At 70.5% G+C, this 57,671-nt stretch carries 47 protein-coding genes, 1 tRNA gene and 2 pseudogenes (2 of these 50 only partly in view); 17 read left to right on the forward strand and 33 right to left on the reverse strand.

Features of this window, described 5'->3' with window-relative positions; all coding sequences use genetic code 11:
* On the forward strand, positions 1-507 hold the final stretch of the coding sequence (locus tag BGP73_RS07070; RefSeq protein ID WP_069812669.1) for a hypothetical protein. 1,200 nt of this gene lie to the left of the window's left edge; 507 of the gene's 1,707 nt are visible here — the last part of the coding sequence; its start codon lies off the left edge, out of view; the stop codon is at positions 505-507.
* A gap of 39 nt (positions 508-546) precedes the next feature.
* Here the strand turns inward: BGP73_RS07070 and BGP73_RS07075 are convergent, their stop codons facing one another.
* The 4 genes from BGP73_RS07075 to BGP73_RS07090 all read right to left on the reverse strand — a co-directional run bounded on the left by BGP73_RS07075 (position 547) and on the right by BGP73_RS07090 (position 7,502).
* On the reverse strand, positions 547-2,769 hold the full coding sequence (locus tag BGP73_RS07075; protein WP_069812671.1) for an NB-ARC domain-containing protein: 2,223 nt from the start codon (positions 2,767-2,769) through the stop codon (positions 547-549).
* Positions 2,766-3,221: a hypothetical protein gene (locus tag BGP73_RS07080; RefSeq protein WP_069812673.1), complete on the reverse strand. Its 456-nt coding sequence runs from the start codon at positions 3,219-3,221 to the stop codon at positions 2,766-2,768. The genes BGP73_RS07075 and BGP73_RS07080 overlap by 4 nt, the downstream gene beginning before the upstream one ends.
* A 188-nt stretch (positions 3,222-3,409) precedes the next feature.
* Positions 3,410-4,516 (reverse strand): enolase C-terminal domain-like protein, encoded by a 1,107-nt coding sequence (locus BGP73_RS07085; protein WP_069813020.1) that lies wholly within the window; start codon positions 4,514-4,516, stop codon positions 3,410-3,412.
* Between the two features lie 7 nt (positions 4,517-4,523).
* On the reverse strand, positions 4,524-7,502 hold the full coding sequence (locus BGP73_RS07090; protein ID WP_244501128.1) for an FAD-binding and (Fe-S)-binding domain-containing protein: 2,979 nt from the start codon (positions 7,500-7,502) through the stop codon (positions 4,524-4,526).
* 347 nt (positions 7,503-7,849) lie between these two features.
* On the opposite strand from BGP73_RS07090, the gene BGP73_RS07095 reads away from it, so the two are divergent.
* The 5 genes and pseudogenes from BGP73_RS07095 (at position 7,850) to BGP73_RS23475 (ending at position 12,864) form a co-directional block, all read left to right on the forward strand.
* Positions 7,850-9,316, forward strand: a complete 1,467-nt coding sequence (locus tag BGP73_RS07095; RefSeq protein ID WP_069812676.1) for an aminotransferase class I/II-fold pyridoxal phosphate-dependent enzyme — start codon at positions 7,850-7,852, stop codon at positions 9,314-9,316.
* Positions 9,317-9,871: 555 nt separating this feature from the next.
* Positions 9,872-10,207 (forward strand): hypothetical protein, encoded by a 336-nt coding sequence (locus tag BGP73_RS23470; RefSeq protein WP_244501108.1) that lies wholly within the window; start codon positions 9,872-9,874, stop codon positions 10,205-10,207.
* Positions 10,204-10,944: a tyrosine-type recombinase/integrase gene (locus BGP73_RS07100; protein WP_244501109.1), complete on the forward strand. Its 741-nt coding sequence runs from the start codon at positions 10,204-10,206 to the stop codon at positions 10,942-10,944. Before BGP73_RS23470 ends, BGP73_RS07100 begins: the two co-directional genes overlap by 4 nt.
* Positions 10,941-11,274, forward strand: a pseudogene (locus tag BGP73_RS07105) (helix-turn-helix domain-containing protein). Before BGP73_RS07100 ends, BGP73_RS07105 begins: the two are co-directional and overlap by 4 nt.
* A gap of 684 nt (positions 11,275-11,958) precedes the next feature.
* Positions 11,959-12,864 (forward strand): hypothetical protein, encoded by a 906-nt coding sequence (locus BGP73_RS23475; RefSeq protein WP_244501110.1) that lies wholly within the window; start codon positions 11,959-11,961, stop codon positions 12,862-12,864.
* A gap of 59 nt (positions 12,865-12,923) precedes the next feature.
* Here the strand turns inward: BGP73_RS23475 and BGP73_RS07115 are convergent, their stop codons facing one another.
* Positions 12,924-13,952, reverse strand: a complete 1,029-nt coding sequence (locus tag BGP73_RS07115; RefSeq protein ID WP_170837762.1) for an AlbA family DNA-binding domain-containing protein — start codon at positions 13,950-13,952, stop codon at positions 12,924-12,926.
* A gap of 319 nt (positions 13,953-14,271) precedes the next feature.
* Positions 14,272-15,816 carry a hypothetical protein gene (locus BGP73_RS07120; RefSeq protein WP_069812680.1) on the reverse strand — a complete coding sequence of 515 codons (1,545 nt, stop codon included), beginning with the start codon at positions 15,814-15,816 and terminating at the stop codon, positions 14,272-14,274.
* Between the two features lie 455 nt (positions 15,817-16,271).
* Here BGP73_RS07120 and BGP73_RS07125 point away from each other — a divergent pair, with 455 nt between their 5' ends.
* On the forward strand, positions 16,272-16,520 hold the full coding sequence (locus tag BGP73_RS07125; protein WP_069812682.1) for a DUF397 domain-containing protein: 249 nt from the start codon (positions 16,272-16,274) through the stop codon (positions 16,518-16,520).
* Between the two features lie 54 nt (positions 16,521-16,574).
* Here the strand turns inward: BGP73_RS07125 and BGP73_RS07130 are convergent, their stop codons facing one another.
* The 7 genes from BGP73_RS07130 to BGP73_RS07160 all read right to left on the reverse strand — a co-directional run bounded on the left by BGP73_RS07130 (position 16,575) and on the right by BGP73_RS07160 (position 23,204).
* Positions 16,575-17,423 carry a fumarylacetoacetate hydrolase family protein gene (locus BGP73_RS07130; RefSeq protein WP_069812684.1) on the reverse strand — a complete coding sequence of 283 codons (849 nt, stop codon included), beginning with the start codon at positions 17,421-17,423 and terminating at the stop codon, positions 16,575-16,577.
* Positions 17,424-17,457: 34 nt separating this feature from the next.
* The gene (locus tag BGP73_RS07135; RefSeq protein WP_069812686.1) at positions 17,458-17,838 is read right to left on the reverse strand and encodes a DUF2237 family protein; all 381 of its coding nucleotides are present in this window, start codon (positions 17,836-17,838) and stop codon (positions 17,458-17,460) included.
* A 10-nt stretch (positions 17,839-17,848) separates the two neighbouring features.
* Positions 17,849-19,435, reverse strand: a complete 1,587-nt coding sequence (locus BGP73_RS07140; RefSeq protein WP_170837763.1) for an amidase family protein — start codon at positions 19,433-19,435, stop codon at positions 17,849-17,851.
* 11 nt (positions 19,436-19,446) lie between these two features.
* Positions 19,447-20,694: a DUF1116 domain-containing protein gene (locus BGP73_RS07145; RefSeq protein WP_079127275.1), complete on the reverse strand. Its 1,248-nt coding sequence runs from the start codon at positions 20,692-20,694 to the stop codon at positions 19,447-19,449.
* Positions 20,695-20,755: 61 nt separating this feature from the next.
* The gene (locus BGP73_RS07150) at positions 20,756-21,460 is read right to left on the reverse strand and encodes a GntR family transcriptional regulator (protein WP_079127276.1); all 705 of its coding nucleotides are present in this window, start codon (positions 21,458-21,460) and stop codon (positions 20,756-20,758) included.
* On the reverse strand, positions 21,457-22,428 hold the full coding sequence (locus BGP73_RS07155; protein WP_079127277.1) for a polysaccharide deacetylase family protein: 972 nt from the start codon (positions 22,426-22,428) through the stop codon (positions 21,457-21,459). Before BGP73_RS07155 ends, BGP73_RS07150 begins: the two co-directional genes overlap by 4 nt.
* Before the next feature lie 47 nt (positions 22,429-22,475).
* Positions 22,476-23,204: a maleate cis-trans isomerase family protein gene (locus tag BGP73_RS07160; protein ID WP_069812689.1), complete on the reverse strand. Its 729-nt coding sequence runs from the start codon at positions 23,202-23,204 to the stop codon at positions 22,476-22,478.
* Positions 23,205-23,519: 315 nt separating this feature from the next.
* On the opposite strand from BGP73_RS07160, the gene BGP73_RS07165 reads away from it, so the two are divergent.
* The 7 genes from BGP73_RS07165 to BGP73_RS07195 all read left to right on the forward strand — a co-directional run bounded on the left by BGP73_RS07165 (position 23,520) and on the right by BGP73_RS07195 (position 30,199).
* Positions 23,520-24,965: a nucleobase:cation symporter-2 family protein gene (locus tag BGP73_RS07165; protein WP_212732785.1), complete on the forward strand. Its 1,446-nt coding sequence runs from the start codon at positions 23,520-23,522 to the stop codon at positions 24,963-24,965.
* Positions 24,966-25,106: 141 nt separating this feature from the next.
* Positions 25,107-26,348, forward strand: coding sequence for an aromatic ring-hydroxylating oxygenase subunit alpha (locus BGP73_RS07170; protein WP_069812693.1), 1,242 nt, complete (start codon positions 25,107-25,109; stop codon positions 26,346-26,348).
* 73 nt (positions 26,349-26,421) lie between these two features.
* Positions 26,422-26,619, forward strand: coding sequence for a ferredoxin (locus BGP73_RS23000; RefSeq protein ID WP_069812695.1), 198 nt, complete (start codon positions 26,422-26,424; stop codon positions 26,617-26,619).
* Between the two features lie 5 nt (positions 26,620-26,624).
* Complete coding sequence (locus BGP73_RS07180) at positions 26,625-27,899, forward strand: NAD(P)/FAD-dependent oxidoreductase (RefSeq protein WP_069812697.1); 1,275 nt, start codon at positions 26,625-26,627, stop codon at positions 27,897-27,899.
* Positions 27,900-27,908: 9 nt separating this feature from the next.
* Positions 27,909-28,388 (forward strand): hypothetical protein, encoded by a 480-nt coding sequence (locus BGP73_RS07185; protein WP_069812700.1) that lies wholly within the window; start codon positions 27,909-27,911, stop codon positions 28,386-28,388.
* Between the two features lie 65 nt (positions 28,389-28,453).
* Positions 28,454-29,212 carry an enoyl-CoA hydratase-related protein gene (locus BGP73_RS07190; RefSeq protein ID WP_069812702.1) on the forward strand — a complete coding sequence of 253 codons (759 nt, stop codon included), beginning with the start codon at positions 28,454-28,456 and terminating at the stop codon, positions 29,210-29,212.
* Between the two features lie 90 nt (positions 29,213-29,302).
* Positions 29,303-30,199, forward strand: coding sequence for a DUF3626 domain-containing protein (locus BGP73_RS07195; RefSeq protein ID WP_069812704.1), 897 nt, complete (start codon positions 29,303-29,305; stop codon positions 30,197-30,199).
* Positions 30,200-30,333: 134 nt separating this feature from the next.
* On the opposite strand, the gene BGP73_RS07200 is transcribed toward BGP73_RS07195, so the two are convergent.
* Positions 30,334-32,184: a DUF4041 domain-containing protein gene (locus BGP73_RS07200; protein ID WP_170837764.1), complete on the reverse strand. Its 1,851-nt coding sequence runs from the start codon at positions 32,182-32,184 to the stop codon at positions 30,334-30,336.
* Positions 32,185-32,817: 633 nt separating this feature from the next.
* Between BGP73_RS07200 and BGP73_RS07205 the strand changes: the two genes are divergently transcribed.
* Positions 32,818-34,320, forward strand: coding sequence for an NACHT domain-containing protein (locus tag BGP73_RS07205; RefSeq protein ID WP_069812706.1), 1,503 nt, complete (start codon positions 32,818-32,820; stop codon positions 34,318-34,320).
* The gene (locus tag BGP73_RS07210) at positions 34,281-35,255 is read left to right on the forward strand and encodes a hypothetical protein (protein WP_069812708.1); all 975 of its coding nucleotides are present in this window, start codon (positions 34,281-34,283) and stop codon (positions 35,253-35,255) included. The genes BGP73_RS07205 and BGP73_RS07210 overlap by 40 nt, the downstream gene beginning before the upstream one ends.
* 235 nt (positions 35,256-35,490) lie before the next feature.
* Here the strand turns inward: BGP73_RS07210 and BGP73_RS07215 are convergent, their stop codons facing one another.
* From BGP73_RS07215 to BGP73_RS07295, 17 genes and pseudogenes are all read right to left on the reverse strand, one after another.
* The gene (locus tag BGP73_RS07215) at positions 35,491-37,068 is read right to left on the reverse strand and encodes a TROVE domain-containing protein (protein WP_069812710.1); all 1,578 of its coding nucleotides are present in this window, start codon (positions 37,066-37,068) and stop codon (positions 35,491-35,493) included.
* A gap of 303 nt (positions 37,069-37,371) precedes the next feature.
* A tRNA-Gly gene (locus BGP73_RS23005) sits at positions 37,372-37,434 on the reverse strand.
* A 269-nt stretch (positions 37,435-37,703) separates the two neighbouring features.
* Positions 37,704-38,558 (reverse strand): carbon-nitrogen hydrolase family protein, encoded by an 855-nt coding sequence (locus BGP73_RS07220; protein ID WP_069812712.1) that lies wholly within the window; start codon positions 38,556-38,558, stop codon positions 37,704-37,706.
* A pseudogene (locus tag BGP73_RS23480) lies at positions 38,555-39,732 on the reverse strand (dihydrofolate reductase family protein). Before BGP73_RS23480 ends, BGP73_RS07220 begins: the two are co-directional and overlap by 4 nt.
* Positions 39,722-40,168 carry a VOC family protein gene (locus BGP73_RS07235; RefSeq protein WP_069812719.1) on the reverse strand — a complete coding sequence of 149 codons (447 nt, stop codon included), beginning with the start codon at positions 40,166-40,168 and terminating at the stop codon, positions 39,722-39,724. Before BGP73_RS07235 ends, BGP73_RS23480 begins: the two are co-directional and overlap by 11 nt.
* A complete protein-coding gene (locus BGP73_RS07240) occupies positions 40,165-41,448 on the reverse strand; it encodes an MFS transporter (protein ID WP_069812721.1) in 1,284 nt (427 codons plus the stop codon). Before BGP73_RS07240 ends, BGP73_RS07235 begins: the two co-directional genes overlap by 4 nt.
* Complete coding sequence (locus BGP73_RS07245) at positions 41,445-41,957, reverse strand: serine O-acetyltransferase (RefSeq protein ID WP_069812723.1); 513 nt, start codon at positions 41,955-41,957, stop codon at positions 41,445-41,447. Before BGP73_RS07245 ends, BGP73_RS07240 begins: the two co-directional genes overlap by 4 nt.
* Positions 41,954-43,291 carry an ATP-grasp domain-containing protein gene (locus tag BGP73_RS07250; protein WP_069812725.1) on the reverse strand — a complete coding sequence of 446 codons (1,338 nt, stop codon included), beginning with the start codon at positions 43,289-43,291 and terminating at the stop codon, positions 41,954-41,956. The genes BGP73_RS07245 and BGP73_RS07250 overlap by 4 nt, the downstream gene beginning before the upstream one ends.
* 5 nt (positions 43,292-43,296) lie before the next feature.
* On the reverse strand, positions 43,297-44,253 hold the full coding sequence (locus BGP73_RS07255; RefSeq protein WP_069812727.1) for an isopenicillin N synthase family dioxygenase: 957 nt from the start codon (positions 44,251-44,253) through the stop codon (positions 43,297-43,299).
* A gap of 10 nt (positions 44,254-44,263) precedes the next feature.
* Positions 44,264-44,824, reverse strand: a complete 561-nt coding sequence (locus BGP73_RS23010) for an NADPH-dependent FMN reductase (RefSeq protein ID WP_069812729.1) — start codon at positions 44,822-44,824, stop codon at positions 44,264-44,266.
* Positions 44,825-44,835: 11 nt separating this feature from the next.
* Complete coding sequence (locus BGP73_RS07265; RefSeq protein ID WP_069812731.1) at positions 44,836-48,303, reverse strand: ATP-grasp domain-containing protein; 3,468 nt, start codon at positions 48,301-48,303, stop codon at positions 44,836-44,838.
* A 1-nt stretch (position 48,304) separates the two neighbouring features.
* Positions 48,305-49,012: a class I SAM-dependent methyltransferase gene (locus BGP73_RS07270; protein WP_079127281.1), complete on the reverse strand. Its 708-nt coding sequence runs from the start codon at positions 49,010-49,012 to the stop codon at positions 48,305-48,307.
* The gene (locus BGP73_RS07275) at positions 48,993-50,057 is read right to left on the reverse strand and encodes a pyridoxal-phosphate dependent enzyme (RefSeq protein WP_069812735.1); all 1,065 of its coding nucleotides are present in this window, start codon (positions 50,055-50,057) and stop codon (positions 48,993-48,995) included. Before BGP73_RS07275 ends, BGP73_RS07270 begins: the two co-directional genes overlap by 20 nt.
* Positions 50,054-51,031 (reverse strand): formylglycine-generating enzyme family protein, encoded by a 978-nt coding sequence (locus tag BGP73_RS07280; protein ID WP_069812737.1) that lies wholly within the window; start codon positions 51,029-51,031, stop codon positions 50,054-50,056. Before BGP73_RS07280 ends, BGP73_RS07275 begins: the two co-directional genes overlap by 4 nt.
* Positions 51,028-51,603, reverse strand: coding sequence for a GTP cyclohydrolase II (locus BGP73_RS07285; protein WP_069813031.1), 576 nt, complete (start codon positions 51,601-51,603; stop codon positions 51,028-51,030). The genes BGP73_RS07280 and BGP73_RS07285 overlap by 4 nt, the downstream gene beginning before the upstream one ends.
* Positions 51,604-51,677: 74 nt before the next feature.
* Entirely contained in the window at positions 51,678-53,546 is a 1,869-nt protein-coding gene (locus BGP73_RS07290) for a WD40 repeat domain-containing protein (protein WP_079127282.1), read from the reverse strand.
* 571 nt (positions 53,547-54,117) lie between these two features.
* Positions 54,118-54,945, reverse strand: a complete 828-nt coding sequence (locus tag BGP73_RS07295) for a helix-turn-helix transcriptional regulator (protein WP_069812740.1) — start codon at positions 54,943-54,945, stop codon at positions 54,118-54,120.
* A 271-nt stretch (positions 54,946-55,216) separates the two neighbouring features.
* Here BGP73_RS07295 and BGP73_RS07300 point away from each other — a divergent pair, with 271 nt between their 5' ends.
* Entirely contained in the window at positions 55,217-55,579 is a 363-nt protein-coding gene (locus BGP73_RS07300) for a hypothetical protein (protein WP_069812742.1), read from the forward strand.
* A 179-nt stretch (positions 55,580-55,758) separates the two neighbouring features.
* Here the strand turns inward: BGP73_RS07300 and BGP73_RS07305 are convergent, their stop codons facing one another.
* Both BGP73_RS07305 and BGP73_RS07310 read right to left on the reverse strand, forming a co-directional pair.
* The gene (locus tag BGP73_RS07305) at positions 55,759-57,216 is read right to left on the reverse strand and encodes a short-chain fatty acid transporter (protein ID WP_079127285.1); all 1,458 of its coding nucleotides are present in this window, start codon (positions 57,214-57,216) and stop codon (positions 55,759-55,761) included.
* A 15-nt stretch (positions 57,217-57,231) separates the two neighbouring features.
* Positions 57,232-57,671, reverse strand: the final stretch of a protein-coding gene (locus BGP73_RS07310; protein WP_069812743.1) for an ornithine cyclodeaminase family protein. It continues 490 nt past the right edge of the window; the window shows 440 of its 930 coding nt (coding positions 491-930); the start codon falls outside the window, past its right edge; it ends in the stop codon at positions 57,232-57,234.

Below are 57,671 nucleotides of genomic sequence, written 5' to 3' on the forward strand. Positions count from 1 at the left end.
GCCTCGTGGACGGTGGTCACCACCGCCTCCCGCGAGCCAGGAGGAACGGTCGTCACCGTACGGCGCCACCCGGCTGCCGTGGACCCCGGCGGGGACGGCGAGCAGGACACCGCGGCGTATGTGCACCTGGCCTGCGACGAAGAAGAAGAGGACCACCGGCTGACCGAGAGCGCTTCGGTGGTTCTCCGCAGCCGCCCGGCCCAGAGCGCGGTGGCCGCGCTGAGCTGGATCCGGGACACGTTGAACCGCCTGCCCGGCAGCCGGCTCGCCGCTGTGGCGCTGAGCGGGGGCGACTGTCTGGTGGGGATGCGGGACGGGCGGATCGTGGAGGTCGCGGTCAGCGGCCCGGCCGTCGATCCGGGCCTGCCGGCCGCCCTCGTCTACGCCTGCCTCCGAGCCGGTCTGCCGATGGCTGACGTCTTCGTGACGCTTCGGGTCGGCGAACTGCGTTCGGAGGAAGCCGAAATCCGGGTGCGGCATCTCCCGCCCAACGGCCTGCGGCCCTGACCGCTGCGGCCCTGACTGGCGAGACCGCCCGCCTCGGCCTCACCCCTGCCCGGTGGCGCCACCCTCGCCGCCCGTAACGTCCGTGTCCTCCGGGCGGGAGACGCGTTGCAGCCGTGCCCGCAGCCCCTCGGCCTCCGGGCTGCCGCCCTGCTCGTGGATCTCGACGGCGCGGGCCAGGTGGGTACGTTGGGCGTCCGGTGCACCGCCGGTCCGTTCGAGAAGATCGGCGAGGCGCACCAGGGTCTGTGCTTCGTAGTGGCTGGCGCGCTGCGCACGGAGCGCTCGGGCCGCGCCGTCGAGGATTTCCACGGCTTTCCCGGTGTCGCCCAGTTGCTCGTGGACGGCACCGATGGCGGCCAGCACCCTGGCCGCCATACGTTCGTCACCGCGCTCCAGCAGCGCCTGTTCTGCTCTGCCCAGGGTCTCAAGGGCCTGGCGGTGGTGCCCGGCGGCATCCTGCGCGCATCCCAGGAAGTAGGTGGCGATGGCCACTCCGCGCCACTCCCCCGCCTCGATGTTGAGCTCGATGGAACGCCGGTAGGCGGCCATGGCCCGGGAGGGATCGCAGCGGTCCCAGTAGCGTCCGAAGAACTCGTACACCGAGGCGGAGAGGGCGGTGTGCCCCGACACCTCCGCGCAGGCGACGGCCGCCTCCAGTTCACCGTGCGCCCGGTCGTGGTCTCCGAGGTCCATCAGGGGGCGCGAGAGCAGGCTGCGCAGCCGCGCCTCCGCCGCCGGGACGACGGCCTCGGCGGCCGAGGTGGCGCCCAACTCCAGCGATTCCTTCCACTCCCTGACGTAGCGGCGGTGCAGGAACAGGGCGGTGAACCCCTCCGCCAGCGGCCACACCTGCTGGTGGAGACCGAGGCGGGAGGCTTCCCGGAGCACGGCCAGGATGTTGGCGCGCTCGGCGTCCAGCCAGGCCAGCGGGTCCGGTCCGCCCTCGGCGGCGAAGGGATCGGGGGCCTCGCCCACCAGGTCGGCGAGTTCCCCGATGCGTAGCCGGTCCTGGCGTACCGCCCGGTCGGCGAAGGCGGTGAGGGCGAGGTAGTGCCCGGTGACTCGCGCGACCACGGCTCGCTGGGTGGAGGCCGGTTCTTCTTCGGCGGCGTGTTCTCGCGCGTGCAGCCGCACGAGATCGTGGAAGCGGTACCGGCCGTCCGCCGTGGCGTCGAGCAGGCTCGCCTCCTCCAGGAGGCCCAGCACCGGCTCGGCGGTCGCGAGGTCCAGGCTCGCGGCGGCAGCGGCCGTGCCCGCGTCGAAGGTGCGGCCGGGCAGCCATCCCAGGATCCGGTACAAACGGGCGGCATCGGAGGGGAGTTCGCGGTAGCTGAGGTCGAGAATGGCGGACATCGAGTGCTCTCCTCGCAGCGACAGTCCTCGCAGGCGGCGGTTTTCGTCGGCCAGTTCCTCGACGAGTCGGGCCATGGACAGCCGTCCCCGGGCCAGCAGCAGCCTCGCGGCGACCAGGTGCAGGGCCTTCGGCAGACCGGCGCAGATCTCGACGAGCCGCTGGGCCGCCGGCCGCTCGGCCTCGACCGCCTGCCTCCCGCACCGGTCGGCCAGCAGCAGGAGGCCGGCCTCGTCGTCCAGCGGTTTCAGGGGTAGCGGCCTGGCTCCGTCCAGGGTCAGTTCACCCAGTCCGCTGTTGCTGGTGACCAGCACAGTGCTCCCGCGCCCCTTGGGCACCAGTGATCTGACCTGGGCGGGCTGGTCCACGTCGTCCAGCAGGATCAGCAGCCGGCGTCCGGCGGACCGGGTACGGAAGAGGGCCACCCGGTCCTCCAGGGACTCGGGGATGTAGCTGTCGGCCACTCCCAGGGCGGACAGCGCACTGGCCAGGGCGGTGGAGACGTCGCCGCCCGTCCGGCTGCCGCGCAGTGCGGCGAAGTCGATGAAGATCTGCCCGTCCGGAAAACGGTCCCGCGCCGCGTCCGCGTACCGGCAGGCCAGGGAGGTCTTGCCGATACCGCGCATGCCGGAGAGTACTTCCAGCCGCACTCCGGAAGCAGCGCCCGCCTGCCCGTCCTGGCCAGCGTCGGCTAACCCGAGTTCCTGTAGTTCCTTCGTGCGGTTGACGAATGGGACGGTCAGCGCAGGCACCTGGTCGGGTCGGGAGTCCGGCCCGCTCGGGGGCGGGGGCGGCACGGTGAAAGTGATGCCCCCATGGATGTTCTGCGCCTGGATGACCGGGCCGTCCGCGTTCCCGGAGAGGTCGTTCCTGAACTGCCGGTTCTCCGGCCGGCTGCCCTCACCCGTCACGATGCGCCCCGGCCCTGTTCGGGCGGGAGCGCACCGGAGCTGTTGAACGTCAGCCCGGAGAAGTGCTGGCCTTGGAAGACCGGCCCGTTCTGCACGCCCCCGCTGATGGTGTTGTGTACCGCCACCGAGGACGGTTCTTCCGCTCCGGCGCTCATCTCCGCCAGCAGCGACCGGAGTTCCTCCGCCGCTTCGGGGTCGGCCTGGAGTACCCGGCGCAGCCGTGTGCGCCACCCGGCCTCGATGTCGGAGGCGGCCGACTCGTCCTCGGATTCCCGGGCGGCCACCAACTCCTCCCGGGACAGCCGTAGCTCCTCCTCGGCCGCCCCCGCCTCGCCGCCCCGGGCGAAGAACCGTGCCAGCCGGTCCCGCGCCTGCGTCCAGCCCTCCGACACCATGAGTCCGACCAGCGTCGTCGCCCCCGATGCGGCCAGAGCCGTCAACTCGGCGTCCATACAACCCCCTTGTAGCGCACACTCTGGTGAACCCGCCAAGGCCACGGTAGAGAGGTCGGGGCGGCTTGGGTAGTCGGGCCGTCGGCGTGTTACCGAGGCAGACGCGCCCCGGTGGGGAGCGCCCACTGCTCCCGGTGTGACCGGCCGCCGATCGCTCGGAGGTTTCCGCCCGGCCGGCCTCTGCGCGGTCAGCCGGTCCGGTACGCCTCGGCGCGGTCCTCCCGCAGCGTCAGTCCATGGCCCGCCTCCCCGGACGTGCCCGGGTGGACGCTGCCTCCGCCGGGGTCGAGTACCCCGTCGAAGAGGAGGTTCTCGATCCGGACGTGGTCGTGGAACCACTCCAGGTGCCGCAGGTTGGGCACGGCCGCGGCCGGGTGTGCGTGCAGGTGTGGAGCGCAGTGACCGGAGATCTGCACTCCGGCGGCCTCGGCGAGGGCCGCGGCGCGGAGCCAGACGGTGATGCCCCCGCAGCGCGTCGCGTCGGCCTGGAGGCAGTCCACGGCTCCGGCCTGGAGCATGTGCCCGAAGTAGGACAGCGTGTAGCCGTACTCACCGGCGGCCACGTCCGGCGCGGTGGCGGCGCTGATCTGCGCCAGTCCGGTGAGGTCGTCGGAGGAGACGGGCTCCTCGAACCAGGTCACCCCGTGGTCGTCGAGGTGGCGGGCGAGCCGGATGGCCTGCTTCCGGGTGTAGCCGCCGTTGGCGTCGACGTACAGTTCCGCGGCGTCGCCGACGCTCCGGCGGGCTCGGGCGACGCGGTGGAGGTCCCGGTCCGGGGCGGTTCCCCAGGACTCCCCGATCTTGATCTTCGCCCGTGGGATCCCCTGCCCCGCCACCCACTCCCGCAGCTGCCGGTCCTGCCGCTCGGCGTCGTAGGTGGTGAAGCCGCCGCTGCCGTAGACCGGTACGCCGGCCCGGCAGGCGCCGAGCAGCGCCACCAGCGGCAGCCCCAGCAGGCGTGCCTTCAGGTCCCACAGTGCGATGTCGAGCGCCGACAGGGCTCCGGCGACCAGGCCGGGACGCCCGGTGTTGCGCACCGCGCGGTTCATCGCCTCGTTGGCGGCGGGGACGTCCCAGACCGGCCGGCCCACCACGACCGCCGACAGTTGCTGATCGATGACGAGTGCGGTGGCCGGTGCTCCGTAGGTGTACCCGATGCCCGTGGCCCCGGCGGAGCGCACCCGGGCGAGGACCAGCGTGGTCGACTCCCAGGCCAGGGTGGCGTCGCCCTCCGGCGCGTCGGTGGGGACGGTGAAGACGGCGGTCTCCACTCCGTCCACCCGCGGGCCCGTCATGGGCGGGTCACCGTGCGCCGCCGCGGCGGCGCAGGGCGGCGCCGACACCCACCGCCGCCGCGGCGGCGGCGAGCACGGCCGCCGCCGTGGTCAGCCACGCGTCGCGGCCGGGGACCTCCGGCCGGCCGAGGAGGCTTTCCGGGTGCCGCTCGGGCAGCGGTCCCTCAAGCCCCAGGGCGAGCGCCTCGGCCAGGTGCATCGCCCGCCTGCCCGTGGCGCCCTCCTCGATCTGGGTGCGGCAGCTGAAGCCGTCCGCGATGATCAGGGCGCTGGGGTCCGCCGCGCGGACCGCGGGCAGCACCCCGTCCTCGGCGACCGCCATCGACACCTCGTGGTGCCCTCGCTCGAAGCCGAAGTTGCCGGCCAGCCCGCAGCAGCCGGCGTCCAGCACGTCGCTGTCGATGCCGGCGCCGCGCATCAGGGCGCGGTCGGCGTCGTACTTCATGACCGCGTGCTGGTGGCAGTGGGTCTGGACCACGGCGGGCCGGTCCAGCGTCGGGGGGTGCCAGTCTTCGGGGGCGTCGTTCGAGAGCAGTTCGGAGAAGGTACGGAACTGTCGGGACAACCGTTGGACGTCCTCGTTCTCGGGCAGCAGCTCCGGCGCGTCGGCGCGGAAGACCGCGGTGCACGAGGGCTCCAGGCCGACGACCGGGGTGCCGGCCCCGATCCACGGGCCGAGCGTTTCGAGGGTGCGGTTCAGCACCCGCTTCGCGGTGGCCAGCTGGCCGGTGGAGATCCAGGTCAGGCCGCAGCAGACGGTGCCGGACGGCACGGCGACCAGGAAACCCGCGTCCTCCAGCACACGTACCGCGGATTTGGCGATGTCGGGGTGGAAGTAGTTGCTGAAGGTGTCGGGCCAAAGCACCACGGCCCGCGGATCGGTCGGGTCCGGCTCCTCGGTGCCGCGCCGCGCCCACCACTGGGTGAAGGACTCCCGGGCGAAGGCCGGTGCTCGGCGTTCGGCCGCCACGCCTGCCAGCCGTTTCCCCGGCCCGGCCAGCCCCGGGGCCCGTAGCGCGGCGTTGACCAGGCGCGGGGAGAGCCGCGAGAGCCGCGCCCACAGCGGCAGCCAGCCCAACGAGTAGTGCGCTGCCGGTCGCCGCCGGCCCGCGTAGTGGTGGGCGAGGAACTCGGCCTTGTAGGTGGCCATGTCGACCCCGGTGGGGCAGTCGGACTTGCATCCCTTGCACGCCAGGCACAGGTCGAGTGCGTCGCGCACCTCGGTGGAGCGCCAGCCGTCGGTGATGGCGGAGTCCGCGTGTCCCCCGAGCATTTCGAAGAGCAGTCGGGCGCGGCCCCGGGTGGAGTGCTCCTCCTCGCCGGTGGCCCGGTACGACGGGCACATCACACCGCCGGTGTGGCTGCGGCAGTTGCCGATGCCGACGCAGCGCATGACCGCCCTGGTGAAGGAGTGCTCGTCGTCGGGGTAGCCGAAGTGGGTGTCGTGCTCCCCCGGCCGCCACCGCGCTCCGAGCCGGAGTTGGCCGTCGACCGGTTGCGGGGCCACGACCTTGCCGGGGTTCATCCGGTTGTCCGGGTCGAAGACCGCCTTGAACTCCTCGAACGCGCGCACGAGGTTCTCGCCGAACATCCGGGTCAGCAGTTCGCCGCGGGCCTGTCCGTCGCCGTGCTCCCCGGAGAGCGAGCCACCGTAGGAGGCGACGAGGTCGGCGGCTCGGTACAGGAAGCCCCGGAAGTCCGCGACACCCTCGGCGGTCTTGAGGTCGAAGGGGATACGGGTGTGGACGCATCCCTGGCCGAAGTGCCCGTAGAGGGAGGGGTGGTCGTAGCCGAACTCGGTGAAGAGCCGTTTCAGGTCCCGCAGGTAGTCGCCGAGCTTCTCCGGGGGCACGGCGGAGTCCTCCCAGCCCTCCCAGGTCTCCCGGTCGTCGGGGGGCCGCGCGGTCACACCGAGCCCGGCCTCCCGCGCCTTGAGCATCCGCTGCTCGCGCGCCGGGTCCTCGGAGAAGACCACGGTGTCCTCCGCGTCACTGCGGCCGAGCGAGCGGAGCAGGCCGCGGCCCTGCTCGTCGACGTCCTCCTGGCTGTCACCCCTGAACTGGAGGAGGAGCCAGCTCTCCCCGGCCGGGAAGCCGTCCAGGGACTCCACATAGGCCTTCTCCTCGCGCATCAGTTGCGCCATACGCCCGTCGAGCGCTTCCAGCTGCGCCGGGCTGCTGTGCTCCAGCAGCTTGGGCACATCGTCGGCGGCCGCGCAGATGTCGGGGTAGCCCAGCACCAGCATGGCCTCGGCCCGCGGCACCGGCACGAGCTCCAACTCGGCGTGCAGAACGGTGACCAGGGTGCCCTCGCTGCCGACCAGCGCCTTGGCGAGGTCGAAGCCGTTCTCCGGGAGCAGCGAGTCCAGGTTGTAGCCCGAGACGCGCCGCGGGATCTGCGGAAAACCGTGCCGCACCTCGGCGAGGTGACGGTCGACGACCTCACGCACTCCGCGGTACAGCTCCGCGCGGCGCCCTCCGGCGGCGACGATCCGCTGGAACTCCTCCGAGGTGGTGGGGCCCACCCAGCAGCGGGTGCCGTCGTAGGTCAGGATCTCCAGCCGCCGGACGCTGTCCACGGTCTTGCCGTAGGCCTGGGCGGAGGCGCCGCAGGAGTTGTTGCCGATCATGCCGCCCAGCGAGCAGTGGCTGTGCGTGGCCGGCTTCGGGCCGAGCATCAGCCCGTGGCCGGCCAGCTGGCGGTTCAGCTCGTCCAGCACGATGCCCGGTTCGACCACGCAGGTCCTCGCCTCGGCGTCGACGGACACCATCCGGTCGCAGTACTTGGTCCAGTCGATGACGACGGCCCGGTTGGTGCACTGGCCGCCCAGGCTGGTGCCGCCGCCCCGGGAGAGCAGCGGCGCGCCGAACCGGCGGCACACCGCGACCGCGGCCGCCCCCGCGTCGACGCTGCGCGGAACCACCACACCGATCGGTAGCTGACGGTAGTTCGACCCGTCGGTGGAGTAGGCACCGCGACTGCCCATGTCGAAGCGGACCTCGGCGTCCACCTCGGCGCGGAGCGCCCGGTGCAGGGCCGCGACGTTCGGCTCGGCCGGCGGCGGCTCGCCGCCCCGGGGCCTCCCGGCTCGCGCGGCGGTGGACGCCCGCTCCGCGGTCTTCCCGACCGCCTCCTCGGCGGCGGTTCCCGGTGGGTCGTCTCTCCCGGACATCACTGGCACCTTTCGCGGCCGGTTCCTGGGCGCCCTCCCGCGCCGGAGCGTCCGTCGACGACTCCGGGCGCCGTTCACTCACGGTGAACAGCCGATGCGGTCGGTCGCGAGACCTGGAACAGGGACGGTTTCCCCGCACACGCCTCGGGCATTCAGGACATATGGACCATTCTCATGCACCGGTTCTGGAAGCGCTCGCGGCGTACCACGACTCGGGGCAGACCCCCTTCACCCCTCCCGGCCACAAGCAGGGGCGCGGGGCGGACCCCCGGGTCCGGGACACGCTGGGAGCGGACGTGTTCCGCACTGACGTGCTCGCCATCAGCGGGCTGGACGACCGCGCCTCCTCGGGTGGAGTACTGGCCCGGGCGCAGGCCCTGATGGCGGACGCCGTGGGGGCGGAGCACACCTTCTTCTCCACCTGCGGCAGCTCGCTCTCCATCAAGGCGGCCATCCTGTCGGTCGCCGGGCCGCACGAGAAGCTGCTGGTGGGCCGGGACGTGCACAAATCCGTGGTCTCCGGCCTCGTGCTGGCCGGTATCCGCCCGATCTGGATCGACCCCCAGTGGGACACCACCCACCACCTGGCGCATCCACCGGCCGCGGAGGCCTTCGCGGCGGCGTTCGCCGAGCACCCGGACGCGCGCGGAGCGCTGGTCACCTCGCCCACCCCCTACGGGACCTGCGCCGACCTCACCGAGATCGCGCGCGTCTGCCACGACCACGGCAGACCGGTCGTCGTCGACGAGGCGTGGGGCGCCCACCTGCCCTTCCATCCGCGGTTGCCCACCTGGGCCATGGACTCCGGAGCGGACCTCTGTGTCACCTCGGTACACAAGATGGGCTCCGGCCTCGAACAGGGTTCGGTCTTCCATCTCCAGGGCGAGCTGATCGACCCGACCGTCCTCAAAGCGCGAGAGGACCTCCTCGGCACCACGAGCCCGTCCGTACTCGTCTACGCCGCCCTGGACGGCTGGCGCCGCCAGATGGTCGAACACGGACGCGCGCTCTTTGACGACGCCCTGGCGCTGGCCGCCAGCGTGCGGTCCCGGCTGGGCGCCATCGACGGTCTGCGGGTGCACGGCCGCGAGGACTTCTGCGGACCGGGCAGGGCGACCGACCTGGACCCGCTCCAGGTGGTGGTCGACGTCTCGGCCCTCGGCACGACGGGCTACCGGGTCACCGACTGGGTACGCCGACACCACCAGGTCAACCTGCACCTGACCGATCACCGTCGGATCAACGCGCAGCTGACGCACGCCGACGACGAGGACACCGCCGGCCGGCTGCTGGCGGCGATCGAGGACGTCTCGGCCCACGCCGAGGATCTCCGCCCGGCGCCGGCGGTGGAGATCCCGAGCCCCGCCGCCCTCCGGCTGGAGCAGGTGATGCTGCCGCGCGACGCGCACTTCGGACGGGCCGAGCAGGTGCCCTGGCGCGAGGCCGCCGGGCGGATCAGCGCCGAGATGCTCACGCCCTACCCGCCCGGCATCCCGGCGGCGCTGCCCGGGGAGCGGCTGGACAGCGAGGTCCTGCGCTATCTGCGCAGCGGGGTGGCGGCCGGGATGGTCGTACCCGACGCCGCCGACCCCGAGGTCGCATCCGTGCGCGTGGCCGTCGAGGACTGACTGCCGGCCCGAACCGCCCCGGGTCGGTCGGCCCCGCGAAAACCGAACCGGAACCGGCAAGCGCCAAATACGAGCGCGCCGTCGCCCCTGCCGCTCCCGGGAGCGGCGGAAAAACCCGCGGACGCAGCGGCCGGAGGCTGCCATGATCGGGGCATGCCACGCTACCGGCTCGTTGCCGCCCTACCGCTGATTCTGCTCACCGCGGTGACGGCCGCCGGCTGCGGCGATCCGTCAGACGACCCCCGCAACATCAAGGCGCAGCCTACGACCGGCCCCTCGTGGGGCTACTGCCCGCTGCCCGAGGAACAAGGGCCGACCCCGTCCCCCTGCATTCTCTGTCAAGTTCTGCGTGTCGTGGGTGCCTACTGTGCGACATCCCGCGAGTTTCCCCAGGCCCCGCTGAGTCCCTGACCCCGAGTCTCTGACCCCGTGGCCAGGGGGTTCTTCCTCCTTCAGGTGCTCTGTGGCCTTGTGACGTAACTTCGGGATTCTTGAAGCGTTCTCACCACGTCCGGCCCATCCGCAGTCGGGCTGAAGGTGAGGAGGCTCGGGTTGGTGCTGGCGGTCGTACGGGACCTGCGTGAGCACTGGGCGCCCGCGTCGGCGGAGGAACTGGAGCGGTTCGAGACCGACGTGCTGTCAGGGTTCGTCCTGGCGCGGGCCTCGGCAGGGCTGGCGGACGGCACTATCCGCGGGGACGTCGGTCACCTGGATCAGATCAGGTCCTGGTTCGGCCGGCCGCTGTGGGACATGGAGCCCGCCGATGCGGACGTGTACTTCGGGAAGGTGCTGCGGCATTCGCCGAGTGGCACTCGGCTGGGCCGGTCGCAGGCGCTGAGCACGTACTTCATGTTCCTGAGCTGCGGCACAAGGTCGAGCTCCACCGGATGACCGGCCGGGTGGTCGAGTGCCCGATCGACGAGATGAACCGGCCGCGCGGGGCCAAGGATGCCCAGCTGCGGATCCCACCGAGCGAGCCGGAGATAGGGACGCTGTTCACGGGCTGGGGCGGCGAGCTGACGACCTGCCGGAAGTTCGCCCCGACCGCCCGGAACTACACCGCCTCGAAGCTGATGTCCCAGGTCGGCCTGCGGGTGAGCGAGGCATGCGGCCTTGACCTGGACGACATCAAGTGGCACCTGGGCCGCTTCGGCAAGCTCCACGTCCGTCACGGCAAGGGCGCCCGCGGCTCGGGTCCGCGCGAGCGAATGGTCCCGCTGATCAACGGCGCCGATCGGACGCTTCGGTGGTTCATCGAGGACGTGTGGGGTCAGTTCGACGCCGATCACACCCGGCCCAGCGCCCCGCTGTTCCCGAGCGAGCGGAAGAACACCAACGGTTCCGCCCGCCGGGTCGGCGATGACGCTCTGCGCAACGGGCTCGACAACGCGGTCAAGGCTCATCTGCCGGGCTGGCTGGACAAGTTGACGCCGCACGTCCTGCGGCATTTCTGCGCGTCCCAGCTCTATGGGAATGGGCTGGACTTGCTCGCAATCCAGGAGGTTTTGGGACATTCCTGGATCGCCACCACGATGCGGTATATCCACGTGCAGCAGGCCCGGGTTGAGGACGCCTGGGTCGCCGGGATGGAACGGGCCGCGAGGCGGCTGGAAGGACTGGCCCGATGAGGTGGAACCTGCGGCTGACCGCCGCGAACAAGGGTATCTGGAAGGCGTCCGAGCTCCAGCGGAGCCTGGCCGAGCACGGCCTGGTGATCTCAGCGGGGAAGATGTCCGGGCTGTGGGTCCGGTCAGCCAGTCTCGCTCAAGCTGGAGAACCTGGACGTCATCTGCGTCGTGCTCGGATGCGACATCGGCGACCTGCTGATCCTCGAGCCAGAGCAGGTCCGCCACCCCGGCCAGGGCGAGGAGACGGAACGGGCTGCGGTCGGCGCGGGAACTGCCGCGCCGAAGGTGATCCCCAAGCGCCGGGACGGCCGGTCGCTGCCGCCGGAGTGAGCCGATGGCACGCTTCCCGAAGGGCCACGTCAAGCCCACCGACTCGTGCGACGGCTGTCTGGCCTGGGGAAATTTCAGCGGCCGCCTCTGCCCCACTTGCTACATGTTCGGCCGCACCCACGACGAGGCCGCATGCGGTGGCTGCCGCCGTATCCAGCCGCTGAAGTGGGGATACTGCCGTCTGTGCTGGTGCCAGCCCGCTTCAGCGGGAAGGCCGGCACCGGCCGGCCCGTAGACGAGACGGACGTACGGGACCGGCTCGCCGCCGTCCGAGACCACCAGCTGTTCTTCGTCGAATGCACTACCGCAGAAGACCGAAACCTTCGCCGCGGCGGCGCGGAGGACGGCGAGGGGCCCCGCGCAAGCCACCGCCCGCACGGGCCTGGCGCCCGGTCGGCTGGAGCCAGATGCCGCTGTTCGAACAGATCCCTCGTGACTACGGCTGTCTCGCCCCAACCGCCGTCGACCTGATCAGGCCCCTGGCTGACCTGGGCGAAGTATCTCGCCCACCGGCTCGCCGAGGCCCGCGGCTGGGGACGCAACATCCGCTTCGCTGTCAACCGCGGCCTGGCCCTCGTCCTCACCGGCTACGTCAAGGGCGACGTCATCCGGCACAGCGAAATTTTCGCCCCGCTCCGGGCGCGAGACCTGCCGGTCGGCCACACCGTCGCGGTCTTGGAGGAAATGGGCATCTTCGAGAACGACAGCGAACCCTCCTTCGAACACTGGCGCGCCGACAGAATGGAGGGCCTGGCTCCCGGTATCCGGTTGGAGACCGAGCGCTGGACCCGTGTCCTGCGCGACGGCGGCCCCCGCAGTCTCCCGCGACGGGAGAGCACGGTCTGGCTCTATCTCAACCGCGTCCGCCCAGCCCTGCTGGAATGGTCGAACCGCTGCGACCACCTGCGGGAAGTGACCCGCGACGACATCCTCACCTACGTCAAGACACTGCACGGCCACCAAAGGCATGACCAACTCGTGGCTCTGCGTTCGCTGTTCAGCTGGGCCAAACGGAACGGGCTGATCTTCCGCAACCCGACCAGCCGGATCAAGGTCGGTCAGTACCAGTACGGCGTGCTGCAACCGCTCGTCCCTGCCCAGATCGACCGGTCCGTCGCGGCGGCCACCACCCCGGCAACACGACTCATCCTCGCCCTCGCGGCGGTCCATGCCGCCCGGGTCGCCCAGATCGGCAGGCTCATGCTCGACGATGTCGACCTCGGCAACCGAAGGCTGACCATCGCCGGACGCGTCCGCCCGCTCGATGACCTCACCCTGAAACTGCTACTGGACTGGCTGGAGCACCGGCGAAGCCGGTGGCCGAACACCGCAAATCTCCACCTACTGATCAACAACCAGACCGCCACCAAGACCAGCCGGGCCAGCAACCACTGGATCAGTGCCTCGATGCGCGGACAGGACGCGACACTGGAGCGGCTCCGCGTCGACCGGCAACTCGAAGAGGCCCTGACCCACGGGCCCGATCCGCTCCACCTCGCCGAGGTGTTCGGACTCGACGAAAAGACCGCGATGCGCTACGCGGACTCCACACGGGCGCTACTGGAGCAAGCCGCCGAGGCATCCCCGTGAGTTGACCGCAAATCCATGCTGTCTGTCGAGCGACCTGCCGCCCCTACGCGGCACTGCAGTCATCCTGTGGCCCGAATCTCTCGGATGGTAAGAGTGACGTCACAGAATTCATTCAGACAGGCGGCAAAGCGGTCGCTGAGCACGATGTTGTCGTAGTCGTTGATCGGCGGTGACTCTTCAACCGTTTCGATGAGACCTTGCCCAAGGGTGGTGAAGCAGTTGAGGTGTTCACGGACTTCATCAGGTCCGTCGATGAGAACCATCTCTCTGAGCCTGGCCAGTCTGCTGTGGGCGTCCCGGGCGATCGCCAGGTTGTCCTGCCACTGTCGTTCGGATGCGGCCTTCGGGATCTGATCGATCACCACCGCGATCTCGGGGTCCGGGTGCCGTGCCTGCAACTCCGGATCGCCAGGGTTCTTCGCCAGGGCCAGTGTCAGGGACGCTTCCTCGGCCATCTCACAGGACTCTTTGAGCTCACCGGCTGCCCTCAAGATCCTGAGGAGAACATCGCGGTCTCGGCGGTGGTCCAGCACCTTCAACTTTCCGAGCGCAGCCCAACCAGCCGCCAGGTAACGCTGGACATCCGTCCGCGGCAGCAGGCACGTGCCGTCTGCGTCCCTGATCGGCACGTAGACGGTGTACGGACTTACCTGGCCGGGCTTCTTCACCGGGGCCGCGATGACGTGCGGGAGGTTGCCAGGAGGCTGCGGTGGCACGTAGATGAACACGACGGCCAAGCCTTGTCCGTAGTCGCTCCGTTCTACGACCACTCCACGGGGAGCGGGCGAGATCCGCTCTCGGATGAGCTTGCGGAGTTGATCCAGATTTACTGAGCCGCGTGGCACAGGGACAAGTTGGTCGAGAGTCTCCCTCCCGTCCTCCACCCGTGTGCTGATGCCCAGCACAAGCAGCCCGCCACGCTCGGTGTTTGCGAACGCCGCAACGTCCTTGGCAAGTTCCTCCACGTGCCCGGCGTTCTTCAGTTCGTAGGGCTGCCTCTTCGCGTCCAGCCAGTCGGACTCCTCCAGCCCCAGGAGCGCCAATGGGTTGTTTGCGTGCAGTGCCGACCGCGCACTGTCCAGATCCATTACCCGCATCGGACCAGTATCCCAGGCGAGGTCCGGGACCGTGTGGTGTTTTCCTCGGGCACTGCCCTCTCCACCTCTCCGAAGTGTTCGGCTTCCACGAGAAGACCGCCATGCGCTACGCGGACTCCTCATGGGTTCTGCTGGAGCAGGCCGCCGAGGCCGATCCCACGAGTTGACCACGAACCCACCGGTGCACCCCCAGAATTGAATCGGGACACCACACCCTCGGGTTCGCGTTAAAGAACCTTCAGTTTCCACGAACTCGCGGGGGGTCTCCGACCTCGGGGATCACTCGAACCGTTATTGGCGCTGAGATCGATCAGGGTCGGCGCTCTGGGCCGCTGCCGGGCTCGGCGGCAGCGGTGTCCTGGGATCGCGGCTGGCAGGGCCGGGCGAACGGGATCGCGGACCAGCCCTGCTCCAGGACGGCGTTGTGCTCCAGGAACTCGTACTGAGGGAACAGCTGGCGCAGGTTCGCGACACCGGCGTCATCGGCTGCGCAGAGGAGCTTGGCCAGGCTGGTGCTGGTGATGGTGACCGCGTCCTCCAGTTCGGCGATGGAGGTGACCATCACAGGGATGTCTGTGTCGGGCAGGGCCGCACGGTACGCGGGGGTGTTGATCTGGTGGAACAGCTCCGCGGTCACCACCATCCCGATCATCCGGCGGTCGGCCGGGATGTCGGCAAGCTCCGGGTACTTGCCGGAGCGGAGAAGGTCCACCGACCCGTTGATCTGCTCGAACGCCTTCTTGAGCGGCGTGGCGAGGAGCAGGCTGGTGAAGTCCGGCCCGCCGAGCCGCAGTTGCTCGCTCGGGCGGGTAGATTTCACCTCGACCAGCAGGACCAGGTCGGGGAAGACGACGAAGAAGTCGATCGTCTTCTTCTTGTCCTTCTTGGAGATCTTGACCAGGACCTCGGGGTGGATCTTGGCGTCGAGCAGTAGGTCTAGCTGGCGGCCGACGTAACGCTCGAAGAGCCTGCCGACGTCGTTGGTGAACGCCTTGCCCCACTCCGACTTGTTGTCGCCCCCGGTGTAGTAGAGGCCGAGAGGCGTGGCCTTGCCCAGTACGGCAGCCGGCACCGGGACGAGGTAGCCGCCCGGAACACCGCCAACCAGCGGACTGGACCGGAGCGGGTTGTGGGTGTAACGACGCAGGAGCGGATCGTGGTCGTCGGGGAAGGCTGCGCGGAGCTTGTTCTTGGTGGTGACGAAGTGCCGGTTCAGCACCGTCTTGACCTGGGCGGGGGAGCGGAGCCCGTCGAACTGGTCGTAGTCCGCGACGGCCAACCAGTCCAGGGCGAACCGTCCGCGACGGCGCGGATTCGGGTGGGCGGTGGCGCAGCCCCAGACGAGGTGGACGATGCCGAGGTAGTCCGCCAGGGAGCAGCCGAGTAGCTCGTGGTCCCACCCCGGCAGGATCACCTCCAGCGGGTCGTCCGCATCGTCTGGGTAGGGGGTCTGATCCAGCAGGGCAATGGAGCGGCTCAGCTGTGCGTAGGCGTCCTCCTGCCACGGGCCCTGGTGGTGAGTGGCCCGCTGCAGATACCCCTCCCAGCGCTTCATGCCTTCCGGTTCCTGGGTAACCGGGTCGTCAAGGGCCAGGAACAGGTCGAGGATCTGATGGAGGTCCGCGCTGGTCGCGCCGGGTCGGCTGTCCCGGCCCCGAGCCAGGGAGACCCAGGCCGCGTCGAGCAGGGCCCACGGCGCATACAGACTGAGGCCCCGGGCGGCCAGGTCGCGGACGGGCGGGAGGCTGGCGCTGGTGGCCGCGATCAACTGCGTGAGCGAATTCGGGTCGTGACGCAGGACCCGCTCGAAGTACTCGGTCTCCGGAACGGGGTAGGAAGAGAAGGGTCGCCGCATATCTGAAGATTCTCCGCCTCTACCTATCGGGGCGCGACGGGATTTCCCCACACCGGGCATCGAGGTCCCTCCACCACCCGCTGGGTGATGGGACTGCTGCACGGACAGGTGACACCTGACCTGGCTTGCTGAGAGGCGGCCTGGAAGGATGTTGCAGTGCCCAAGCCGTATCCGAAGGAATTCCGCGAGGACGTCGTGCGGGTCGCGGGCAACCGCGAGCCCGGCGTCAGAAACGCCTGGCCCGATTGACCCCCGTCGAGTGCGAGACCATCAAGACCCCAGCCGCAGCCCTGGCTGCATAAACCCCGCTGTCACCCGATCATGCAGCAGTCCCCATTCAATCAGCAGCCAGGGCGCCCCAGAGAGCCGGACGGCCACTCCTCGCAAGCCACTGAGGCAGAGCGCTATAAGCCACATCCGGCCCTCCTGGGCCGCCCAACAACTTACGGAGCGCTATGAGCACTTCCGAACTGTCCTGTTTCAAGAGCAGCTACAGCGGCTCGCAGGGTGACGACTGCGTCGAGGTCGCACTGTCCTGGCACAAGTCCAGCTACAGCAGCGGCAGCCAAGGCGACTGCGTCGAGGTAGCCTCCTGCCCCGACACCGTCCACGTCCGGGACTCCAAGCGGAAACACGGCCCACAGCTCGCTCTGCCCCCGGCGGCGTGGAGCCACTTCCTGTCCTACGCCACGCAGACCCCCTGACCATTCCGTCCACGCACCTCTCGCCCCGGTTCCACCCGAGCCGGGGCGAGGCGCTCAGGTCTCGGGCAGCCGGACGCGGACCCGGTTGCGGAGCAGCCCGATGCCGTCGATCTCGACCGTCACCTCGCCCCCGTCGGTGAGCAGCAGCGGCGGCCTCCGCGCCACGCCCACCCCGGACGGGGTGCCGGTGAGCAGCACATCGCCCGGTTGGAGGGTGAGATAGCGGCTGGTGAACGAGACCAGTTCGGCCACCGGGAAGATCATGTCGGCGACGCTGCCGTGCTGCACCACGGCGCCGTCCACCGTGGTGCGGATGGTCAGCGCTCGCAGGTCCGGGACGGCCTCCGCGCTGACCAGCACCGGACCGAGTGGACAGGAGCCCCTGAAGGACTTGCCCCGGAACCACAGGGTGTCCTCCCGCTGGAAGTCACGAGCGGTCAGGTCGTTGGCGATCGTGTAGCCGAGGACGTGACCGAGCGCCTTCCGCACCGGGACACCGGCGGTCTCCCTGCCGATGACGACCGCGAGTTCGCCCTCGTAGTCCACCTCGGCCGAGGGCAGCACCAGCTCGGCATCCGGATCCGCCAGGGCGCCCGGCGTCTTGCCGAACAGCAGGGGTCTCGGTCCGGGTTCGGCGCCGACCTCCCTGGCATGGTCGTGGTAGTTGAGCCCGACACCGACGACGGCGGCCGGACTGCGTACCGGAGCGAGCGGGGTCAGCGCCCGTACCGGCACCCGCGGCCCCTCGGCCGTGAGCGGGTCGGTCCCGGCCGCCAGGCATTCCCGGAGGACGTCTGCGCAGACGTGGGAGGATTCCGTGGCCACCAGCACGGCCGCCGCCGCGCCCGCGCTCGACCGGGCCAGCACCGTCCGGTTCCCGAACCGGGCTCGGATGAGGAACACCGTGGTCCACCGCCTTCGGTCATGTGGGGGCCGTTCAGTCCTGGGGAGCGCGGTGGCGGTACTCGAGCAACGCTTCACGCGGCACGGCCTCCAACGCCTTGATGTTGGTGGCGGCGAGATCGACGGGGCACGCGTATCCGGCCTGATACGCCTCGTACCACTTGCTGGCGATGACGCACCAGCGGTCGCCCGGTTTCAGGCCGGGGAAGTCGAGATCGGGCCGCGGGGTGGCGATGTCGTTGCCCACGGTGGCCTGGAAGCTGATGAAGGCCTCGTTCACCACGGCACACACCGTGTGGCCCTTCGGATTGTCCGGCCCGGTGTAGCAGAAGCCGTCCCTCCGGTATCCGGTGACGGGGTCGAAACCGCAGGCTTCCAGGGGCCCGCCCAGGACGTTCAGCGCTTGTTCGGCCATTGCTGCCACCTCACGGGGTCGTTGCGGGTATGGGGCACTCGAAGACGTGCTGCTGGAACTCGGCGGCGACCCGGGCGAGCCGGGCGTCGGAGCCGTGGCGTCCGACCAGCAGCATGCCGACCGGCAGCCCGTCGACGAGGCCGCAGGGGACGCTCAGGGCAGGGTGACCGGTCAGGTTGAACACGCAGTTGTTGTCATGCATCTCGAACGCCAGATCGCTCTCCAGGACCGCCTGCCGGGGATCCTCGGGCAGATGGTGCGGGAGCATCGGCACCGTGGGCAGCGCCAGGATGTCGACCTGGCTGAGCAGTTCGTCGATCTCCTCCCGCAGCCGGCGGCGCAACCGCTGTGCGTGGGCCATGACGAGCCCGTGGGTGCTCTCCCTGAGCACCGTGGCGCCCAGGAGCGCCAACGCCCCGCCGACCGGGAGGTCCTCGGGTCGCTCGGCGAGCGCGGTGCCGAAAACGGCTCCGAACAGCGGGTGGTAAGGATCGGTGTGGTTGTTGCCCTGGAGCCGGGATTCGAAGACGGTGGTCAGACCGCCCTCCAGGGAGATGGGCAGATGGATGTCCCGGCCGTGCCGGTGCAGCGGTGCCGAGAGCTCTCCCGCCACCACCATTCCCAGCGAGTCGAGCGCCCCGGCGGCTTCTCTGACCCGCTGGTCCACTCGGTGGTCGGAGCGGTCCGGCCAACCGAACCCTTCCGCCAGCAGCCCCACCCGCAGTCCGGCGACCGGACGCCGGTAGGCGGACGCGTACGCCTCTCCGTCCACCGGAGCGGCGGCCGCGTCGAGGAAGGCGGGCAGGTCGGCGGCGGACCGGGTGAGTACGCCGATGTGGTCCATGGTGCGCTCGGTGGGCATGGCACCGTCGTAGTCGATCGCCCCGAAGGTGGGCTTCAGGCCGACGACACCGCACCAGGCGGCCGGGTTGCGCACCGACCCTCCCAGGTCGGTACCGATGGCGAAGTCGGCCGCCCCGGTCGCCACCAGCACGGCGCCGCCGCTGGTCGACCCGCCGGCGGCTCGCGCCGGGTCCCAGGGGTTGCCGACCGGCCCGCCGGCACTGGTGAAGCTCGAGCCGGAGTAGCACAGGTCCTCGCAGACGGAGGTGCCCGCGATGACTCCCCCGGCGGCGCGGACCCGCTCCACCACCGCGGAGTCCGACCCCGGGACGAAGCCGGCCATCAGTTCGCCGCCCAGGGTCATGGGGACCCCGCGCACCGCGATGGTCTCCTTGACGGTGACGGTGCGGCCTGCCAGCGGCCCCTCCCGCAACTCCCGCGGCTCGTCGATCCGGTACCGCCAGGCACCGTGCGGGTCGGCGGCGGTGCGGTGCAGCAGGGTGACCGGCACGGCTGCCGGTTCCGGGGCGATGTCGCCCCCCGCCAGTTGGTGGACCCGCCGATAGGTGCCGCGCATCCGGTCGATCGCCGGGCGGAGCCGGTCGACGAGTTCCGGGGTGAGGTTCCACCGAGCGGCCGCGGCGGCCAACCGGGCCCGGTCCGAAACGGGATCGGCCAGCGCCGCGTTGATCGCCTCGGCCGCTGCCGCCGCGGGATCGTTCACCGGGGTGGCCGGGCGCCCTCTGTCATCCATCCGCGAGGTCTTCATTCGCGGTCCTCGTGCTCCAGGGCCCTGCTGGCCTCGACGAAGGGCTCCACGGGGATGGGCGTGATCCCGGCGCCCACCCGTCCGCGCCCCGGGACCCGGTGTGCCAGGCCGTTGTTGATCACGGGCTGGATCCCGCTGCTCCGTACCCGGTGCACATCGATGCCCAGGGGGGTGCCTCGGAAATCCTCGCCGGGTATCAGCAGCCGAGTGGAGGAACCGGCGGTCACCTCGCGCATCCGGCCGGTTATCCGGTGCGCGAGCGCCATGTCGCCGCCGACGAAGGACATGATCGCGGGGGCGGCGGTCATGGCGAACGCGCCGAAGCCGGCGGTCTCGGCGACCATGGAGTCCCCCATGGTCGGAGTGACGTCGTCCATGGTGGCGCCGTCCACGAGGACCGGGGTGCCCACGGGGGATGCCGTGGTGAACCACCGGTCGCCCAGCCCGCTCACCCGGATGCCGAACTCGCGGCCGTTGCCGGCCATGGTCGTCACGATCGGACTACCGGGCACGCCGGCCGCGGCGGTGGTGACCGCCTTCGCCGCGGCGATGGCGAACGGCAGGGCGAAATGCCCGTTCCCGGCGATGACCGCGGCGACCCGCGAGACCGTGTCGCGGTCGTGGGAGCTGCGGAGCAGGGCGGGTGTGAGATGGGTCAGCAGCGCGGCGGTGGTGGCGACCAGGCGGTTGTGGCAGTCGTCGCCGCGCCGCAGTCCCTCGGCCACCAGGGCCATCAGGTCGAGCGACTCGCTTTCGCCGATCGCCTCGTCCAGGACCGGTGCCAGTACCTCGCCGAGCCAGCGCAGTCGGGCGACGGTGTCCTGGTCGTAGCTGCCGTAGCGGACGGCACCGCCGATGCCCTCGTTGACCGGGGCGAAGGTGGTGACCGAGCCGGCCCGGGCGACCACCACCGGGGTGCTGGGGGTGACGATCCCGGCCATCGGCCCCACCCCTCCGGCGTCGTGGCAGGGGCTGATCTCCACTTCGCCCCGGTCGATGATGGCTTCGGCCTCGGCCGCCGTGGCGGCCTCGCCCTCCAGGAGCAGTCCTCCGACGAGGGCGCCGCGCATCGGACCGGGAACGTCGGGGAGGGCGATCGGTGGGCCGGCGTGCAGGAAGTGGCGTTCGGTGACCTGATCGATCACCTCACCGGCCCTGCACACTCGGTGCAGCACCACCTCGGTGCTGTTCATGGCGTCTATCGGGGATCTGGCACCCTTCGGAGGGGTCTTGTTGCTGGGCATGCGGTGTCTCCTGACCCGAGGCCGTGGAAGAGGGATGCGCAGCGGCGGCGCTGCTGGGTGTTCAGTCGGTCGGCGTCTCCTGTTTCCGCTGGGCGAGCCTCCGGCGGACGATCTCGCGGTTGAGCCTGGCGTGTTGGCGGGCCCGCTCGGCGGCGAGGTCCGGACTGCGGGAGGCGATCGCCTCGTACAGCGCGGTGTGCTCGTCGACGAGGTCGTGGGGGTCTCCGGTCTGCCGCAGCAGCCAGTGCATCCGCCCCTGCAGGGGCAGTAACACGGTCTGCAGCAGGGCGTTGTGGGAGAGGTTGAGGATCTCGTCGTGGAAGGCCTCGTTGGCCCGGCCCAGCGCGATCTCGTCCGCGCTCTCCACGGCCTTGCGGGCCTTGTCGAGCAGTTTCCGCATCTTCCGGAGTTCGCCCGCGGTGGCCCGGTGGGCCGCCTGGCGGCAGGCCAGCACCTCCAGCGCCTCCCGCACGTCGAACAGTTCCTCGACGTCCTGCTCCGACAGTTGGACCACTTCCGCCCCTCGGCGGGGCACGGCTCGGACGAAGCCCTCACTCTCCAGCGCGCGCAGCGCTTCCCGAACGGGCACCCGGGAGATGCCGAGCTGGGCGGCGAGGTCGCTCTCCACCAGGCGGGTTCCCGGCGGGTGGACGTTGTCGATGATCTGCTGTCGCAACTCGTCGCGGACGCGTTCCCGCAGCGGCTGGTAGTCGGCGTCGATGTTGCGGGTGGGGGCGGGGAGGGACTTCCCTGCTCGGCTGCTCATCCTTCGGCCCCGCTCCTCGGAGTACCGCCGGTGGCCCGCGTGCCGCCGGCGGGCCCGGCCCCGGTACCGATCGGGCTGGGCCGGTCCGGGCCGTCGAACGGGAACCGCCGCCGAAAGTCGTCTGCGGCGTTCTCGAAGGTGGTGAACTCCACCCCCGGGAGGGCCAGCCAGCTCTCGAAGAGCCGCTCCAGCATGAGCAGCACCTGCGGACGGCCGGAGACGTCGGGGTGGAGGGTCACGGGGAAGACCGCGTAGTCGAGTTCCCGGTAGACCCAGTCGAACTGGTCGCGCCAGAGCTGCTCGATGTCCCGGGGGCTGACGAACCCGTGGCTGTTCGGGGACTGCTTGACGAACATCATCGGCGGCAGGTCGTCGACGTACCAGTTGCCGCAGAACTCCACGAGGTCCACTTCGGTGCCGTGGCGGAGGGGTTTCATCCACTCGGCGGCCCGGCGGGTGAAGTCGATCTTCGTCCATTCGTCGCCGACCCGGGCGTAGAAGGGGTGGAAGTCGTTGTAGTTCTGCGAGTGGTCGTAGGAGAAGCCGAACTCCTGGAGGAGCCGCGCGGTGTGCGGGCTCATCTCCCACCAGGGGGCGACGTATCCACGGGGCCGGCGGCCGGACAGTCCTTCGACCAGCTCCACACAGCGGCCCAGCACGTCGCGCTCCTGTTCGAGCGACATCTGGACGGGGTTCTCGTGGGCGTAGCCGTGTGCTCCGATCTCGTGCCCCTTCTCCACCACGGCGGCCATCTCCCGGGGGAAGGTCTCGATGGAGTGGCCGGGGACGAACCAGGTGGTGGTGAGGCCGTAGCGCTCGAAGAGCTGGAGCAGCCGGGGGGTGCCCACCTCACCGGCGAAGACCCCGCGCTGGATGTCGTTCGGTGAGTCCTCTCCTCCGTAGGAGCCGAGCCACCCCGCGACCGCGTCGACATCCACTCCGATGAGCACCTTCAACTCTTTGGGCATCGGCCTTCGCCTCTTTCCGGTCGGCGTTCTTCTGGTCGGTATGCAAATCAAGCAGGAGTGTCGAGCAGACGCCCGTATCCACGGACCTCGGCGCGGCTGCCGGTACGGCGCAGGGTGGCCCAGAGGGTGGCCGCCACGCTGTCGACGACCGTGATCCCGGTCCGTTCCTCCCAGCGTCGGGCGAGGTGAGCCGCGCGGAGATTGGTGCAGACCACCGCCACCGCGTCGCAACCGCCTGCGGCGAGCTCGTGGAACGCCCGCTCGAGTTCCCCTTCGCTGATCAGGGCGAAGTCGAAGTTCGTTGTCCGGCCGAGGTGGCGGGCGGCGTGTACGGGGAAACCGTGCGCCGCGTAGTTGGCGGCTATCGCCTCGGCGATGTCCTCGGTGTACGGGGTGATCAGACCGAGGCGGCGGACGTCGTACGCCTCAAGGGCGGCCAGGACGGCCAGGGTCGAGGTGGTGGCCGGTACCGAGGTGGCCTGTTCGATCGCACGGCACACCGCCCTGTCGTACTCCGGCCCGAGCCATGAACCGGAGGTGCCGTTCCAGGCGATGACGTCGACCTGGGCGTCGGAGAGGAGTCGGGCGGCCCGCACCATGGCGGGCTGGTCGAACTGTCCGGTGTCGGCGGGGTCGAGGCTGATCCTGGTCACCCGGAGCCGGGTGAAGTGGACGGACAGTCCGGGGACACCGGCCGCCAACTCCAGGGTCACCGGCTCCAGAACCGTGTTGGAGGAGGGCGTGACCATGCCGATCCTCCGGGCTTGCGACTGCATGGGATCTCCGTCCCTGAGGAGCGAATGGTGGATACGGTATACAGAATTTCGGTGAGGTCAATCCTTCCGGAAGAAGTCAGTCCTCTTCATTGACAGTGACCGGCCTCACGCTTAATCTCCGTATACCGGATCCCGGATGCGGTGCCTCAAGGGCTACAAACACCCAGGTCACCGCAGGGTGTGGACTACTCAGTCGCCAACACCGATTCTCTGCCCATAGCTCCGGATCAACCTGTGATCACCCCACCGGAGGGACCAGGGCACGATTGTTCTTGAGCACCAGGAGACCTCGTGTCGCCTCTCAAGCGTGCATCTGTGACGAAGACTTCGGACCGCCATCCGGTGGACGAGGTCCTCCCTGCCTCTCAACTCTTCCTGTACGGACTACAGCATCTGCTGATCATGTACGCGGGCTGTGTCGCGGTACCCCTGGTACTCGGCGCCGCCCTCCAACTCGACACCCACACGGTCGCGATCATCGTCAACGCGGACCTGCTGGTGGCCGGTGTCGCGACCATCATCCAGAGCGTCGGCCTGACCCGGTTCTTCGGCATCCGGATGCCGGTGGTGGCCGGGGCGTCCTTCACCTTCCTCACACCGATGCTGCTCATCGGCGGTGAGTACGGGCTGCCGACGATGTACGGCTCGATGATCGCCGCGGGCGTCTTCGGGATGCTCCTCGCCCGACCGTTCTCCCTGATCCTCAAGTACTTCCCGACGATGGTCACCGGCTGTGTGATCACCATCATCGGCCTGTCGCTGATCAGCGTGGGCGCGGATCTCGTCATCGGCGACGATCCCGAAGCAGCGGACTACGCCAGCACCAGGCACATCCTGCTCGCCTTCGCCATCATCGGCGTCATCGTCCTGGTCAACCGGGTCTTCCGCGGCTTCGTCAAGAACGTCTCGGTCCTGGTCGGTCTGGCGTTCGGGGCCGTCACCGCCTGGTTCATGGGGCTCACCGACTTCAGCTCGGTGGGCGACGTCGGCTGGGTCGGCTTCTCCACACCGCTCCACTTCGGCGCTCCCGAGTTCAAGCTGGTCCCGATCATCGCCATGTGCGTGGCCATGATCGTGGTCTTCAGCGAGATGACCGCCTGCGTCCTGGCCATCGGCGAGGCCGTCGGCAAGGAGGTCACCGACCGGGACATGGCGCGTGGGCTGGCGACCGACGGGCTCGCGGCCTTCCTGGCCGGCTTCATGAACTCGGTGCCGGACTCCACCTTCGGCCAGAACGTCGGTCTGATCAGCCTCACCCGGGTCAAGAGCCGCTACGTCATCACCGTCACCGGAGTGCTGCTGGTCCTCCTCGGCGCCATTCCCAAGATGGGCGAGCTCGTGGCCAGTCTCCCGGGCCCGGTCATCGGCGGAGCCGGTCTGGTGATGTTCGCCATGACGGCCGCGGTCGGCATCCAGATGCTGCAGAAGGTCGACTACGACGGGAACAACAACCTCCTGATCGTCGCCGTCTCGCTCGGCATCGGCATGCTGCCGGTCGCGGTGCCCACGATCTACCAGAACTTCCACCACGACGCCCAGTTCATCCTGGGCAGCGCGATCACCGCCACAGTGCTCGTGGCCTTCGTGCTCAACCTCCTCTTCAACCACCTCATGGCCCCCAAGGGCACCTCGGAACCGACGCCGGTCGAGGCGGTCCGGACCGGCCCGCCCCCCGACGGCGGCGCGGAGGGCACGGAACCGGCGGGGCCCGCCTCCGGCGCGCCGCAGACGTCCGGCACGGCCGGCGAAGGTTCCGACTGACTCCACTCCCCGTGCTCCCCCGGCAGGAGGAGCACCGGAGGTGGAGCGGCCCGCCCAGGCCGCGTCCCCGGCGCGCGAGCCGGAGCGGCGCTGTCCGACCAGACGGACCGGGCGCCACCCACACCACTCAAGGAGCGACAAATGGCTGAGGCCCCCCTGTCCCCGCACATCCAGCGCATCCTCCAGGTGATCGAGGACGGATGCCAGTCCATGGAGGCCGGCTGGAACCTCCCCCGGGAGTGCTATGTCGACCCGGAGTTCTACGCCTTCGAACAAGAAGCGATCTTCATGCGGCAGTGGCTCTGCCTGGGCCGGGTGGACGAGATCCCCAAGCCCGGCGACTTCGTCCGGGTCGACATGGGCGACGAACCACTGATGATGGTCCGCGGTAAGGACATGGAGATCAAGGTCCTCTCCCCCATCTGCGCACACCGAGCGCACCTGGTGTGCGAGGGCTCGGGCAACACCGGCCGGTTGTTCCGCTGCCCGTTCCACGCCTGGACCTACGGGCTGGACGGCAACCTCATCGCCGCGCCGTCGATGAACGACACGGTGGGGCTCAAGAACCTCAAGGCCGAGGCGTACCTGCCCTCGCACCGGGTCGAGATCTGGAACGGTTTCGTCTTCACCAACCTGAACCCGGACGCCGAGCCCCTGGGCCCCACGCTCACCCGGCTCACCGCCGAGCTGGAGAACTACCACATCGACGAGATGGTGAGCATGCCGGTGGCCGAGCTGCGCGGCAACAACTGGAACTGGAAGTCCCAGCTGGAGAACGGGATCGAGCCCTACCACAGCGCCTACCTGCACGGCATGCTGCACGACTTCGCGCACGTCCGGCTGACCAGCTTCGTACCGATAGACCCCGCCGAAGGAGCCATCTGGCACCCCACCGGCTTCTACCACCCCGATGCCGGATTCAACCCGACCACCAAGGCTCTGCTGCCGGTCATCCCCACCCTCGGCGAGAAGGAGCGCAACCAGGTGATCTTCGCCTCCATCCCGCCGAACCTCGGCTTCGGCGTGGTGCCCGAGGGTCTCTTCTACTACCTGGTGCTCCCCGCCGGGCCGGAGCAGATGAACCTGCGCATCGGGCACCTCTACCCGGAGGAATCGACCAAGCACCCGCGGTTCGACCAGCTCTACAAGATCGCCCAGGACGGCCTGGTGCTCTTCCACCAGCAGGACGCCAGCTCCGACGCTTCATTGCAGAAGGGCATGCGGTCCCGCTTCCGCCGCCCGGGCCGCTACTCCTTCCAGGAGGAGTCCCTGCTCCAGTTCAACCAGTGGCTGCTCAAGCGCTACCGGGACTACGCCGAGGAGGCCGCGGCGCCGAACGCGAACGCCCCGCAGGAGCCGTCCTCCCTCGGAGCACATGCCTGAAGCCGTACCAGGAGAAGCAGAGGGACCCCTACGGAACCGAGCGGTCCACCGACCTCGCTGTAAGGACGAAGAAATGAAAGTCACCGTTGACCGCACCCTGTGCGACGGGAACGGCGTGTGCATGGGCATAGCGCCCGAGGTGTTCGACATCGACGACGATCTCAACCTGCACGTTCTCGACGAGATTCCGAACGACCCCGACGTACACGCCAGGGTCCGTCAGTCGATCACCTCCTGCCCCCTGCTGGCCCTCACCCTGGTCGAGGGGTAACGGAGGTGGCACGCCAGAGCGCGCGGACCATCGTGGTGGCCGGTGGATCGCTGGCCGGCCACACCGTGGTCACCGAACTCGACAGACGCGGATGCACCGACGAGGTCGTCTGGGTCCGTGGCGAGGAGGGCACCGGACCCTACTCCAGACCGGCGCTCTCCAAGGAGTTCATGCAGGAGAAGGTCAGCCCCGAGGAGATCTCGCTGCCCCCGGTCGAACCCCGGAACATCCGACTGCGGGTGCTGGACGGCGTCGTGTGCGAGCGCCTCGACCCCGAAGCCGACCGGGTGCTGGTGGGGGGCGCCTGGATCGACTTCGACTCGCTGTTCGTCTGCACCGGGATGAGCCCCCGGGTGCCCCGGCAGTTCTCCGGTCTGGCCGGAGTGCACGCCCTGCGCACCCTGGGCGACGCCGCCGCCGTCCGTGCGCGGCTCGCCACCCGGCCACGCACGGTCGTCGTCGGCGGAGGACTCATCGGCTGCGAGATCGCCGCCTCCCTGCGCACGCTCGGGCTGCCGGTCGAACTCGTCATGCAGGACGACCTGCCGATGGAGCCGCTGGTCGGGCCGGTGCTCGGACGGTACTGCCTGGAGCGGCACCAGGAACACGGCGTCGTCTGCCGGACCGGAACCACGGTGACCTCCCTGACCGTCGGCCCGGGGGAGGCGGCGGTCAACGCGGCCTTCGACGACGGCACGTCCACCACCGCCGACCTGGTACTCCTCGGACTCGGAGCGGTGCCCAACACCGGCTGGCTGGAGGGCTCCGGCCTGGACGCCACCGACGGCGTGCGCTGCGACGAGGCGCTGCGCACCGGGCGCCCCGGTGTGTACGCCGCCGGGGACATCGCCCGATGGCCGAACCCGGTCTTCGGCCGGCTGATGCGCGTCGAGCACTGGACCAACGCGTCGGCCCAGGCCAGGCACGCGGTGGAGAGCTACTTCGCCGACCGGGACGGACGCCCGTCCCCGGCCTTCGCCGACGCCCCCTACTTCTGGTCCGACCAGTACGGACTGAAATACCAGATGGTCGGTCACGCCCGGGGGCACGACGAGACGCGGCTGGAGACCGCCGGGGAACGCCCCGTCGTCACCTATCACCGGGAAGGCCGACTGGTCGCCGCCGCGGGAGTCAACGCCACCCGTGCGGTGATGCGCTTCAAAGCCCACATCCAGGCCAAGGGCCGCGAGCGACTGCGGGGGCGGACGGCCGAACCGCCCTCTTCTGGCCCCGCCCATCCGCCCGGTGAGACCTCTCCCGGCACCGCACCGACCCGATAAGGAAGGCCGATGAGTGACGACAACGAACTGTTCAGGACGGTGCGGAAGAACATGTGGTCGCTGCTCAGTGACCGCTACCGCACCAATCGCCGTGCCCGCTCAACCCACGACGAGTTCGTCGGCGAGCGCCAGTTCTGGCCGGAGTTCACCTTCGAGGAAGTCGTCCTCGGAACGGGAGCGCAAGGAGAAGCGCAGATCCAGGTGCTCTTCCACGACTCCGATGAGCCGGAGACCCGGTTCGGTTTCCGGATCAGCCTGGAGAAGGCCATCGCTTCCTGGTCGGAGAGGGTCGGTGGCCGCGATCCGCGGAGGCATCCGGAGATGTTCGCCGCGGAACTGATCTGGTTCATGGTCTGCTTCATCGGCGTCGCCGACCTGGAGTCGGCGACTGGCGGCGGACAGGCACCGCACTGGATCAACACCGGGTCGGAGATATTCGGAAAGCTCAAGAACAACCCCAATATGGAGACCTTCGAATCCCACCACTGAGTGAAAAAGCTCGTCTCAGCGGATCCGCAATGACTCCCCTCACTGACCGCCCGAAAGGAAAATCCATGCCGGTCGTAGAAATCGACAGACCCCGCGCTGGAGTAGCCGTCGTCCGGCTCAACCGGCCCGAGGTCCGCAACGCGCTCAACACGGAGGTACGCGAACAACTCGCGGCGGCGGTCGAATCCCTGAACGCCGACGACGAGATCGGCGCGATGGTACTCACCGGCGGGGACACCGTCTTCGCGGTCGGGGCCGACCTCGCCGAGCAGGCCGACCGCGATGTCGTCGGCGCGATACGCGCCTACACCCATCAGGCCTTCTGGTACAGCGGCAAGCCCATCATCGCGGCGGTGAACGGCGACGCCTTCGGCGGCGGCAACGAGTTCATCGCCCAGTGCGACTTCGTGATCGCCTCGGAGTCGGCTCGTTTCGCCCAGACGGAGGTGACCATCGGGCTGGTGCCCGGCGGCGGTGCCACCCAGCGGCTGCCCAGGGCCATCGGACGGCAGAACGCCCTCTACACCCTCCTCACCGGGTTCCCCATGTCCGCCGCCGAGGCCCACCGGCTGGGCTATGTGTCCGAAGTCGTCGAAGACAACGCGATCGACCGGGCGGTGGAGTTGGCCGCCCTGATCGCGTCCCGCCCGCGGCTCGCGGTGCGCCAGATCAAGGAGGTCGTCCGGCTCGGCCTGGACACCTCCTTCGAAGCCGGCATCGCGCTGGAACGCCGCGGCTACCAGCTCATGTTCGGCACCCAGGACCTCAGAGAGGGGTTCGCTTCCCTCAAGGAAGGACGGGAACCGAATTTCACGGGCGAGTGACCGGGGGTACGTGCGGGGAGGGGCCCCGGTCCGGACTGCCGGCGGACAATCCGCGTGCGGCGGTCGACCAGCTTGGGGAACACTGTGCGGATGAGCTCCGCAGCCGCACAGACATCCCAGGAACGGGCCGTGGGTCATGTCGCGGCACTGGCGTCCGGTCCTCCGATGGAGTCGACGCTGCGGGTGACCCTCAACTTCCATCCGGACCGGCTGCTGCACAACGAGCCGATCCTGGCTGCCCTGGCCAGGGACGGTGTCTACCGCTCCCAGTTCGTCACGGGGACCGGCAACGGCGGACTGACCGCGTATCCCGGCGGTGACCGGTGGCGCTGGGAGAGCCGGATCTTCGACGGGGCGTACGACGAGGCGCCCGCTCACGAACGGCCCGTCTACGGGGCGTTGAACTTCCGCCGCAAGGCCGTCGGCGGAGCTCCGCGGTTCGGCTCCGCCCACTTCCGGCTGACAGCCGAGACGCTGGCGAGGACCACGTTCTGTTATCCGGACAGTTTCCTTGAACCCTCGGATTTCGGTGTCGCGGCCCGAATGGGGCTCGTCGAGCTCGCGCTCGCGGATCGTCAGGACGACCTCGACGACTACATCGAGGCACAGGTCCACGGGGCCGTGCGGCCGGACCGCCACGCGGAGGCGCTGGTACTGGACCCCTGCTACCAGGGTACGGCCGTTGAGGACGCGGCCCTGCGCCTGGGCTGCCCCGTGGAGTGGCACCCCGGGTTCCGGCTCAAGGTCGAGGAACTGCTCCGTCATCCCGGCTACCGCGGTCAGGAGTACGTCGACCTGGGCGCACGGATCGCCGTCGACGGCGTACTCGATCCACGCATCCTCGGGGAGGCGGCGCGTGCCGGCCACCATGCCCCCCAGGCGATCAAGAAGGTGTGGCACTACCTCGCGCGCTTCGGGGTGCCTCAGAAGGCCGTTGACGAGCCGGTCGGTCCGGCGCCGGGGGCTGTACTCGACGGCCTCCGCTGAGGGCGTCGACTCCTACCAGGGCCCACGTGATCGGCATACCTTGCCTCCGAACCAACGACGGTGCTACCGGGTGAGGCTACGTGCCTCGCCCCGGCAGCTGCCCCTGCTGGCGAACGCGTATGAGTCGAGGCCCCTCAGGGACGCGTCCGCGCCGCAGCGAGGCTCGCGCGCCATTCGGGTGCGTCCGGTTCCTCGTGGAACTCCAGGAGGTGCTGTCCGGCGTGGCGAGCCAGTGCGTCACGGACCTGGGCCGGGGTGACGCGGAAGAACTCGCGTCGCGTGTTGACCCGGTTGACGCGTTGGTCCTCGAACTGGTGGTGGAGGGCGCGCTCCAGGCTGACCGCGTCGTCGCTGTAGATCAACGCGTGCACGTCGAAGCGGAACGGGACGGAGGCATCGCCGAGTTCGTTGACCCGGTCCATGGGGTCGAGGCGGCGGGTGAGGCCGATCTTGACCATGGACTCACCGAAGGCGCCGATGTTGGAGATGACGTACACGTACCCGGCTCGGCGGTTGGCCTCTCGCTGGTTGATCACCTCCTCCTCAAGGTCGATCTCACCGAGCTTCCGCTCCAGTTCCTCGATCTGGGCGGCGTCCGCCTGGCCCGCGGAACGCGCCCGGTTCAGCGCCAGGACAAGCCGGTCACGCTCCTTGTCAAGGCGAGCGCGCTCACGGACGATCTCCCGTTCCAGCCGCTCTTCCTCCCGCTGACGTGCCCGCTCCTCGCGCCGCCGTTCCTTCTCCTCCTCGACCTTGGCCAAGTAGTCGGCGGTCAGCTCCAGTTCGCGCACTCGCAGCCGGTGGTACTCGTCTGTGACCCTGATCTGCATGGTCTTGCCGAGCCTGGCGATGGTCTCCCTGGACTTCACGAGGCGGTCGACGAGCGAGGCGAGGCGGTGCGGCTTCATGCCCCGAACCGCGGCATCGGCCTCCGCGTTGTAGGCCCGGAGCATCAGTTTGGAGAAGTCCCGCACCATGCGCCGCCCTTCAGCGGCGGAGCCGTTGACCATCCAGTGGGTGGCGCCCATGACGGCCCGACCGTTCTTGGTGAGCGCCTTGTACTCGTCCTTGATGAGGCCGATTCGTTCCTTGTAGGCGACGGCGTCGGCGAGCGGATGGCGGTACTCGTAGACACCGGCCTCCTGCAACAGGGCCAGGTCATCGGTGACGACCAGACCGCCCCGGGCCGCCGCCAGGCGCCGCTCGGCCTCCTGCGCCTGCACCTCCAGTTCGTTCAGCCGCTGCCGGGCACTCCGCAACTCGCGCTCGGCACGCTCTGCTCCGGCCTCAACCTTCGCGTCGAGCACGGCATCGATCCGCTGGAGTTCCGCCGAGCGTTCCCCATGGGCCCGGCGGAGCCGTTCGGTCTCCTGGACCAGCCGGGCGGTATCGGCGCCGACGACGGCAGAAAGCTCGGTCATCAGACGGTGGTTCTCCGCCCGCAGAGCCTCGCGGTCAGCGCCCCGAACACGCAGTTCCTCCTCGAGTCGGGCGGCTTCCGCCTCGGCCTCTCTCCGGCGACGGCCAAAGAGTCCACCCCCGCTCCCGCCGGCGGGTGGAGGCGACTGCTGCGGTACGCCCGTGGCTGGAGCGTGCTGCGCGGGCTGAGCCGGAGCGGGTGCCCCCGGAGAGGCCACGGGGCCGGCGGACGGCTGCCCCGGAACGGTGTGGGCGGCGTTGCCGCTCTGCGCCGCCTGCCACCGGCGCCACTGCTCCAGGCGGTCCGCGATGTTCTGACCGTCCCGCTGGTCCATGTTCTTGAACTCAGCCGCCCACCCGGCGACGAACAGAGTGAGGACGGACCAGGCGAGCCCGTTCGTCCACCGGACGCCGGTGACCTCGACGAGGGCGTGGGAGACCAGGCGCTGACCGGTCCTGCCCTGCGCCCGGAACAGGACCCGACGGTCAGTGAGCGCGAGTACCCCCATGACCCCGTCATGATGCGCTACGGCGATGGCCTGCACCGTCTCGTCCGACGACAGCACTTCATGGAGGCTTCTGACCGTCCCCTTTACCGGGAACCAGATGCCTTTGATCGCGGCTGCCGCCGCGTCCACATCGGGCCGGGGAGACTGTGCGGACAAGGGGCTTCACTCTCTCTCAGTTGTCGGTCGCCTGCGTGCAGGGAGTGCAGGGTTTACGTGATGACGCATCCACAGCGGTGGTCCGCCGGTCGAGCGTGCGTTTCGTCTCGTGGGCGGCGAGCCGGGAGACGCCCGGCGCCGTTCGGAGCGAGCCGACTCCTGAACGGCTCAGCCAGAGCAAGCGAACGGTTGCGGTACCCACCATGTGCTCGCGCGTCATTCAGCTACCCGCCCCCCTGGCAATGTGACGCAGCCGTGTAGAACGTGAAGAATATGCGAACCGGCCAGGTTCGCGAAGCCGAAGTGGAGAACGGGTGGTTGTTGCCGTGTGCGGGGCTCACCGGAGCCCCGTCCGGCTTCGACGGCGGTGGTGGGACAAGCACCCGACACCGACCGCCAGTGTGAGTACGCCACCGGTCCGAGAAGACGACTGCGCCAAGTGTTCGGGAAACCCGACGCTGTCGGCCGTAGCTGAGTAATCTCATCCGCACTTGTCGGGCCTTATGGCGACGACGGGCAGCGGAAGGGGCGTTCGTGGAGCGGGAGGCGGAGGGAGAGCGCACGGGAGATGGGGGGACCTCCAACGAGTTCTCGGGGTCCGGCGGGCCCGTTTTCCAAGGGCGGGACTTCCTCGGTCACATCACGGTCAACGCGGCCACCGTCCCTCGCGCCGGGGGAAGCGAGGACGCGGACCTGGCGCGGGCCGCGGACGACCTGGCGCTCGCCGTCAAACGTCAGTGGCGGGAGGAGGCGGCGCTGCGGCGCCTGAACGATCCGTATCCGCTTCCGGTCCGGTGGCGGCCCGCCGCACCTGAACTCATGGAGCCCTGGCATTCGCTGGTCCGGCTGGCCACGACGGGAATCGGCCTGGCGTCGTCGGCCCCGCCATCCGGTTGGGCCGCCGGTCCCGAAGCGCTCTCCGGGGGCGGCGGCGATCTGCTGAACGTCATGGCCCGGGTGCCCACGAGCCGCCTGGTCGTGCTCGGCGAACCCGGATCAGGCAAGAGCATGCTGCTCGTGCGGTTGGTGCTGGACCTGCTCGCGCACCGCCGCCATGGGGACCCGGTGCCCGTGCTCGTACCGCTCGCCTCCTGGGCCCCGGGCCGGGAGGATCTGGACCGGTGGTTGGAGCAGCGGATGAGTATCGACTACCCGTGGCTCGGCGAAACCGGCCGGACGGGAACGAGCAGAGCACGGGAGTTACTCGACGCCGGCGCGGTCATGTTGGTGCTGGACGGCCTGGACGAGATCCCGGACGCCGTCCGGGGCCACGCCGTCGCCCGGATCAACGACACCCTCGGCCGCAACCCGGATCTCGGAATGGTCCTCAGCTCCCGCAGCGCCCCCTTCGCCGCCACCGTCCGGCCCCCGAACGGTCGCGAGGTGCGGGTCACCGGTGCGGCGGGCGTCGAGATCGAACCGCTGGACCTGGAGACCGTCGAGTCGTACCTGCGGGACTCCGCGGGCGGCCCCGACCACGAGGCGCGCTGGCAGGAGGTGTTCGCCGCACTCGCCGCCGAGCCCACGCAGCACCCTTTGGACCGGTTGCTGACCACCCCGCTGATGGCGTATCTGGCCCGCGTCGCCTACAGCCCCTCAGCCGACGTGTCGGAGTATCCGGGCCACGCTGCCGGTTCCGGCGTCGGCCGGTCGGAGCCGGCGCGGGGTTCCGCGTACGTCTCCGCGAACTCCGGACGGGGTCCCGCGCCGGGCCAGCCCGGCGCTCCCGTCGGTTGCCCCTCGGAGCTTCTGGACTACGCTTCCCGACGCCCGCCGCCATCCGGGCACATCTGCTGGACTCCTTCATCCCCGCCTCCTACGCCGGGCAACCGACCTCGGCACCGGCCGGATCGTCAGGACCGCGCCACCAGTGGACGCGAGCGCAGGCCACCCGCTTCCTGGCCTTCCTCTCCCGTGACCTGGAGCACCGCCAGCAGGGCACCACCGACCTCCGGTGGTGGGACCTCGCCGACGCGGCCCCGAGGGTTCTGGCAGGGGTGGCCGTCGGGCTCGTGGCGGTGCCGGCCGGCGTGGTGATGCCTTTCGGCGCCTGGCTCGGGGTGGGCATGCTCGTCGGTGTCTGCATGGCGCTGATCGGCCGCCGGTGGAGTCCGCCCGGCCGGAGTTTCAACCGCGGGCTGGCGGGAGGGCTGATCGGCAGTGTCCTCGGGTCCGTGTTCGGGCTCGGCGTGCGCTCCGTGCTCGGGCTCGACATCCCCGCCGGCTATCTGGTCAGCGGGCTCGCGTTGGGCCTGGTGCCCGGGTTCCTCGGCGGCTTCGGGGCCGGGCTGGCGGGCGGTGCCGCAGCCTCCTTCGTCGGGGCATTCGTCGGTGAACCCGAGATGGGGGACCCGGCGCCGCTGGTCAACAGCGTGGGTTTCGCCGTCGCCGCCGCCTGTCTGATCACCCTGGGCCGCAGCCGCCTGCCGGCGCGTGGGCTGCGCTGGTCCCCGCTCGGCATCCTCACCGCCCTGGGTGGCGGCCTCGTCCTCGGCATCGCGGTCACCCTGCAGGCCGGTCCGCTCAACGGGTTGCTGTCCGGGGCGGTCGCCGCCGCCGGTGGTTCCTTCGGCGCGGGGCTGGAGGCCAAACCGGCCGAGGCGACGGTCGCGGCGGACCCGCGGACCGCACTCGACCAGGACCGCGTCACCTTCTGGACCACCGCCCTGGCGGGCGGTCTCGCCATCGGGCTGGCGGCCGCCCTGGTCGTCGGGTCGGTCATGGGGCCGTGGCGGGGGTGGCTGACCGGACTGGCCGACGGGTTGGCGACCGGACTGGCCTGGGGCTTCCTCCAGGCCAGCTACGGATCGTTCACCCTCGCCCGATGGTGGCTCGCCCTGCGGGGCCGGGTGCCGTGGCGGTTGATGCCGTTCCTCGCGGACGCGCACCGACGCGGGGTGCTGCGGCAGGTCGGTGCGACGTACCAGCTTCGCCACGCCGAACTGCAGCGTCGCCTCGCGGGGAGGACCTGAGCCGGGCCTTCCTTCGTCGGCACCGCCGGGCAGAGCAGCGGCGCCGGTGACGGGAGCGAGTCCCCGACCACTCTCCGGCCGCGCGCCCTCGTGCACCGGGCGGCGCGGGGTAGGCGGCACACCCGGTGCAGCGGAGCCCGAGGCAGGGAGAACCGCGCTCGGGCGCACCCGAGGGCGGCTGCGGTCGAGCTGCGCCGGAGACAGCCGGCCAGCCGAGTCGCCGCCCGGCGCGACGTCAGCCCCGCTCCTCCCACGGCCACCCGGCGTCCCGCCCCCGCTCCAGCAGCGGAACCGTCCGGAAGGCCGCGTCCGTCAGGCCGCCGAAGGTGTGGCGGTTGCCGCCGTCGGAGGGCCCGTGGCCGGCCTGGTAGCCGGCCAGGTTCCAGGTGTACACGGGTACATGGGGCGGGACCACGGCCGTCGGGTCCCCGTCGTAGTGGTACGACGCCTGCTCGTCGGTGACGATCAGGACCCGGTCGTGGCCGCGGTAGTGGGTACGCACCGCCTCGGTGGTGTTGGTCCCTCCCAGGTTGGTGAACCGTTCCAGGACGCGGAGCACGGACTCGCCGCGCCTGGTCCGGATCCGCCGGCTGGTGGTGCCGAACTCCACCAGGTCGGCCCGCTCGGCGCGGAGCGCCACCGCGGTGCCGAAGACGGCGGCGGAGTCCGCCCGGTTGAGCTGCGTGCGCTCCGAGATCCCGTAGAACATGGATCCGGATCGGTCCACCAGGACCAGGGTCCGGCCGGGCAGCACGGGCACGCCTGCCAACGAGTGGCCCAGCCCCTGCTCCAGCGCGTGCCCCCAGCGCAGGGAGGGAGCGTGCCGGTACGCGGCCAGGAACCGGAAGGGCAGCTGGCGGGAGCGCGCGACCTCCGCGGGGTCGGCGATCCGGTCCGCGACGGCCTCGGCCGTCGCGTCGGACACCCCGGCCTCGTCGAAGTTGCGCAGGTTGCGCAGCAGGGCCATGTACCCCATGGAGGGGATGACGGCCTCCCACACCTTGGCGTCCATCGGGCCCTGGAGCCAGCCGGCCAGCGTCTCCCAGGCCATGCCCGCCTGCGCCAGTTCCTCCCGTCCCTCGGGCCGGTCCAACAGGGCGCGCCGCTCCGCGAGCGGCAGCGCCGTCAGTTCCGCCCGCTTGGCCACCATCCGCAGGTCGGTGGGTATCTGCCCCTCACGGCCGTGCCGTCGGTCGATGGCGTGCTTGAACAGCGGCCCCTGCCACGGCTTGTCAGCGGCCGGAGAGGCGTGGACGAGTTCCAGGACGTCCCCGAAGCGGTAGCCCTTGGTCGCCGTGTCGTACTTGAGCAGGTTCCGTTCGGTGTACAGGCGCTGCACGGCGTCGGCGATACCGCGCTTGACCGGCTTGGGCAGGTTGCGTCCGTAGCGGGACGTCCAGTAGGCGAGCAGTTCGCCCGGCTCGTCGGCGCGTCGCAGCACGGAGGCGATGACCTGCCGGGAGTGGCCGGGGGCCTGCGCGTCGAGGCGACCGCGAGTGAACTCGGCGGCTCCGACGAGCGCGGCGGTGCGCAGGTTGGCCTCCTGCCGCAGCCAGGAGAGCAGGCTCGCGGCCCACTGCGGGTCCTGGACGGCGAGTTCGCGGACGAGGGCGCTGTAGCGGTCGTCACGGCGCCGGCCGGTCTCGTAGAAGGTGTCCTGGCCGACCATGTTGGTCACGGCCAGGAGGAACAGCTCCGACTTCTCGTCCCGGAGGAAACCCGCGCCGCCCTCGTGGGTGGCGGTGGCCGGCCCGATGGACTTCACCGGGGAGCTGCCGGACGACCTGCTGATACGGATGTTGAAACGCGCCATGGAGGGTTCCTCCTCGTGGAGGAAGGCTTGTCCGGCAGGGCGCCCGAGATCGAAGTCGGCGGCGGTCGATGCGGGGTTCGATCCCCGCGCGCCCCGAGGGCGCTTCACCCAAAGAAGTAACCGTCGCCTGCGCACCGGGCGCCCTGCTGGTGGCCTCCCGAGATCAAGGGCGGCTTCGGTTGGAGTCTCTGGAAAAGAAGTAACCGAGGCCTTCGCACCGGGAGGTGCATGAACTTAGCTGTCCAGAGGTCAAAGCCGGTGGAACCGACAAGCTGCTCTACCAGTTGAGCTACCGGCGCGCTGGGCGCCGGACGGGACTCGAACCCGCAACCCGCTCCTTGGAATGGAAGTAGGTCCCGCCTTCGCACCTGGACGTCATCGACTCTAGGCGGCCCGCCGCCGCTCTGTCATTCGATTTCGGCTCGTGGTACTGCTCTGTGTGGGTGCCGGCGAGGTCGGTCCGAGCGGAGCGCCGGACTATCTGCCGAGCCGTCACGGCCCGTGCGGAACAGCCGACTCTCCCTGGTCATCGGCGATCTGCGATTGCCGCGGACGCTCACCGCCGTCCTGGTCGGGCGCGGCGGAGCGACTCGGCCGGAGTACGGGCCGCTGTCGTCCCGGGGCGGGGCCCCGGTTCAGACGGCCTCCGCCGCGGACGCCCTCTCCGCGAGCATGTGCAGAAAGCCACGGACCTGTGCGATCCGCTCCGGATCCAGTTCGCTGACGACGATCTCCTCACCTTCCGTGCCCGCTCCGCCCACCAGGCGGCCGTCCGGTGCGTACACCGCGCTCGCGCCGCCCGCCGGCCGGTCGGCGGGACCGCCCACCGCATTGGCGTACACGCTGTAGACGGTGTTCTCCAGCGCTCGGGCGGGCATGTACACAGCGGCCCGGCGTTCGGCGCCGACCACGAACGCGCTCGGGCACAGATAGGCGTGCGCTCCGGAGAGTGCGGCGGCTCCCGCGTGCGCGGCGAAGGACATGTCGTAGCAGATCGCCAACCCGAGGCGCCATCCGCCGACCTCCAGCAGTCCGTCGCCGCCGGTGCCCGCGGTGAAGATCCTGGACTCGTCAGCGTGCCACAGGTGCCGCTTCTCGTAGACCACCGAGACCGTTCCCGGGGGCTCGACCGCCAGAAGGCAGTTGACGAGTGCTCCGTCGAGCCTCCGTACCGCCGCGCCGACCAGGACGGCGGTACGGCTCCGCACGGCCTCCTCGACCAGGGGCTCCAGTCGCGGATCGGTGACGGCGCCCGCCACCTCGGTGGTGATCTCGCAGCCCTCGGGGTCGGCCTGGAGCGTCGGCAGGTCGTAGCCGCAGAGGTGAAGTTCGGGCAGGACGGCCACCCGGGCGCCCCGGCGGGCGGCTCGGGACACCATCCCCGCCGCGCGGCGGGCGTTCCCCAACAGATCCCCGGGGATCGCCTCGGTCTGGAGGACGGCGAGCGGCAGCGGGGCGGAGGGGACCTCCCACCGGTGCGGTTCGGTCAAAGGCCTCCCCCGCCCCCCAGCAGATGCCCGTTCGGCGCCTTGGCCAGCGCGGCCACCTCGGGGCATTCCAGGACCGTGACGCCCTGACTCTCCAGGATCGCCTTGCCCTGGCAGTCGGCGACGAAGTTCTCCGGCTCCCGCCAGGCGATCACCACTCGGGGGATTCCCGCCGTCAGGATGAGCTGGGTGCAGCTGCACGGCCGGGACGCCCGCTGGGAGCAGGGCTCCAGACTGCTGTAGAGCGTCGCCTGCCGCAGCCGCGGATCCCCCGACGGGAGCCGGGCCAGCGCGGACTCCTCGGCGTGTACGAGCGGGTCGGTGTCCCTGCTGTGGCCGCGGGCCAACTCGCGCCCCGAACCGTCCACGATGACGGCTCCCACGCTGAAGGCGCTCTCCGAGGGCGGGCACAGGTGCGCCTGCCGTGCCGCCTCGGTCAACCACTGACGGTCCTCCGGTGTAACCGCCGAAGTCATGCGGTCCAGCCCCTCGGGTCGTAGCGGTGCAGCACGGTGTCTCCGAACTGCTGTGTGTCGATGAGCCTCATACGGCGGCCGGTGCCGCCGGGGAACCGGGCCGGGTGGAGGAACCGAGGCGCGTCCCGCTGGCCCACGAGCACCGGTGCGACGGCGAGATGGAGTTCGTCGGCCAGGTCCCCCTCCAGGAACAGGGTGTGGATCGTGCCGCCGCCCTCCACCATCAGGCGCCGGACGCCCCGCCTCCACAGGTCCTCCAGCACGGCACCGAGGTCGAGTGGGGTACCGGCCGCCACCACGTCCGCCAGGCCCCCGAACCGGGCGGACGGCCCGTCCGGTGCCGCGGAGGTGTAGATGACCTTCTTGTCGCCGCAGTGCCAGAACCGCAGCCCGGGATCGAGGTCGGCGCTCGCGCTGACCACCACCTTCAGCGGGTGGGCGGGCAGGCCCCGGGCGGCACGGGCCGCCCGGCGCCGCTCGTCGGCTACCAGCAGCCGGGGGTTGTCCCGGCGCAGGGTGTTGGCACCGATCAGAAGCGCGTCGCACTGCGCGCGGACGGCGTCGACCCGGTCGAAGTCCTCCGGGCTGGACAGCCGCAGGCGTTCGGGGGTGGCGTCGTCTATGTAGCCGTCCAGCGACACCGCTACGCTGAGTATCACCCGTGGTCTCCGCCGGGCGGCGGCCGGCCGGTCAGGGACCATCGGGGCTTCCGGGCTCGTCCGGCAGCGGGGTGTTCGATCCCCAACGGCGTTCCGTCAGCACGATCCGGTAGCCGTCGGGGTCGGCGATGGTGACCCCGCCCTGGTCCCAGTACGGGTTGTGCGCCGGGATGACCTTGCCGCCGTGCTCCGCCGCCCGGGCGACGAACTCCTGGCTCACCGGGGCCTCCAGATAGATCACCAGGAGATCCTCCGGGGTCGGCGAGGGCCGCACCGTCTCGCGCGTGCCGACGGTCAGTTCGAGGTGCCACCGCGCGTCCCGAGGGCCCACCATCAGCAGGTCGTGTGTCCCGGCAGCCGGGTCGCCGACGGCCCTGAAGAGCACGCTCATCCCCAGCCCCCGGGTGTAGAAACGCTCCGCCGCAGCAAGATCGGCGGAGGGCCGTGCGATACGGATCGTCTGACCTGCTTCGATCACGCCTTCTCTCCTTCTGGTTCTCGTCGTACCGGCTCGCCCCCCGTGCGCTGCCCGCCCGCACGGGCGGTCGCACCGGACTCGCGGGGAGTCAACGGCACGGTACGGCAAGCGGCCGCGGCGAGGCAGAAGAACAGTGTCCAGGCCAGCCAGCCGACGGCGCCGAGGTCCAGGCTGATGCTGATCAGCGTCGGTCCGACGACGGTCGCCACCCCGAAACCGAGGTTGAAGGTGGCCAGGTAGGTGGACCGGTGCTCCGGGGGCGTGTGTACCAGCGCCAGACTCGTCGCTCCGGCCATGACGTAGATCTCCGCCCCGGTCATCAGCACCACCACGACGATGGTGGCGGCGATCGGCCCCCAGCCGCCGCCCCACCCGGTCAGGGGCGCCGCGGCGGTCCCGGCGGCCGCCAGCACCCCGCCGCCGGCCATCATCCGGCGGGCCCGGAGCGGTGACTCCGAGCCACGGGCCATACGGGTCTGGAGGAAGACCACCAGCACCGTGTTGAGGATGTAGTTGACGCTCACTATCCACGGTGGCAGCCCTGTCTGCTGGGTGATCCAAAGCGCCATGCCCACGCCGAGGAGGATGGCGGAGAGGGTCAACGCGCCGTACAGCGCGGTGATCGTCAGGAAGGGGCCGTTGCCGACCAGTCCCGGCTTGCCCGGCCGCCGGGAACCGGCGCTCTCCGCCTCCCTGGGCAGACTCACCACGGTCACCGCGCAGAACACGAAGATGGTGGCCGCGGATGCCATGATCGTCCGGTACGCCCACTCCTCGCCGACGGCCACCGCCGCTCCGGTTGGCAGCGCCCCGATGGCCATGCCCGCGTTGCGCAGCGCCCGCAGCCGGGCCAGCGGCGCCACGGCTTCCGCCTGACTCCGGCCCACGATCAGCGCGGACTGCACGAGCGGACCGATACCGCGGTTGAGCAGACCGCCGAAGGCGGCGGCCACCATGGCCGTCCACAGACTCCCGGCGAGGGCCAGACCGACGTAGGACAGGGCGCGGGCGGCGAAGAGGATGGTCAGGGCTCGCCGCAGCCCCCAGCGGTCGGCGAACCGGGCTATCGGGATGGCTCCGAGGAGCGATGCCACGCCGGCGGTGCCCAGGACGAGGGCGACGTCGTAGTTCGACATGCCGACGCCCTGGTTCAGGTAGATCGCGGAGAAGGCGAGGTACATGCCGAGGCCCGTGGCGTCCAGGAAGCCCACGGCGTAGATGCGGCGCACCGGGCGGCCGTCCGCGTCCGGCGCGGTGGGCCGATGCTGGGAAGCCGTCAACGATCGCTCCTCATGGTGTCGTTCAGGACGAGGGCGTGGGCTCGGATGCGGACGTCGTCACCGATGGTGACCGGGCCCAGCACCGACGCTCCGACGCCGATCGTCACCCGGTCGCCGATCTTGGGGTGACGCTGCGCCCGCCGTCCGTCGTCCTGCCACCACCCTCGGGAGCCGAGCGTCACGTGGTGGTAGAGCGTCACATCGTCACCGATGACACAGGTCTGGCCGATCACCACTCCGAAGCCGTGGTCGATGAACACCCGCCGGCCCAGCCGCGCACCGGCGTGGATCTCCACACCCGACACGACCCGGCCGAGCCAGGTGAGCACCCCCGGTCCGAGCCGGTGTCCGCCCTTGTAGAGCCGGTGGGCCACCCGGTAGAGCACCAGCCCGTGCCAGGGCGCGTGTAACGCCGCCTCCACGAGGCTGGTGCGGGAGGGATCGCGCTCCAGAACCGCCCGCAGGTCCTCCCGCACCAGACGCAGCAGACCGGGGGGTCGACCGTTCAACGTCCGTCCTCCGGGGCGTTCTCGGCCTCCGCCGGTTCCAGCGTGATGTCGAGGAAGCGTTCGACGGCCGCGGCCGTGGCGGCGGCCTCCTCAGTCGTGTCGCCGCGTACCGTGAACGAGGCCAGATGCTGGGTGTTGTTCGGACTGGCCGACTGCCCCGGCCTGAAGCGCAGGGAGATCTGGGTGAGCTCGGGGAAACTGTGGCGGGCCTCCTCCGCCGTGCGCTGCGAGACGACCCGCCAGTCCCCCTCCGGTATCGGCACGAAGCGGAACCAGGCGACTCCCGTGAAGTCCGGCGGCGGCGCCGGGCACAGGCCGAGGGCGACCCTGGCGATGTCTGCGGCGAAGTCGTACCCGGCGGCGGTCATCAGCATCTTGGGGGTGGGGCCGCCGGCCCGCGCGTTGACCTCGATGACCTTGGGGCCGTCCGGGGTCAGGGCGATCTCGGTGTGGACCGCGCCGTGGGTGAGCCCGATGGCGCCGATGGCCTGCTCCGCGCAGGCCATGGCCTCCGCCGCCTGGGCCGGGGGCAGGTGGCTGGGTACCACCAGGCCCTCCTCGACGTACCCGTGGCGCAGTCTCAGCCGGTCCGATATCGCCAGGTGCTCGGCCTTCCCCCCGAACAGCAGCGACTCCACGCTGACGTAGTCCGCGTAGGGGGAGCCCTCCCGCCCCTCCACCGGCAGCGGTTCCTCCAGCAGGAAGGCCTCGTCGCGCTGGATGAAAGCGGTCTTGCTGGCCCGCGCGGCCCGGTACGCCTCGGTGAGCTCGGTGGGGGTTTGGACCCGACGCACGTTCTTGCTGCCGGCGCCGAGCGAGGGCTTGAGCACGGCGGGCAGTCCGACGGCCGCCACGGCCGCGGCGATGTCCCGCTCACCGAGGATCCTGGTGAAGCGGGGTGCCGGGACCCCGTGTTCGCTGAACACCTCGCGCTGACGGGACTTGGACTGCGCGATGGACACCGCCTCGACGCTGTTCCCCGGCAGCCCGAGCCGCTGGACGAGTTCCGCCTGCGGCCGCAGCAGCACCTCGGAATAGGTCACCACGCCCGAGAGCGGGAGTTCTCCGTCAAGGGCGGCCCCTGCCGTCACGGCGCTCTCCAGGTCCGGCACGGCGAGGAACCGCCCGCCCCCGGTTGCCGCCCGCTGCTCCCAGAGGGTACGGACCGGCGCCGGGTCGGCCCAGGCGGTCACGAAGACCACGCTGACCCGCGGGGTGACGGTCAGGCAGGTGAGCAGGGCGTCGGGGGCCGGCAGGCCGCCGATGCCAACGACGAGCAGCAGGTGGGGCGGCCCGTCGCCCGGTCGGACCGCCTCCAGGGGGGTGTCCGGCATGTCACTCACCTCGTCTGCTGGGTGTCGGGCGCCTGCTGGGCGTCGAGCCGGTTGATCCGGTACATCGTCCGCTCGAAGAGGGCATCCGCGGTCAGGCTGGGGAATCTCTGCGGAGCGTCGCCGGTGCCGGCGAGGCGTAGCGGGGTGAGCACCGTCCAGGGCGTGGGGTGGCAGAACTGGACGATGGAGAGCCGTCCGCCGGACTGCTGCGGATCGGCCACCACGCGGTGCACAGCCGCTCTGGCGAGCCCGTCGGTGAGCCGCTCGAGCACCATGCCGACGTTGACGACCGCGTACCCTTCGGGCGCGTCCACGGCGAGCCATTCACCGTCGCGGTGGAGCACCTGCAGTCCGGGCGCGGTCGCCCGGGGCAGTGCGGTGATGAGGTCGAAGTCCTGGTGCTCGACGGCCCAGATGTGGTCCTGCGACGGGGCCCCGGCCATCGGCGGGTACCAGGCGGCCCGGTTGACCACCGGCCCGTCCTCGAGCATCTCCTCGAAGTACTCCGGGCGCACGCCCAGCGCCTGCCCGATGGTGCCGACGACCCTGACCTGGAACTGCTTCATGCGGGTGTGGAGTTCCGAGAGGGTCTTCCCGATCCCCGGCACCAGGGCATCCGGCATACAGGGCTCCGGGTAGCGCCCGGGATAGCGGGTGCGCAGTGGATGTCCGGGGGGCAGTGGCGCACCCCAGTGGAAGAGTTCCTTCCAGTCGGGGGTCCTGCCGGACTTCTCCGCGGTCTCGACCAGGGGCGGCGTGTAGCCCGACTGGCCGTTGCTGCCGGGTACGCGAGCGCTCTTCTTCGCCTCTGCGGTAAGGGAGAAGAACTCCTCCAACAGGCGGTAGGCCTCATCCAGCAGATTGTTCGGAACGGCGTTCCGAACAAGGAAGAAGCCGTCCGCCAGCGCGGCCTTCACGGTGGCGGAGTCGGCCTTGCCGTCGATGTCTATCTCGTGCAGCATGCGTCGCCTCTCAACCTTCCCCGCGCCCGGTGCCGGTGTGGGCACGGAGGGCCTCGGTGAACATCAGCACGTCGTTGACCAGGGCGTCCATGCGTCCCGTGATGGCGTCGTTAGGCTCCCCGTCGGTGAAGTCCGCACCGGTGGTGGCGACCTGGCCGGGCACGGCCCAGCCGCTGATGGCGCGGATCACGGCGCGCAGCTGGTCGCAGGCGGCCACAGCGCTGCGCGGTCCGCCGCCGTTTGCGAGGATCCCCACCGCCTTGCCGGCGAAGGCGTCGCCCTTCAGGTGGTCCAGGAAGTTCTTCAGCAGACCGCTGTAGGAACCGTGGTAGACGGGGGTCGCCAGGATGATGCCGTCGGCCTGCGCCACCAGTTGCCGGACCGCGGCGGTCTGTCGCAGCGGATCCGGTTCCGAGTAGTCGCCGATGTCGTGCGGCTCACGGAACTCCACCGCCAGGTCGACGGTCTGGAACTCCGCTCCGGCCCCGCGAACCCGTTGTGCCAGGGCCTCCAGGCCGAGTCGCGTGGAGGACTCCTTGGACGCGCTTCCCAGAATTCCCAGAATCTTCAATGGTGTCCCTTTCAGCCCGTCACGGACGGCGGGGTTGCCGGCAGCAACGTGATTCGTATCTCCCGCTCGGCGGCGGCGATCAGGCGGCCGATCTCGTCGCTGGAGTCGTCCGCGAAGACATGGGTGCTCAGCCCCGTCCCGGAGAAGGCGGAGGCGGTCGTCCGGCCGCCGATCTCGGTGCTGACCGTGCGGTGGTAGGCGTACGGGGCCACCGCGGAGTCGTCGTACTCCGCCAGCACGCCGCCGGAGGAGTAGTGCACCGTCCAGCCGGCGTGGCGCGCCACGGGCTCCTGCCGCAGCGTCCCGGGGTCCTCGCCGGCGTCGATGAGGATCTTGGCGTGCCGCAGGTCGATACCGCGGGTGACCTGGAAGGCGGAGATGATCCCGGCCCCTCCCGGACGCCCCGCCACCTCGCAGAAGACCAGCCGCTCCCCCTCCACGAAAGCCTCCATGTGGAGCACCGCCGACCGGATCCCCCAGGCGGCGACGGTCTGTTCGAGGAGGGCCTCGGCCCGCCGGCGGAGCAGGGGGTCGTCGACGGTCTTCGAGGAGAACGGCTGCCCGCGGGTGAAGGCCAGGCTGTCCTGCTGGTACAGGGAGACGTCCCAGGCGACGACTCCCTCGTGGACCACGGCGTCGATGTGGCACATCGGCCCCGAGACCTTCCGTTCCACGAGGAACCTCCCGGGGACGAAGCGCCGCTCCAGCCACCGGTCCAGCGAGGGGCGGTCCTCGCAGATCGCCACGCCCTGGGAGCCGGACAGGCTCCTGGGCTTGATCACGACGGCGCCGTACTCCTCGAAGAGTTCGTACGCGTCGGCCGGCTCGTACAGCACACGTCCTTCGGCGTGGGCGATGCCGCCACGGCGCGCCAGCCGCTTCATCTCGGCCTTGTCGAGCAGGCCGCGGGTGAAGCGGGGGGAGTCCCCCGGCAGCCCCAACTCCTTCCGCAGCGCCGCCGCCGGGGCGAGCAGCCGCTCGGAGGCCGCGGCGATCCGGTGGACCGGATGGGTGCGGTGCAGCTCCGCCACGATTCCGGCGGTCGCGTCATGGTCGAAGACATCGGTGTGCAGTGCGAGGTCCAGCCGCGCCTTCGACTCCTTCACCGACGGGCTTCCGCTGAGCACGCTGACCCGGAAGCGGTCCGGCGGAAGCAGCGGTGTGCCGTCCTCCCTCGTCCAGGTGGCGGCGCCGATCCGATCGATGATCGCGACGTGGGTCCGGTCGAGGGGGAGGTGCCGGAACACCAGGGCCGCTTCCACCCTGGAGGTGACCGCCAGGCAGCCGGACAGGTCCTGACCGGCCACGGTGTAGCACATCCGGGCGTCCCGGTCGTTCTCCGTCCGTACCTGCCCGGCGGTCAACGCCGCGCGCACGTAGCCGACTTCCGGGTGGTCGAACAGCTCCGCCGCCGGGCTGGCCGCCACCACCCGGAAGGCCCCGGCCGGTGCGGCGAGGGAGCGGAACACCGCGGCGCCCGCCCGGGGAGCGGGACGGCGTTCCGGGCGGCCCAGTGCGGCGTCGACCGCCGTGGTCACCAGGTCCCGGGTGTGCGCGGTGTCGTAGAGGGCGTGGGTGGCCTCGTCCAGGCCCGGGAGCACGGCGTCCGGGACGGGCGCCCCGGACGCCCCGACCGGATCGCCCCCGAAGTGACAGCGGACCACCCCCGCACCGATGCCGGAGGCCGTCACCGCCTCTTCCGCGGCGCGGTGCAGGGCCTCGATCCCCGGCTCCGCCAGCGAGGTGGGCCGGCACAGCGTGCGGTGCCCCTCCGCATCGGTGCCGAGGTCCTCCAGGACGTCCAGATGCCTCACCCGACCGCCGTGGACCGAGGAGAGCACGACGTGGCCGCGCGGTGGCGGCTCCGCCACGGCCCGCCGCGCGGCCTCTGCCCCATCGAGCGGCTGCCGCGCGTCCTCGGGCGACGCGGAGCCGAGCCGATCCCGTAACGCCTGCAGCCCTGCTGTGAAGGTGACGACGGCGGCGACCGGGCGCTCCGCCCGCGCACTGCGGAGGGCTGCTTCCGCGGCGTCCCGGCCGGGCGTGTCGTACCAGGTCCCGGCGGAGCGCCGGGACCACCGCTCCCGCAGGTCGGGCGCCGGTTCGCCGGGGCCGCACCAGAACACGCTGACATGGCCGGTCGACCCGCCGATCGCGTCCAGGATCCGCTCGGGCCGCGGCCCGTCCGGGTCCGCGTCCAGCAGCAGCACCACATGGGGTCCGTGCTCCGCCCGCTCGCCCCCGGCGGCTTCGTCCCGAGCCGTCGGCGCCCCGTGCTCCTCGTCCAGCGACAGTCCGTCGCGGATCCTTCCGAACGCCCGGTCGGCGGCGTGGCCCGCCTCGGCCGCGGTGTCCCCCTCGGCCAGCACGTACCCCAGGCGGTCCGCGTTGCAGGAAGTCGGCGCCACCCGGTCGCCCGGCTTCACGCTGATCCAGTGATCGGTCACCCCCTCGGGCAGGCCGCCCGGGACGTCGACCGCGCGGACGGTGCCCCCGCGATCACTGCACAGGTTGCGCAGTGCGACGTAGGAGACCGGCTCTCCGAGTGGGGGAACCGGCTCGCCGGTGCACAGGGCCGCCAGGTCGAGCGGGATGGAACGACCCAGCGCGATACCCATCTGCCGCGGAATCACATAGCCGGCCATCCGGCCGTTCACTTCGATGAGTTCCGGTCCCGTGGCGGTCACCAGGAGCTCAATGTGCAGTGCGCTGTCCCGGATCCCCAGGGCTCGGACGACGTCGGACACGAACCGGCGGACGGCGCCGCGCTGCTCGAACCGGGCCGGGAAGTGCCCGCCCGGCTCCACCGTGCTGGTCGGTGGGGAGGGGAGGCGCTCGCCGAAGCCGTAGAGGTGCGGACGCCCGCCCTGGACCAGTACCTGGGCGGCCACTTCGCGGCCCGCCCGGTACTCCTCGATCAGCAGTCGCCCGGTTTCCCGGGGGCACGCCAGGACCCGCTCGGCCTGGGCGTCGTTCCACAGCACCGAAACGCCGACCGAGCCGTGCCCGGCCACCGGCTTGACGACCACCGGATAGCCGATGTCCGCGGCCGCCGCCAACGCCTGCTCCGGAGTGTCGGCACGGCGCCAGCGCAGAGTGCCCACACCGGCTTCCGTCAACCGCTCCCGCACCGCTGCCTTGTCCCTGAGCAGACGGACGGTCTCCACCCGTTCGTGCGGCACCCCGAGGTCGCGGGCGAGGCAGGCCGCGGCGATGAGGAAGTCGTCGAGGACGCAGAGCACCCCGTCGACGGGGTGCGGCCCGAGCCGGTCCCGGAGGAGCGGCACGAGGCCCTCACCGCGCCGCAGTTCGGGGAGTTCGACGACCCGCGCGGCCAGCTTGTGCCGTTCGAAGCCCTGGGTGCCCGCGTAGCCGCCGAGGTCCTCGGTGAGGAAGGAGACCTCCATGCCGGCGGCCGCCAGTTCCTCGAGGTAGTCGAAGCCGCGCGGGCGGGTGGTCTCCACCATGAGGATGTGCACATCAACTCCCCGCGGCCATACGGGAGAAGGCCAGCGTCAGATATCTGAGCCAGTGCCCCTCGTACTGGAAGTTCCGGTCGACCTCCTGTCTCGCCACCGGGTCGAAGCCGCATCCGGTGAACAACTCGGTCACCAGCTCCTCGGTCAGCCACCAGTTGGAGCGGCCGTCCGGCAACCGCTTGTCGACCACGTCGCCGTCCGGGCTGAGGAAGATGTTCACCGTCCAGACCCCGCCCTCCCGCAGCAGGGCGCCGCCGTGCCGTACCCACCGCTCCCAGTCCTGCCGCCGCTGGTGGTGCAGGCAGCCGCTGTCCACCAGCATGTCCATCGGCCCCTCGTGGAACCCCAGGAAGTCGCCCTGCCGAAACCGCAGCGAGCCGCGGGTGACGGGCGGCGGCGCCCATACGTCGAGCAGGTCCAGGCCCACGGTGTCCGCGTCGAGCCCTTCGGCCAGCTCCGCCGTCTGGTGGCCGCGACCGCAGCCGATGTCCAGGACCCGGCGCCTGCGGCCGGGTTCGGCTGGCGGCGCCGTGCTCAGGATGAACTCGGTGACCCGGGACTTGATCGGCCCACCGCTCCAGGAGTCACGGCCCGATCCGTACCACTGCTGGAACGAGTCCCGCACCTGCTCCCGGTACGCCGAGTAGTGACCGTCCGGTACCGTCCCGGGCTCCTGGCCCACGGGGGTCTCACCTGATGGTGCTGGCATCGGCCCACTCCTCCATCGTGCCGCGGGAGGCGACGACGGCGATGGCAGCGCTGCCGGCCGTCGTCGCACCGTCCACTTCCTCCGAGGCCGCGAGCCAGGCACCGGCGCCGCTGCCCGAGACCGCGATCCCGTGCTCCGAACGCAGTGTCCGCATGGCCCGCTGCGCGTCCCCGTGGGAGATCTCACGGAAGGTGAGACCGGCCTCGTGAGGGGCGAGCAGCGGTTGCCGCAGCCCGTAGCCGAGTCCGCCGGTGCCCTTCATCCGCGGCGCGCTGCTCGGCGGCAGCGGATCCGCGTACGGCCCTTCCTGTGGGAAGACCGCCAGCGCGGCGCATTCCGGCCACACCTCCCGGAGTGCGAGCGCCATGCCGAGTACGGTGCCGCCGGTGCCCACGCAGGACGCGAGGGCGACCGGTCGTACCTGTGCGGACTGCAACTGCCGTACGGTCTCGGCGCCGGTCGACTGCCGGTGCATCGCCACGTTCTCCGCCGCGCAGTGCTGCAGCAGCAGATGGCGGTCCTCCGCTTCGGCCACTCGGGCGGCCTTGTCCATGGCGCCCAGGAACCCCGTTCCCTCCTCCGCCCTGCTGACGGCGGCCCCGGCGCGGCGCAGGCCGGCACACACCGTCTCGGGCGTGTGGTGCGGAACCAGTATGTGGAGGTCGAGATCGAGCTTGGCACAGAACTCGGCCAGCGCGAACGCCAAGCTCCCACTGGAGTACTCCGCCAGCCGCAGCTCACGTGAGCCGGTCCGGGCCGCCGCTCCGCACAGCAGGGCGTAGGCGGTCCGGGCCTTGATCGAGCCGGTGTCGTTGGCGGACTCCAGCTTGAGCCAGACGGTGCCCCGTCTCCGGAGGCTGGGCACCGGCACCAAGGGGGTGTCCCCGATGGTGTCGCGTATCGCGGCGAGTTCGGGGATCACCGTGTGCGCCTTCGCTTCCAGCTCGGCGAAGGACAGCGATCGCAGTTCGGTGGCGTCCGGAGCGCGGCTCGCCAGGGCCGCGGTGATGTGCGGCAGCGGCGCCCGCTCTTCCGCGCCCCTCATGACGGCCGCTCACTGGTCGCCAGCCGGAAGCCGACCGGGTACAGCGGCCCAGGGAAGGCGCCGTGGCGGCGGCGGGTCCGGGTCAGATCGCCGAAGCGCGAGAAGCTGCCGCCGCGGGCGACCCGGTAGCCGCCCATGGTCTCGACGAGGTGGTCCTCGACGAACGGTCCCGACGGGTAGGGGGCGTAGTCGTCCGCGACGTACTCCTCGACGTTCCCACCCATGTCGTGCACCCCGTAGGGGGAACGGCCGGTGGGGAAGGCGCCCACGGGGGTGGTGGTGTGCACTCCCGTCTCACGGGTGTTGCAGGCCTCCGGGTCGAAGTCGTCGCCCCAGGGGAACTCGCGCCCGTCGTCGCCCTTGGCGGCACGCTCCCACTCGGCCTCGGTGGGCAGCCGCCAGGGGTGGCCGGTCCGTTCGGTCAGCCACTGCGCGTACCGGTCGGCGTCCTCCGGCCGTACCCCGGCGACCGGGTGGTTGGAGCGTTCCCACGGGTACGCCCCGAGGTACCAGGTGGTCGGTCGGCTGGGGTGCCCGGTGTCCGCCAGGAAGTGCCGGTACTCGCCGTTGGTGACCGGGTAGGTGGCCATCCAGAAGTCCCGCACCGAAACGGTGTGCCGCGGGGTCTCCTTCTCGATCCACGAGGCCACGACCCCGACATGGGCCCACCGTTCCACCACGGTGTCCACCTCTTCCGGTGGCAGACCGATGTCGGTCGTCTCCGCGCCGGGTACGAAGCAGGTGGCCGGGGTCCGGCCGGTCAGCCGCGGGTCCCCGGTCACGGCCAGCACCGCGCCGGCGGCCAGCCGTTCGGCCAGCGGCGCGGCCGGGTCCTCGAGCCGTGCGACCAGCCCGGCGGGGGCGGTGGCCCGGCCGATCAGGTCCCGCGGTTCCGCCGGGTGCACGCGGGACGGTTCGGCGAGCGCCGCGTGCTCCTGGAAATGGGGGGAGTCAGCGACGTCGATGAGTCTCATGCGAGCTCGCCCTCCAACGTGTTCAGCGTGTGTCCGCCGACCTTGGCCTTCGCGGAGAGATAGCAGGAGTTCTCCGAGGTGATGTGGACGTGCGTCGGGATGACCTGCGTCACCTCGACATCGTGTTCCCGCAACTGGCGGACTTTGTCGGGGTTGTTGGTCAGCAGCCGGATCCGGGTCTGGCCGAGCGCGCGCAGCATCGCCGCCGCGACACCGTAGTCCCGCTCGTCGTCGCCCCGGCCCAGCATCCGGTTGGCCTCGAAGGTGTCGGCGCCCCGGTCCTGCAACAGGTAGGCGTCGAGCTTGTTGTACAGGCCGATCCCACGGCCCTCCTGCCTCAGGTAGAGGACGGTCCCGCCCTCCTTGCCGATCAGCGTCAGCGCCTCGTCGAGCTGAGGACCGCAGTCGCACCGCTCCGAGCCGAGGAGGTCGCCGGTCAGGCATTCGCTGTGCAGCCGGACCAGCGGGTCGGGCCCCGGTTCGGGCGGCAGGACGCACGCCACGTGCTCGCCCTCGTCCGGCAGTCCGTCGAAGGTGACGAGTTCGGCGCGCTTGCCGCCGACGCGGGCCATGGTGATGGCCACCCGGGCGCGCACCGTCACCGGCCCGGCTGCCTCGGCACCCGCCGCCTCGGAATGTGTGAGGGTCACTTCGCCCGCCTCACCGCGGCGGCGCGAGCCCCGCCGACCAGCTCCTGGATCCACCACGAACGGCGCACGCTCGGGAGGTCGTCGCCGGCGGTGTGGCCGACCACGACGATCCGGCCGTCCCAGCCGGCCACCGCGACCGACGCGTCGTCCAGTGCCGCCATGCACGACAACCCCTGCCCGAACTCGTCCAGGACCTGCCCGGAGGTGAGCACGGAGGGGCCGGCGTTCCAGTCCACCGGCCAGACGTACAGGCCGAAGTCGTAGGAGCCGGCCAGTACGAAGGGAGCCTCGGGGGCGCCCAGCAGGGCCACGCACTTCACCGACTCGTCCGGGCCCATCAGGGTCTGGACCCCATCGGCGCGCAGGGTTCCCTCGGGGGTGCGGGAGAGTCTGCCGACCTTGACGGTGTGGTCGCGGGAAGCGCTGGCGGCCACCGTCCCGCCCAGCGCGGCTACCGCGTTGACCAGGTTGCCGTGTTCCCAAAGGGTGGCGCGGTCACCGAAACCACCGCCGGCCACGGTGCGGTCGGTGGCCGCCGAGAGGAAGCCCGCACCGGCGAGCGGGGCCAGGGACTTCACCGAACCGCCGTGGGCCTGCCGCCGTTCCCGTACCGCCAGGTCTTCGGGCGCCAGCGTGATGCACTCGCCGTTGTAGGTGCCGGCGACCAGCAGCCCGCCGTCGAAGCAGAGGGACGGCAGCGGCGCCCCCAGTTGCTCGCTCATCAGGCGGTCGCCGTCGTAGCGCACCACATGGCCCGCGTAGGTGCCCGCGTAGACGACTCCGTCCCGGACGGCGAGGGAGAGGATCGGTCCCTCGGTGAGTTCGAGGAGGCGCACCCGCGGCTCCTCAGCGGGATCGGTGTGGGCGAGGGCCACCACGGTGCCGGAGTCGCAGCCGATGAACAGCTCCTCGCCGCCGGCCGCCATCACGTTGGGGCCGTGCGTCGCCTCGGCGGGCCCCGCGATCTCGGTGGCGGTGGCGAAGTCGAGGATATGGGGGCTGCTACGGAAACTGCCCGCCGCGACGAGCCCCCCGGCGGCGGAGACCGAGCGCGGCCAGAGCCGGGCGTCCGCCACCCGGTGGACCAGCTCGCCGTCGGCGGTGAAGAAGTGCAGCGAGCCGTCGTAGGCCCCGACGACGAACCGCGTGTCGTCCTCCGACCAGGCCACACAGCGGGCGGCGGAGGTCGAGACCTCGATGGTGCGCAGATGCTCCAGCTTCTTGCTGAGCAGGTCGACGGCGCCGTCGTCACGGGCGACGGCGAGTATGTCGCCGCTGCCGGACCAGGCGCAGCCCTCGATCGAGGAGTCGTATCTCCGGACGGCGGGCTCACCGTCCAGGTCCGGGTCGCTGACCGCCACGAGGCCGTCCTCCCCGACCGTGGCGACCATGCCGTCCACGCTGACGGAGACCATCATGCAATGCGCCTCGTGGGAGCCCACCTCGCGGAGGAAGCGGCCCGCGGCCGCCTCCCACATGGTGGCCCGGCCGTCCTCGGAGACGCAGATCAGCCGCTCACCGTCGGGCAGCCAAGCCACGGAGTTGATGTCGTCGGTATGTCTGGCAAGCACGTTGACGAGGGTCGCCGGCCCGTCGTCGGGCACGTTCCACAGCGCGACGGTCTTGTCCGCGGAGGCGGTGGCGAGTAACTGCGGCACCGCCGGGTTCCACGCGGAAGCGTTGACCAGGCGTCGGTGCCGCAGGGTGGCCGAGCGGACGGGAAGCGCGGGGTCTGAGATGTCCCAGACGATGACCGTGCCGTCGTAGGAGCAACTCGCCAGCCGACGGGCGTCGTTGCGGAGGCCGACATGGGTGATGGGGGCCGCGTGCCCCGATTCGGTGCGAGGCAGATCTATGGGACGCATGACGACTTCTGACCTCTCCGGAGTGTTGGGCGCGATGCGTGCAGGCGTGCTCAGCACCCGTCGCGATCGCGGATCAGGCTGCTCGACTCTGTTGCCGTTGACACGTCAAGTAGGGCTGCACCAGGGAGTGGTGAGGGGATCCGGAATGCGCCCGCTGGCGCTCTACCAGAACCGTCGAGAGGAGGGCCCGGCCAGGAGACCGGCTGCCTTGCGGATCAGATCAGAGTGGACGGCCCTTCGGCCGTACGGCTTCGGCTTGTGAGACGGCGCGATGTGGCTTGCGCTCAAGGTGTGCACCGCCACCAGCACGCACATGGACCTCCCCGTTCGACTGTCAGACCAGAGACACCGTTGGATCCGGCACCGCCACTGAGGTGTTGCGGTACCGCCAACCTGCGTGGACCGGCGCTCAGGGAACCCGTTCACAAGCAGTTGGCGATCACGGGTGTGGACCCTAGCTCTGCCGCACGAGGTTTCGACAGATGTTCGACCGCCCCGGTTCGGTATGGCCAAAAGCGATCGCATTCCCCGTCCCCGGCAGGGCTGGAGCTCTCCGGGGTGTTGACACCTGTCAGGAGCAGTGGTTGTGGGACAGCGCCGGAGGCCGTACGGGTTCGCGGTGGGGCAGGAGTCCGGTCCGCTGCGCCCGCAGGACGGCGTCGAGCCGGTCTGTCGCCCCCAGTTTCCGGTACAGCCGTTGCAGGTGCTTGTGGATCGTGCGCACCGACACCGCGAGCCTGCGGGCCATGGCGTACGCGGACAGGCCTTCGGCGAGCAGGTGGAGGACCGTCGTCTCCCGGGGTGTCAGGACAGCCGCCCTCGACGGGGCCTCCGGGTCCGGTTGCCTGAGGCTCCGACCGGGACTGAGGGACCGGTTCGCCAGACGTGCTCGATGGGCGGAGACGGCGGACAGGAACGGTTGTACGAGCCGGGCGTAGGCGACGTCCCTGCGGGTGAACCGGGTGTCACGGTGGATCAGGAAACCGCGGACCACGGCGGAAGGGCCGTTCAGGGGCAGGCAGAGCATGTCCCTGGTGCCGAACGCCCTGCGCAGCACGTTCGCCGTCTCGCTGTCCGACCACCGGTGCCCGCCGATGGCGTGTGCGACCGCCGGGCCTCGGTCAGCGGTCTTCGAGTAGTGCTCGGCGAAGGGACGGCCGATGCGCAGATGGCGGACCGTCTCGGCCGAGAGACGGAGCTCCGCTCGCCCGCCCGGCCGCCGGACGGAGACGCGGCCGCGGTCCTCGGACCACTCCTCGTCCTTCACCACGATGACCAACCCGCGTAGTGCCAAGGCGAGTTCTTCCAGGACCCGGTGCCGCACGGAGTCCGGGCGGCCCCCGCCCTCCAGGACGTGTACCGCGAGATCCAGCAACCGTTCGTAGTCGCGCTTCAGCATCCGTCGAGTCCCCCGGGCTCTCCTTGTCCATACGCACTTCTCCCCATGGTGGAACAAAAGGGGACAGGGCAGAGTCACTCCTGAGAAATCAGCTGAAACTCGTCGGCGGGCCAGCGGAGGCGGGGTACCGAGAACGCCGCCGGGCCGGCGAGAGGTGCGGGCCGAGGAGCAGAGGGCTCGGGGCCGGGCCGGCTGACTTCCGGAGCAGGAGACGCCATGCGGCCTCGCCGCATGGGGTGTCAAAGCACGGCAGAATCCGGACAGGAGAGAAATGCTCAACACCTTCAAACGCGCACTGGTCCTGACCGCGGCCGGTGCCGCCCTGACGGGAGCCCTGGGCGCCACCGCCGCCGCGGCGGAGACGACCGTCCCGGCGAAGTCGATGTCCATCCGGGCCAAGGCGGTCACCACCTGGGTCCAGGGCAACGTTCGGAGAGGACCGTCCACCGACTACCACATCGCCTACAAGGTGAAGGCGAACCAGAAGTTCCAGGCGGTCTGCTGGCTGACCGGCGGCTGGGTCGACGCCAACAACATCCGGCACAACAAGTGGGTGCGGCTCGCCGACGGCAATTACATCTGGGGTGGCCTCCTCAGGGGGAACCAGACCGGGGGTGTCTCCACCAAGTGCTGACCCGGCGGCGGCCCGGCTCCCACCCCCGGGAGCGAACCCGCCCGGTCCGCTGAGGGGCCGACGAGCAGCCGCCCGGTGGACGCGGCTTCCCGCGTCCACCGGGCGGGCCGGTGCCGAGTTCCCCGCCGGCGAGGATCGTACTCCGGCCTCGCGCGGCGGTCTCCGGCCCGCGTCCCCGGTCAGGGAACGGCGGGCGGTGCGTAGCCGAGCGTGTAGGAGAACACCGTCAGGAACGTCAGCACGACCGGCGCCAGGAAGATCAACTGCAGGAAGGTGAAGCCCACCAGATGGCGTGCGCGCAGTGACAGGATGCCCAGCAGCGGCAGCATCCAGAAGGGGTTGATGAGGTTCGGCAACGACTCCGCGGCATTGTAGACCTGCACGGTCCACCCGAGGTTCGCCTGCACGTCGTTCGCCGCGTCCATCACATAAGGCGCTTCCACCAGCCACTTTCCCCCTCCGGAGGGGACGAAGAAGCCGAGCACTGCGGAGTAGATACCGACCACCAGGGCGAAGGGCGCCAGGGAGGACACCGCCGTGAAGCCCTGGCTGATGAAGTCCGCGACCGAGTGGCCCGCGTCGTTGGTGGCACGGGTCATGACGGCGGCGATCGCCGCGTAGATCGGGAACTGGATGAGCACACCGCTGGTGGCCGGTACGGCCTTGGCCACGGCGTTGAGGAAGCTGCGGGGCCGCCAGTGCAACAGCATGCCGAGCATCAGGAAGAGCAGGTTGTAGGTGTTCAGGCCGGAGATCGTCATGATCGGATCCGAGCCGGTGAAGGCCTGCACCGCCCAACCCGCACCCAGCGCCACCACCAGCACGGTCAGCAGCGGGCTGTACTCCAGCCACTCACCGGGCCGGGACCGGGGCGGCAGTTCCTCCTCGGCGGTCTCGAGGTCGACACCGAGGTCCCGCGCGCTGCGCACCTGCCTCCCCCGGGGTGCGGAGAAGTAGGCGATCGTGACCACCAGGACTATCAGGATCGCGGCGAGCAGTATGGACTGCCACAGGAAGATGGTGTCGCGGAACGGGATGACGCCGGTGATGGGCAACAGGTTGTCCGGAATGCTGTCCGGGTTGGCCTGCAACTGGGCCGCCGAGGAGCTGAGCCCCAACGCCCACACGCTGCCCATGCCCATGAAGGCCGCCGCCCCGGCCGCACGGTAGTCGAGGTTCAGCTCGGCCCGGCGTGCCGCCTGGCGGGCGAGGAGACCGGCGAAGATGAGGCTGAATCCCCAGTTGAACATCGAGCTGACGGTGCTCACGGTGGCGATCAGCGCGACGGCTCCCGGCCCGGTCTTCGGACGCGACGCGATCCGGACGATCAGAGCGCGCGCCACCGGTGCGGTGGCCACCACGTACCCGCCGATCGCCACGAACGCCATCTGCATGGCGAAGGGGATCAGGTCCCAGAACCCTTCTCCGAACTCGTGGGTGACCTTGGCGGGGGTGGCTCCGATCGCCAGCGCGCTCACCGTCACGACGACGAGAGCTATCAGCGCGAAGACGAACGCCTCGGGGAACCACCTTTCGGAGAAGTTCGACATCCGGACGGCGAGACGTGACAGCGCCCCGGTGTCGTCCCCTGTCGCCTGGTCATCACCTGGATCGAGTTGGGCTTTCTTTGCCAGCATCAGAACTCCAGAGGGTCACGTTCTCGCGTAGACGGTTACGGCGGCGATGAGATCGGCCAGGCCGGTGCCCACCGTCTTGAAGACGGTGATCTCGTCGTCCCCGCGGGTGCGGGGGGTGGTGCGCGCGCACAGCTCGGGCAGGGTCGCGGCGATGTCCTCGCGGGTCAGCACGGACTCGGCGAAGCCGGTCACGATCTCGCCCGCTTCGGTGAGCGCGGCTTCGTGGTCGACGAACACGGTGGAGCGGCCCAGCAGCGAGGGGTCGACCTCGTGCATCTCCGGGCGGAAACTACCGATCAGGTCCAGATGGGTCCCCGGCGCGATCCACTCGTCGCGGATGACCGGTTCGCGGGCGAGGGTACAGGTGGTGATGATGTCCGCCCGTCCGACCGCGGTCCGCAGATCGTCGACCGCGGTGGCCCTCACCCCCCGCTCCGCCAGGGATCCGGCGAGTT

It is taken from the genome of Streptomyces sp. TP-A0874, from assembly GCF_001748085.1.
GTDB lineage: Bacteria > Actinomycetota > Actinomycetes > Streptomycetales > Streptomycetaceae > Streptomyces.

Bases quoted from the DNA above. Each gene is read 5' to 3' on its own strand.
- BGP73_RS07080 (WP_069812673.1), bottom strand. From the start codon at position 3,221: ATGGACGCCGAGTTGACGGCTCTGGCCGCATCGGGGGCGACGACGCTG.
- BGP73_RS07085 (WP_069813020.1), bottom strand. From the start codon at position 4,516: ATGACGGGCCCGCGGGTGGACGGAGTGGAGACCGCCGTCTTCACCGTC.
- BGP73_RS07090 (WP_244501128.1), bottom strand. From the start codon at position 7,502: ATGGGCAGTCGCGGTGCCTACTCCACCGACGGGTCGAACTACCGTCAG.
- BGP73_RS07095 (WP_069812676.1), top strand. From the start codon at position 7,850: ATGGACCATTCTCATGCACCGGTTCTGGAAGCGCTCGCGGCGTACCAC.
- BGP73_RS07100 (WP_244501109.1), top strand. From the start codon at position 10,204: ATGACCGGCCGGGTGGTCGAGTGCCCGATCGACGAGATGAACCGGCCG.
- BGP73_RS23475 (WP_244501110.1), top strand. From the start codon at position 11,959: ATGGGCATCTTCGAGAACGACAGCGAACCCTCCTTCGAACACTGGCGC.
- BGP73_RS07115 (WP_170837762.1), bottom strand. From the start codon at position 13,952: ATGGATCTGGACAGTGCGCGGTCGGCACTGCACGCAAACAACCCATTG.
- BGP73_RS07120 (WP_069812680.1), bottom strand. From the start codon at position 15,816: ATGCGGCGACCCTTCTCTTCCTACCCCGTTCCGGAGACCGAGTACTTC.
- BGP73_RS07125 (WP_069812682.1), top strand. From the start codon at position 16,272: ATGAGCACTTCCGAACTGTCCTGTTTCAAGAGCAGCTACAGCGGCTCG.
- BGP73_RS07135 (WP_069812686.1), bottom strand. From the start codon at position 17,838: ATGGCCGAACAAGCGCTGAACGTCCTGGGCGGGCCCCTGGAAGCCTGC.
- BGP73_RS07140 (WP_170837763.1), bottom strand. From the start codon at position 19,435: ATGGATGACAGAGGGCGCCCGGCCACCCCGGTGAACGATCCCGCGGCG.
- BGP73_RS07145 (WP_079127275.1), bottom strand. From the start codon at position 20,694: ATGCCCAGCAACAAGACCCCTCCGAAGGGTGCCAGATCCCCGATAGAC.
- BGP73_RS07150 (WP_079127276.1), bottom strand. From the start codon at position 21,460: ATGAGCAGCCGAGCAGGGAAGTCCCTCCCCGCCCCCACCCGCAACATC.
- BGP73_RS07155 (WP_079127277.1), bottom strand. From the start codon at position 22,428: ATGCCCAAAGAGTTGAAGGTGCTCATCGGAGTGGATGTCGACGCGGTC.
- BGP73_RS07160 (WP_069812689.1), bottom strand. From the start codon at position 23,204: ATGCAGTCGCAAGCCCGGAGGATCGGCATGGTCACGCCCTCCTCCAAC.
- BGP73_RS07170 (WP_069812693.1), top strand. From the start codon at position 25,107: ATGGCTGAGGCCCCCCTGTCCCCGCACATCCAGCGCATCCTCCAGGTG.
- BGP73_RS23000 (WP_069812695.1), top strand. From the start codon at position 26,422: ATGAAAGTCACCGTTGACCGCACCCTGTGCGACGGGAACGGCGTGTGC.
- BGP73_RS07185 (WP_069812700.1), top strand. From the start codon at position 27,909: ATGAGTGACGACAACGAACTGTTCAGGACGGTGCGGAAGAACATGTGG.
- BGP73_RS07190 (WP_069812702.1), top strand. From the start codon at position 28,454: ATGCCGGTCGTAGAAATCGACAGACCCCGCGCTGGAGTAGCCGTCGTC.
- BGP73_RS07195 (WP_069812704.1), top strand. From the start codon at position 29,303: ATGAGCTCCGCAGCCGCACAGACATCCCAGGAACGGGCCGTGGGTCAT.
- BGP73_RS07215 (WP_069812710.1), bottom strand. From the start codon at position 37,068: ATGGCGCGTTTCAACATCCGTATCAGCAGGTCGTCCGGCAGCTCCCCG.
- BGP73_RS07250 (WP_069812725.1), bottom strand. From the start codon at position 43,291: ATGCCGGACACCCCCCTGGAGGCGGTCCGACCGGGCGACGGGCCGCCC.
- BGP73_RS07255 (WP_069812727.1), bottom strand. From the start codon at position 44,253: ATGCTGCACGAGATAGACATCGACGGCAAGGCCGACTCCGCCACCGTG.
- BGP73_RS07270 (WP_079127281.1), bottom strand. From the start codon at position 49,012: ATGCCAGCACCATCAGGTGAGACCCCCGTGGGCCAGGAGCCCGGGACG.
- BGP73_RS07275 (WP_069812735.1), bottom strand. From the start codon at position 50,057: ATGAGGGGCGCGGAAGAGCGGGCGCCGCTGCCGCACATCACCGCGGCC.
- BGP73_RS07280 (WP_069812737.1), bottom strand. From the start codon at position 51,031: ATGAGACTCATCGACGTCGCTGACTCCCCCCATTTCCAGGAGCACGCG.
- BGP73_RS07285 (WP_069813031.1), bottom strand. From the start codon at position 51,603: ATGGCCCGCGTCGGCGGCAAGCGCGCCGAACTCGTCACCTTCGACGGA.
- BGP73_RS07290 (WP_079127282.1), bottom strand. From the start codon at position 53,546: ATGCGTCCCATAGATCTGCCTCGCACCGAATCGGGGCACGCGGCCCCC.
- BGP73_RS07295 (WP_069812740.1), bottom strand. From the start codon at position 54,945: ATGCTGAAGCGCGACTACGAACGGTTGCTGGATCTCGCGGTACACGTC.
- BGP73_RS07300 (WP_069812742.1), top strand. From the start codon at position 55,217: ATGCTCAACACCTTCAAACGCGCACTGGTCCTGACCGCGGCCGGTGCC.
- BGP73_RS07305 (WP_079127285.1), bottom strand. From the start codon at position 57,216: ATGCTGGCAAAGAAAGCCCAACTCGATCCAGGTGATGACCAGGCGACA.